Consider the following 53759-nt stretch of genomic DNA (forward strand, 5'->3'; position numbering starts at 1 on the left):
CCATGTTGGGGTTTCACCCCAACGCTCAACCACGCCCTCATCCGATTCGTTGAACGCATGCTTCAGATACAGCAGCGAAATCATGATCCGAAGCGGCACACGTGGACGGCCGGCATTGCTGCGCGAGGTCTGACGCTGCGCCTTCTCGCCAAACAAGTCCAGATCCGGCATCGCCACCCCTTCGTGCGCTTTACGAACGAACAAATGTGCCACCCGAGCCTCAAGTTCTTGCCATGGCATGCGCGAGGACAGCACCGCCAACGGGTGAAGCAGGTCAATCATCTGATCAATGCGAGAACGGAAAAAATCATCGGTGGCAGGACAGGCAAACATCGAAACAAAACTCCCAGAAAACAGCCTCTATTGAACAACAAACTGGGAGTTCCGGGTATCGGAAATTGCCCCAATTATCAGTGTTCATGCGGGTTGAGGGGATATTTCAGGGCCGACTACGTATTCTGGTTGAGGGCGCTGGACAGGGTGGGCTCGGCCCGCGCCACGCCGTCGAGCGAGCCATTGGCGGGCTACCGGGTAAGCGCCGGCTCGCTGTCGGCCAATAAGTTCAAGGCCGCCAGATGGCAGTGGGCGATTTACCGCTCGGTGCTGGGCCTATCCGTTCTTCGCAGTACGTCGTGTTTCATCTGGTATGCATGGTTTGCAGTGATGAAGCGTGGTGTATGGCGAAAATCAATCAATAAAGTCAACCTGTAGGAACTATTGCGCGTGTCTCAAAAGTCAAAACACCGTGCATCTCCACTGTCGCTGCTGAGAAGTCTGGTCAGAAACCGTCAGCTTATCTGGAGTCTCGTCAGGCGTGAGGTTATCGGCCGCTATCGTGGTTCGGCACTTGGGCTGTTGTGGTCATTCTTCAACCCGGTGTTTATGCTTCTGGTCTATACGTTCGTATTCAGCGTGGTCTTCAAGGCGAGGTGGCCCGGCGGCACCGAATCAAAAACCGAATTTGCTTTGGTGCTGTTCGCCGGCCTGATGCTGTTCAATTTCTTCGCGGAATGCATCAACCGCGCGCCGTCGCTGATTCTGGCCAATGTCAACTATGTGAAGAAGGTGGTGTTTCCCCTGGAGATCCTGCCTTGCGTCGCATTGGGCTCGGCGTTCTTCCACCTGTTGATAAGCCTTTCCGTCTGGATGGTGTTTTATGTCGTTTTCTATGGTGTGCCACACCTAACGGTGCTGCTGTTCCCCGTGGTCGTTTTTCCGTTGGTTGTCGTGGTACTGGGTCTGAGCTGGTTCCTGTCGTCGCTGGGCGTATTCCTGCGTGATGTTTCGCAGTTCATCGGCATCCTCACAACGGTGCTGATGTTCATGTCGCCCATTTTCTATTCGGCATCCATCCTGCCCGCAGAATATCAGGGCTTTCTGCACCTGAGCCCGCTTACCGTAGTGGTGGAGCAGGCGCGCAATGTGCTTTTTTGGGGGCGGGGGATCGATTGGGGCATATGGTCGATGTATACAGTGGCCGCTTTCCTGATCGCAGCATTGGGTTATGCATGGTTTCAACGTACCCGAAAAGGCTTCGCCGATGTCCTCTGATAATTTGGCAATCGCAGTCCGGAATCTGAGCAAGTGCTTTCATCTCTATGACAAGCCGCGCGATCGCCTATTGCAAATGGTCTCCTTCGGCCGTAAGCAGTATTATCGTGATTTCTGGGCGCTGCGCGATCTGTCGTTCGAAGTGCAGCGCGGCGAAACCATAGGCGTTATCGGTCGTAATGGGTCGGGTAAATCGACCTTATTGCAGATGATATGTGGAACGCTCACGCCGACTACAGGCGAGATCTGGACGCGAGGCCGCATTGCCGCGCTTCTGGAGCTCGGGGCGGGCTTTAACCCGGAGTTTACGGGCCGTGAGAACGTATACCTAAACGCTTCTATCCTCGGGCTTACGAATCGCGAGACTGACGAGCGCTTTGACGATATTGCGGCCTTCGCGGATATCGGGAGCTTCATAGATCAGCCGGTAAAGATGTATTCGAGCGGAATGTATGTCCGTTTGGCCTTTGCCGTTGCGATCAATTCAACTCCCGACGTTCTGATCGTGGATGAGGCGCTGGCCGTTGGCGATACCCGCTTCCAGTACAAGTGCATGCGGCGTATCAAGGAGATACAGGGCTCGGGTGCTGCGGTCTTGTTCGTCAGCCATGACGTCGGTTCGGTGCGCACGCTTTGTCAACGGGCGGTGTGGCTCGATAAAGGCGGGCTGCGCATGATAGGCCAAGTCGCGAACGTGACGAGCCGGTACGCCGAATTCATGTATCACGACGAAAATGGCACGGAGCCGCCGGCCGAGGTTGCGGCAGGGCAAGAGGAACCGGTCGCGGCCGTCGACGAGGTTACACAGCCGGCGACCGCGACCATGCCTGAGGCGGTGTCGCAGGAGTCCGACGCGTTGCATCTGGACGCGAAGCCTGCCTCGCACTGGGGCAAGCAGACGGGGCTGATCAGCCACGCCGCGGTCCACAGGGCGACGGGGGAGCGCAGAGACGTATTCGAATGGGGTGAAAGCCTCTGCGTGAGGGTCATTTTCCGCCCACCGGTTGGGGTGGATATCGACAAGGTGGGCGTGGCCTTCTCCATCAAAAACGAGAAAGGCATGGATCTGCTCGTGACCAGCACGCAAGAGGACGCAGCTTTTGCGGTGCCCGGTGACCGCTCTTCGGTTCAAGTGGAGTTTCGATTTGACAATTATCTGGTGCCAGGCAAGTACATGCTGGTGGCAGCGCTGGAGGACGCCAGTTTGGGGGATAGATCCTATTTCGAGTACGTGGAAGGCGCACATTATTTCTCCGTCACGGCTCCCACCAGATTCATGGGCGTGTTCCGCCCGGAAGTGACCACAACATGTATTGGAGGGGCTGTATGACCTCGACGGATATCAATAGCCACGAATATTGGAACGGCCGGTTCGACAAAGACTGGGAATCCAATCTCGGAAAGGAACAATCCCGTTTCTTCGCCAGCGTAGCGCTGGCCAACATGCCTCAATGGTTGAGGCCGGTGGCCAACCAGGAAAACTGGACGGTGTGTGACTGGGGATGCGCGCAGGGCGACGGAACCGACGTCCTGGCGAGTCACTTCGTTCGGGAACGAGTGACTGGAGTGGATTTCGCCGAGTCGGCGGTCGAGAAGGCTCGTGCCGCTTATCCCGGCCTGCGCTTCGAGGCGGAGGACTGGATCGCGGAGGACGGCGTCGGCGGAAAATTCGATATCGTATTCTCGTCCAATACCCTGGAGCATTTCTTCGATCCATTCAGTGTATTGTCGAAATTGTTCGAGCATGCCGAGCATTGTGTGATACTTGCTCTGCCTTACCGTGAGCTTGACCGGATATCGGAGCATTTTTTCACGTTCACTGCCGAGAACATCCCGCTGGTTGCCGATTCCGATTGGCTATTGGTTCATTCTGCAGTGGCTAACTGCCGAGTAATGGAGCCGACCTATTGGCAGGGTGATCAGATCATTCTGGTATATGCCAACCGCGTATGGGCGCAACAGAAGAAAATCGCTCTGGCGGATGGCGCGTTGGCTTCTGACGCGGTGGAGATACCTGTCGATATCATGCCCGAGCAGATGAGCGCCCTGCGCCAGGAGAACGAGCGCCTGGCCAGCGGCATTTTGGAGATCAAGGAGTTGCTGCATCAACAATCGCAGCAGCTGGAGCAATCCGCGCAATCCGCAGCGCAATCAGCAGCACAGTCCGCAGCGCAATCGGCCGCCCAGTCGGCAGCGCAATCCGCTGCCCTGTCCGCCGAGCATGAAGCAGAGATCCAACGCCTGGAAGGGGAACGGCAACGCCTCGAAGGGGAGCGGCAACGCTTGGAGATCGATCGGGACCAGATGGCGGGAATGCTGGAGCAGATGAAATGCAGCATGTCGTGGCGTGTGACCGGACCTTTCAGAGCCGTGTCGGCAAGCCTGCGAAAGCTGTTCAAAGGCTGAGTCGACCCAGGCACCGGATGCTCCCATTAATGCAGCCGATAAATAGCGCGGCTGCGGTATGGCTGAGTCGGCATCAGAACGACGGATGGCTGCAAACGACTCAAACGGTTCATCGATAAATCGATCTTCGCCATCCGGAATTTTGGCGACATATTTCGAAAATTGCTGGATGCGTTCAAAATATATGGCGGAGCATTTTTAATTTGTGGATTGATTTCAAGTATTAACCGATTTACAAATTTTGTTTTGTCGTGATGATCAGTAATTTTTCCGATCGCTTTTCAGGACCAGTGAAAATAGAGTATCGTGCGGCTAGCCAGGCTGGGAATGCACGGCAATAGATAAGATGCCAACTATATGAATAACCTCAACGGATTCGCAGTTTCTTGGTTTTTTGCACCCTACGTCGGGTCTGCAGATACCGACTTTTTCAAGCGCATAAAAGATACGAGGATATCGTATCTGGTCGCACAGGTGGCTCGTGATACTCGCGATGATTCCATGCTGCGCTATGCGTCCACCGACATCGAACGAGTCGAGATCGAACTGGATCACCAGAATCCGCGTAATATTTCCGTACGTGCGCGTTTCTGTGAAGAGGTTTTAAGGATCTTCAAGGAGTCGAAACGAAAATTCGACTTCCTGATTTCTCATTCCAATGAGCTGGTAAGCCACGAGGCAGTTGGAAAAATAAAGAAACTGCGCCCCGACTTGCCGTGGGTTGCCTATTTCGGCGATCTTTTCGTGCGCAATCCGTATATCCGTCATATGCCAGGCTATCCTCTGGTGGCGGAAGATAGCGCGATCGAGCGGGAGACGCTGCGTGATGCCGACCTGATCATCCTGAATAACGAATATCAGCGCGACCTGATGTTCACGGGAAATCTGGCCACGTTCAAGCATAAGGCCGTGATCATTCCGCATTGCTATGACCCGGCGATGTACCCGGCTGACGTCGTGCCAAAGAACGATAAGTTCGTCTTTTCGCATCTGGGGACGCTGTATTACGTCAAGCGCACCGCCGAGCCGGTGCTTCGTGCGGTCGATCGTCTGCTCGAAATCTATCCGGAATACCGCGGGAAGTTCGAGCTGCGTTTTTACGGCGCCAGCCCTTGCGATAGCGATCGGGCATGTCATGAGGCGATGCGCAATCCCAGCCATGTACGTTTTCTCGGGCCGGTCTCTTACTCCGAAAGCCTGCGCCTGATGGCCGAGTCCGATGCGCTGCTCCTGATAGACGGCCTGTTTTCCGAGGCGGACGACGGTCTGGACTGCAATCCGTTCTTCCCTGGGAAATTGACGGACTACATGGGGGCGCGCCGACCGATAGCGTCGATTACGATGGCCAAGGGGCCCACCGCGGATATTATGACCGAATCAGGAAACCTGATTGCGGACAGCCGCCTGGATCGCGTCGCGTATGTCTTGAAGAGATATATCGACCGAAAAATCCAGCCCAAGTATGACGTATACGATAATTATTCCGTCGGCAAAGTAGCGGGACTGATGGAAGACGCGATCAAATCTATATTGAAGGTGTGAGATGAAGCACTACGACGTAATTATAGTTGGAACGGGTTTTGCGGGCTCCATACTTGCCGAGCGCCTGGCCTCTCAAATGGATCGCAAAGTGCTGCTTATCGAGCAGCGCGACCATATTGCCGGCAATATGTACGATTATAAGGATGAACACGGGGTACTGGTGCATAAGTATGGGCCGCACCTGTTCCGCACGAATAGCCCGCGAGTCCTGTCATATATTTCGCAGTTTACCGACTGGGAGCCATATCAGCACCGAGTCCTGGCGCACGTGCAGGGACAGCTCGTGCCGGTGCCGTTTAATCTGACATCCTTGGAAAAGCTGCTGCCTGAACAGGCCGAGGAACTGAAGTCCATTCTGATCGCCGAGTTCGGCATGGACGTCAAGGTTCCGGTTTCTGTGCTGCGCAAGCACGCAGATGTCCGGGTGCGTGAGCTGGGCGAGTTCATTTTCCAGAACATCTATCTCAACTACACGACCAAGCAGTGGGGCGACAAGCCCGAGAACCTGGATTTTGAGACCATCACCGCGCGCGTGCCGGTGCACTTGTCCTACGACGACAGATATTTCCAGGAAAGTCATCAGGCCTTGCCCAAGCAGGGATATACAGCCATGTTCGAAAGAATGCTGGCCCATCCGAATATCGAGGTTCGCCTGAATACCAAGGCTTCGGAATTGTTGGAGTTCGACTCCAGCAGCGGCAAGGTGCTGTTTGAAGGTCAGCCTTTCGAAGGCGATTTGATCTATACGGGTCCGGTAGATGAACTATTTGGATATGTATACGGCGAGCTGCCGTACCGTTCGCTGCGTTTCGATCTGGAAACACACGACATGGAGTACTACCAGCCCACGACTACGGTGAACTACCCGAACACCGAACGTTTCACGCGCATCACGGAATACAAGCACTTGATGGGCGATAAGCCGGAAAAGACCACCATCATGAAGGAGTATCCGCAGGAGTACGACCGGAATGTGCCCGCTCAGAGCATTCCGTACTACCCGATACCGAAGGACGCCAGCGCGGCGTTGTATGCGCGCTATGTCGACCTGACGCGCAAGTTCCAGAATCTCAAATTGGTGGGACGGCTGGCCGAATATCGTTACTACGATATGAACAACATCATCGAACACGCGCTCGATGTGTTCGAAAACGACTTCCAGCGGAGCGCGCAGGAATGAGACCCAAGGTAAGCGTAGTGGTTCCGGTCTACAACCTCGAGTTCTATATCGAGCGTTGTCTGGCGTCGCTGGCCAACCAGACTTGCAAGGATATTGAGGTGTTGGTCATCAACGATGGCGGCACCGATGATAGCCAGTTGATCATCGAGGAATTCGTCGCGCAGTATCCCGGAATGTTCCGGTCGTTCGTCAAGCCGAACGGCGGCCATGGCGCCGCCTGCAACTACGGAATCGACAGGGCTAATGGGGAATACATCATCATCGTGGATGGCGATGATTTCCTCGACGAAGATGCGATCGAGTTCATGTACGACAAGGCGCAGAAGACCGGCGCGGACCTGCTCATCGGCAACCTGCGCTATTACTTTACCGATCACACCGCCCAGTTCAAGCCGATTCCGCTCGATTCGGAACGTGAATTGAATGATGCGGATCGCGATCTGCTTTACCGCAACTGGGCCACGCCTTGCGGTCGGATTTACCACCGCTCGATCTTCGAGGATCCTGATGTGCGCCTGCTGCCAGGCATCCTGTTCGCTGACGCGAATTTCGTGCCCAAGAGCTATCTGGTGGCCAAGAAGATCTACTACGTCGACAAGGAACTGTACAACTACGACAATACGCGGCCGACCCAGTCGATGAAGCAGACGGACAAGCGTATTCTGAATATTGTCCCGGCGCTCAATGATATGTTGGCCTTCTACAGGAAGAAGGGCGCTTTCGAAACCAAGCGCAAGCAGCTGATGTGGTATGTCGGCATGCACTGCGTGGCGTGGATCCGGAGGGTGCAGACGCTAGTCGGCTATCCGAAGCTGAAGGCACTGCGCGAGATCTTTGCCGTGGCTGACGGAAACTTTGGCTCTGATTGGCTCAAGACGGGCATCATCTGGGACGTGTTTGGCGTCAACGTGCATCGTGCCATCAAGATTGCACGCATGTTCCAATACGCACCCATTACTCTTTGCTGGCGCTTTGTCGGCGTATGCCGGCGGGTCGACGGCCGAATCGAGCGAGTGCTTGGCTTGCCGTTGCGTGGGTATAAGTGGTTCAAGCGCGGGCTGCGATCACGCCTTGGAGCCTTGCCATGAGTACGACCGGTAAACCCGGGCATATGCGCCGCGTGCTGGTGGCTGGAGGGGCGGGCTTCATTGGCACACATACGCTGGTCAGCCTGGTGGAGAATGGTTATCAGCCGATTGTGCTGGACAATTTTTCCAACAGCTCTCCCGAGGCCTTGGCACGGGTATGCCAGATCACCGGGGTCGAGGTATCGGCCGTGAATGGCGACATTCGCGATCGGACAGCGTTGGACCAATTGTTCCAACGCTGCGCCGATGAAGGCCGCCCGATCGAATGTGTGCTGCATCTTGCCGCGCTCAAGGCTGTGGGGGAGTCTTCGGTCAAGCCGTTGGAATACTACGACAACAATGTGACCGGGACATTGCGCCTGCTCGAGGCAATGCTCGCGGCCGGGGTCATGCGCCTGGTGTTCAGTTCATCCGCGACCGTATACGGCGAACCCGAGTCGCTGCCGTTCCAGGAACAACACCGTATTGCGCCGACCAATCCTTACGGTCAGACCAAGGCCATGGTCGAACAGATCTTGCGCGACCTTTGCGCGGCTCAACCGGACTTCGCGGCCGTCTGCCTGCGTTACTTCAATCCCATCGGTGCGCATGAAAGTGGACTGATTGGAGAGGATCCGCGCGGCGAACCCAATAACCTGTTTCCTTACATCATGCGGACGGCTGTTGGAAAGGCGCCGTTTCTGAGAGTCTTCGGTGATGATTACCAGACGGTCGACGGCACCGGCGTCAGGGACTATCTGCACGTTTCGGATCTGGCGGACGGCCATTCGAAGGCGATCGACTACATCTGCACCGGGAAAGCGGGGGCGAACTTTTCGGCTTTCAATCTCGGTACGGGGCGCGGCACCTCGGTGTTGGAACTGGTCGCGGCGTTCGAACGCGAGAGTGGCGTTCGCGTGCCGTACCTGGTCACGGCACGCCGGCCGGGCGATATCGCCGAAGCTTGGGCTGACCCCTCGCAGGCCAACCAGGTGCTGGGATGGGCTGCCCGGAGAACCGTGGACCAGATGTGTCGCGACGGCTGGAACTGGCAGAAAAACAATCCGGATGGATATCCGGAATAGCATGCGGCTTTTCAACCGCATGGGCACGGAGAACAAATGAGCAGTTTGAAATCCATGACGCAGAGCCTGTTCGGCCCTGTGTACCGCGCTTTGCCGCAAGGTGCGCGCGACCTGCTGGCGCCGTTGAAACGCGCCATCCTGGGGGCGGCGGCTCCGCGCACGGAGCCGGTGGCCGAAACAGCGCCGGTCGCACGCACGCCGAAGCAGTTGCACGATATCGATTGGCCGACCTTTCGCGATACCGTGCTGTCCCGACGGCATGAATACAAAGGCGTGTTCATCCAGAACCGTACCATCGATTGGGATGTACCGCTGTTCCAGCGGCCACAGCATATCTGTATCGCTTTTGGCAAGCTGGGATATTTGGTGATCTATCGGACGATCAACGGCGAGTTCGATGACGTGATCGGTTTCCGTCACATGGGCGGAAACGTCTGGCTGACCAACAGCCCCGAAATCGATTCGATCGAGGGAGCTGTGCGATCCATCTACAGTACCGTGGATCCGACTCCGCCCGAGGCCCTGGCGGATTTCCGCAAGAAGGGAAAAATTGTCTACGAATACATCGATCATATCGACGAGGCGGTGTCCGGAGCCACGCGGTTGAAGATGCTGGCCGATGCGCGCGATCATGCATTCGAGAGCGGCGTGGATGTTGTGGTGGCTTCGGCCCGCATGCTGGAGAACGAGGCGCTGGCCAAGCGCCCCAGGGATGAAGTCATTTACGTGCCCAACGGTGTGGATTGTTCCCATTACCGAAAGGATTGGTCTCACATTCCATTGCCGCAGGAATATCGAGACTTCCTGGCGCGCCACGACAAGATCGTCGGCTATTTCGGCGCGCTGGCTCCCTGGCTCTGGTATGACCTGATCCGGGATATTGCAGCGGCACGGCCGGATTATGGCTTCGTGTTTATCGGGCCAGACTATTTTGGCGGGTCCGATAACTTGCCGAAGGCGGACAATTTCATATGGCTGGGGCCGGTCGATTACCGCATATTGCCGGCCTATGCGAAGGAGTTCGATGTCGCCATCATTCCGTTCGCGCATAGCGATGTCGCCCGTACGACGTCGCCCTTGAAACTTTTCGAGTATTTCGCGATGGAGGTGCCAGTCGTGGTGACCTCCTCCATGGACGAATGTTGTGCCTATGACGTTGTTTTGTCTGCGGAAAATGCGCAGGAATACGTGCAGGCTATCGACAAGGCATTTGAGTTGCGCGACGACTCCGGCTATCGGCGTTCGATGGCGGCGCTCGCCGATCAAAACGACTGGATCGTTCGAGCGCAATCGATGGAAGCGGTCTTCAAGCGCCTTTGATCGCCGCAGCGCGCCCGGACCAGTCCGTGAGGACCGGTCCGGATGCGTCGATCAGGATTGGACTTGCTTCAGGCTTTCCACGATGCGGGCACTCGCAGCGCCATCGCCATATGGATTATGGGCGAAGCTCATGGCTTCGTACGTCGCCTGATCTGTCAGCAGCAGGGCCAACTGACCGGTGATGGCATCCACATCGGTTCCCACCAGCTTGACCGTGCCGGCGGCGACCGCTTCCGGACGCTCGGTGGTGTCGCGCATGACCAGCACAGGTTTGCCCAGTGAGGGCGCCTCCTCTTGAATGCCCCCTGAATCCGTCAGGATAACGTGGGAGCGATCCATCAGGTAGACGAAGGGCAGGTAGTCGAGCGGTTCCACCAGGAACACGTTGTCCAGCCCGGTAAGCAGTCGGTTCACCGGCGCACGAACATTAGGGTTCAAATGCACCGGGTAGATGAAATCGTGGTCGGGAAATTGCTTGGCCGAGGCCGCGATGGCCTGGCAAATGCGTTCGAAGCCTGCGCCGAAACTTTCACGGCGGTGGCCCGTGATCAGCACGACACGGCGTCCTTCACGCAGGAACGGAAGCTGCGCCGCGACATGGGCGCGCAGCGCTTCGTCTTGCTGGAGCTTGTTTTGCACCCAGAGCAGCGCGTCGATGACGGTATTGCCGGTGATGACGATGGAAGCAGGCGAAACGCCTTCACGCACGAGATTGTCATGCGAGGTCTGGGTGGGTGCGAAATGCAGGTTGGCTAACGCGCCGGTGAGCTTGCGGTTGGCTTCTTCCGGCCACGGCGAGTAAATAGTCGGCCCTGAAATATCCCCTCAACCCGCATGAACACTGATAATTGGGGCAATTTCCGATACCCGGAACTCCCAGTTTGTTGTTCAATAGAGGCTGTTTTCTGGGAGTTTTGTTTCGATGTTTGCCTGTCCTGCCACCGATGATTTTTTCCGTTCTCGCATTGATCAGATGATTGACCTGCTTCACCCGTTGGCGGTGCTGTCCTCGCGCATGCCATGGCAAGAACTTGAGGCTCGGGTGGCACATTTGTTCGTTCGTAAAGCGCACGAAGGGGTGGCGATGCCGGATCTGGACTTGTTTGGCGAGAAGGCGCAGCGTCAGACCTCGCGCAGCAATGCCGGCCGTCCACGTGTGCCGCTTCGGATCATGATTTCGCTGCTGTATCTGAAGCATGCGTTCAACGAATCGGATGAGGGCGTGGTTGAGCGTTGGGGTGAAACCCCAACATGGNTGTAGACCTGGGTTACCGGGGCGTGGATGCCGACAATCCGCAGGTGCGCATTGTGCATCGTGGCAAGCCAAAACGGCTGACGGCGTTGGAGCGAAAGCAACTGAAACGACGCCAAGCCATTGAACCGATCATTGGTCATTTGAAAGCGGATCACCGGATGGATCGCTGTCACCTTAAAGGTGAAGAAGGCGACCGGCTGCATGCGGTGTTGTGCGCGGCGGGCTATAACCTCAAGTGGTTGCTGCGTATGATTGCCAAGAAGGGGGTGCCCTTCATGCAGATCCTTTTTTTGCGCCTGAAAAAAGGCACCGCCGTGAGGACGATTCTGACGGCATTGGCGTGGTTGGGGGATGCTGACCGGTTAAACCGTCATCATAGCGTCATGCAAAGACCCGTGTTGGCGGCGTGACGCTGCGTCTTGAATGACCGTTTTCGGTCAAAATGAATAAATCAGCATCGACTAAATATTGCCCGTGCGCAGGCCGGCTTCGACGTGGCCAACGGGAATGCGCTGGTAGTAAGCCGCCAGCGAAGCGGCGAACGTCGTGGCTGTATCGCCGTGGACCAGGATATAGTCCGGGCGGTAGTTTTGCAGCACGTTGCGCATGCCGAGCAGAATGGCGCTGGTTACGTCTGTAATGTCCTGGCCCGCCTTCATGATATCGAGGTCGAAATCCGGCCGGATCTCGAACAGGGACAAGACCTGGTCCAACATTTCGCGGTGCTGGGCGGTCACGCATACGCGTGCCTCTATGGTCGGATCGTGCGCCAGTGCATGTACGAGAGGCGCCATTTTGATGGCTTCGGGGCGAGTGCCGAACACGGTCAGGATTTTCATGAATCGGATCTGGGCTGAAGTTGTTGCAGTGGGCGACGCTGCGCGGCGCTGGCAATTGGGTTTGTAGCCGATTCTACTCCGGGGGCGTCCGGACGCTTCTCCCTGTGTTTCCCCGGGATTTTGTGTTGTACATTCCATCTTTCATCGTATTGCCCAATTCTTGATGCCCACCCGCATTCTCATCGTCCGCACTTCGTCCCTGGGCGACCTCGTCCACATGCTGCCGGCTATCACCGATATAGCCCGGCACGTTCCTGACGCCGAGATCGATTGGGTAGCGGAGGAAGCCTTCGCGGAGATTCCCGCCTGGCATCCGGCGGTCAATGAGGTCATCAAGGTGGCGCACCGGCGCTGGCGCAAGGCCTGGTGGTCGCCCCAGGTGCGGGCCGAGCGGCACGCCCTGAAAGAGCGGCTGCGGGCCAAGCAGTACGACGTGGTGCTGGACATGCAGGCGCTGCTGAAATCGGCCTGGCTGGTGCGCCAGACCCGCGGGGTGCGCCACGGGCTGGACTGGCGTTCGGCGCGCGAGCCGCTGGCGTCGCTGTTCTATAACGTGCGCCATCGGGTGGAATTCTGGCAGCCGGCGGTCATCCGCCAGCGCAAGCTGGCCTCGCTGACGTTCGGCTACCAGTACGCCGGCCAGCCCGATTTCGGGCTGCAGGCGTTTTCGCGCCAGGCCGCCCAGGCCCGCGAGGACGAGGCGGGGGCGGACCAGGGCCAGGCCGAGCCGCCGCGCCTGCATCACGTGGATACGGATCACGGCTACGCGGTCATCATGCCGTCGGCCAGCCGCGACGACAAACTCTGGCCCGAGGACGATTGGCGCGCGGTGTTCCGCCGCCTGCGCGACGCGGGCTGCACGCTGCGCCTGCTCTGCGGCAACGAGCAGGAGGCCGAACGCGCCAGGCTGCTGATCGCCGGCATGGACGGGGCGGAAGTGCTGCCGCGCATGGATCTGACCTCGGTGGCCCGGCTGCTGGCCGGCTCGCGCCTGATGGTGGGCCTGGACAGCGGCCTGACCCATCTGTCGGCCGCGCTGGGCCGTCCCACCATCGGCATCTACCGGGCTTCGACCCCGGTGCGCACGCCGCTGGTCGGGTCGAACTACACCGCCAGCCTGGGCGACCGCGGCGCGTCGCCGTCGCGCGAGGCCGTGATGGCGTCGGTGGAGCAGGCGCTGGCGGCCCAGTGACATGAACCGCGGCGTCTACACACTGGCGCTTCGGGCCCTGTCGCCGCTGATCTGGCTGTGGATGGGCCATCGCGCCCGGCGCGCCGGCGGCCAGTGGGAAATCTTTTCGCCGCAGCGGTTCGGCCGGCTGCCGGCCGCTTCCTCTTCCGATTCCCAGGCGGCGCCGGTGTGGGTGCACGCCGTGAGCCTGGGCGAGACCCGGGCCGCGCAGCCGCTGTTGCAGGCGCTGCTGGACCGCGGCCTGCCGGTGCTGCTGACCCACGTGACGGCCACCGGACGGGCCGAGGGCGCGCGGCTGTTCCAGGACGCCATCGGCCGCGGGCAGTTGCGCCAGGCGTGGCTGCCGTACGATTTTCCGGGGGCGACCCGCCGTTTCATGGCGGCCAGCAGGCCGCGCTGCGGCCTGCTGATAGAGCGCGAGGTGTGGCCCAATCTGCTGGCCGCGGCGCGCGCGGCGGGCGTGCCGATGGGGCTGGTCAGCGCGCGGTTCTCGGCTTCTTCGTTGCGCCAGGCGGGCCGGATGGGCGGCGTGATGCGCGAGGCCCTGGCCGGGCTGGACGCGGTGCTGGCCCAGACCGCCGAGGACGCCGCGCGGCTGGCGCAGGCCGGCGCCCGGCAGCCCGTGGTGACCGGCAACCTGAAGTTCGACCTGGCGCTGCCGCCGACGCAGGTGCAGGCCGGCCAGGCCTGGCGCCAGCGCCTGGGCCGGCCCGTGGTGGCCGTGGCCAGCACGCGCGAGGGCGAGGACGGCGCCTTCATCGAGGCCATCAAACGCCATGCCAAAGTATCAGGGACGCATAATGCGCCCCTGTTTCTGCTGATTCCGCGCCATCCCCAGCGTTTCGACGAGGCCGCGCGCCTGCTGGAGGAGGCCGGCCTGGCGTATGCACGGCGTTCGGCGGGCGCGGAGCCCGGCGCGGACACCACGGTGCTGCTGGGCGATACGCTGGGCGAAATGGCTTTCTACTACGCGGCCTCGGACGTCGCGATCGTGGCGGGCAGCTTCGCGCCGCTGGGCGGGCAGAACCTGATCGAGGCCTGCGCGGCCGGGGTGCCGGTCATCGTCGGGCCGCATACGTTCAATTTCAAGCAGGCGGCCGAGGACGCCATCGAGGCGGGCGCGGCGCAGCGCGCGCCGGATGCGGCGCAGGCGGTGGACGCCGCGATGGCGCTGCTGGCCGACGAGGCGCGGCGGCGGCGCGGCGGCGAGGCGGCGCGGGCCTGGTTCGGCGCGCACGCGGGCGCGACCGGGCGCACGCTGGACGCCTTGGCGTCCTGGCTGGACTAGGACCCGCTGCGGGGAACCAGCTTGACCGCGCCGGGGTTCAGTTCCTGGCTGAAACGGCGGGTGTCGCGTCCTTCGTCCTCGGGGCGCATGCCCAGCCAGCCCTGGCCGAGCGCGTAGACGCCCAGGTTCGCCAGCAGGATGAGTACGAAAAGCACGCGCATGCAGGCCTCTCAGTCGGCGGCCGGCGGGTTGGCGCGCGCGATCGCGGCCAGCCCGTCCAGCACGGGATGATCCAGGTAGACCGGCACGGGCGTCGCGCCGAATGCGCCGCCCGCGTCGGCCAGCAGGCGTTCGATTTCCTGGTGGACTTCGGGCCAGCCGCCGCCGGCGGCAAAGATCTGCGGCGTCTGGCCGTAGCGCTGGCGTCCGGCCAGCCATTGGCGCACGACCGCGCCGGCCTGCGCCGCGGCGATGCCCGAGGCGATGGCTTCGTGCGTGTCGGCGGGGTAGGCCACGACCTGACCGTTGGCCACCGGCAGGTTGGCGGTGCCGTGCGCCAGGGCGTTGCGCATCATGGCGGGGCCGGGCAGGATCAGGCCGCCGGCGAAGACGTTGTCGGGGCCCACGGTGTCGATGGTGGTGGCGGTGCCGAAGCTGGCCAGCACGAAAGGCGGGTGGTCTTGCGGCAGGCGCGACAGCACGCCCAGCAGCGACGCCCAGCGGTCGGCGCCCAGCTGCGTGGGCTTGCGGTAGCCGTTGACCAGTCCCAGCGTCGCGGCCTGGGAGGGCGACCAGGTCATGCCGCAGCCGTGTTTTTCGAGGATGGCGGCGATGGCCTTGCCGCGGGCCTCGCCGGCGACGTTCACGCCTATCGCCCGCTGCGGGCGGCGCGGAAGCGCGGCCAGCCAGCGATCCAGGGCGTCCAGGTCCACGCCCTCGAAGGCGACCGCCGCCGGTTCGCGCGGCGCGTCGGCGTTGGCGGCGTCCAGCCAGCCTACCTTGAGACGGCTGTTGCCGGAGTCGATGAGAATAATCATGCTTGGCGTCGGATCGAGATTTCGCCGACCAGGATCGGCTGGGCGCCCTCGGGCGTTTGCACCAGCAGGCGGCCGTGGTCGTCCACGCCGCAGGCGGTGCCGCTAAGAAGGATAGCGCCCTTGTCCAGGACGTTGACCTTGCGGCCGGCCAAAGCGTCCACCTGGCCGAAACGCTGCCTGAATGCGCCGAAGCCCGCGCGCTGCAGCTCCCGGACCGCTTCGTGCCACGCCGTGGCGCTGGCGCAGACCAGGTCGGCGGCGCTGGCGGCGCGCCCCTGCACCTGGCTCCAGTCGGCGACGTCGCGCCCGAGTTCGGCCGACAGGCGCTCCGCGTCGCGCAGGTTCACCCCCATGCCGATGACCACGGTGTAGCCGGCGTCCGGCCCGCCCGGGTTGCGGGTGGTCTCGACCAGCACGCCGGCGAGCTTGGCGTCATGCCACTGCACGTCGTTGGGCCATTTCATGCACAGTCCCGCCGATTCCGGGCCGGCCACGGCGCGCAGGGCCTCGCACGCGGCCACGCCGGCCAGCGGCGACAGCGCGGGCAGTTGCGCGGCGGGCAGGTGCACGTCGAAGGCGCAGGAGAACATGAGATTGGCGCCCGAGCGGTTCTGCCAGGGGCGGCCTGCGCGGCCGCGTCCGGTCTCCTGCAGGTGCGTGCCCAGCAGCCAGGGCTTGCCGCCCGCGCCCGCGCGGGCGCGGGCCAGCAGGTCGGCGTTGGTCGATCCGGTGCTGCCGGTCCAGGAGACGTCTTGAAACGCGGGCAGGCGCGTGGCCAGTTCCCGGGCCAGGTCATCGGGCGCGGGCAGATCGATGGTTCGGGCTTGAGCGGACATGGCGGCGATTGTAGGGCACGCAAGCCCGCGCTCGCGGTCGGCACGCGCCTGCGTATATCATTAACGATACATTTTGCATTGGTAAGCTCCCTGCATGCCGCATTCCGTTTCGTCCGCACCCGTCGCCACGCCCCTGCGCCATGAAGGGGGCGTCTGCCATGTGGCCGGCGACTGGAGCGTGCTGGCGCTCGCAGAACCCGGCGAGGTGGAGCGCCGCCGCCAGGCCCTGGCGCAGGCGGCCCGCGATGGCGCGCGCTGGGACCTGCACCGCATCAGCCGGCTGGACACCATCGGCGCGCTGCTGATCTGGCAGGCCTGGGGCGAAAAGCTGCCCGAGCGCGTGCGCTGGTCGCCGGGGCCGCAGGACGTGTTCAACGCGCTGGCCATGAACAAGGGCGGCACGCCGCAGGCCGCGCCCAAGGGCGATCCCTGGGCCTGGCTGCGCGCGGTGGGCGACGCGGTATTCAAGGCGGCCGCCAACGGCCGCGCGCTGCTGACCATGCTGGGGCAGCTGGTGCTGGACCTGGGCGGGCTGCTGCGCCGCCCGCGGCTCGGGCCCTGGCGCGAGATCTCGGCGCAGATCTACCGGACCGGCGCGCAGGCGCTGGGCATCACGGCGCTGGTTGGCTTTCTGATCGGCGTGGTCCTGTCCTATCTGTCGGCGCAGCAGCTGCAGATGATCGGGGCCGACCGCTTCATCGTGCGCCTGCTGGGCGTGTCCATCGTGCGCGAGCTCGGGCCGGTGCTGGCCGCCATCCTGGTCGCGGGCCGGTCGGGCTCGGCGATCACGGCGCAGATCGGCGTCATGCGGGTGACGCAGGAGCTCGACGCGATGCTGGTCATGGGCATTTCGCACGGGCAGCGCCTGATCCTGCCGCGCGTGATCGCGCTGGCCGTGACCATGCCGCTGCTGGTGCTGTGGACCGACGCGATGGCCATCCTGGGCGGCATGCTGGCCGCGCAGGTGCAGCTGGGCGTGTCGGCGCAATGGTTCCTGCAGTCGCTGCCGGACGCCATTTCGCTGACCAATTACTGGATCGGCATCATGAAGGGCGTGACCTTCGGCATGCTGATCGCGCTGATCGCATGCCACTTCGGGCTGTGCATCCAGCCCAACACGGAAAGCCTGGGGCGCGGCACCACCACTTCGGTGGTCACGTCCATCACCGGCGTGATCCTGCTGGACGCGCTGTACGCCGTGGCCTTCAGTTCGGTGGGCATCTGATGGACAGCGTCGCCCAGCACCGGCTGTTCGCGCAAGACGACGTCACCGTCGAGCCCGTCATCACGGTGCGCGGCCTGCGCACCGCCTTCGGCGACCACGTGGTGCACGACAACCTGGACCTCACGGTGTTTCCCGGCGAGATCCAGGTGCTGGTGGGCGGATCGGGCACCGGCAAGACCGTGCTGCTGCGCCAGATCATCGGGCTGGAGCAGCCGGCGGCCGGTTCGATCAAGGTGCTGGGGCACTCGCTGTCCGAGCTGAGTCCGGCCGAGCGCCGCAGCCTGTCGTACCGCTGGGGCATGCTGTTCCAGGCCGGGGCGCTGTTCTCCGCGCTGTCCGTATACGACAACATCGCCTTGCCGCTGCGCGAGCTGCGCACGGTGCCCGAAGACCTGGTGCGCGACGTCGTCATGTGCCGGCTGGCGATGGTGGGCCTGTCCTCGCGCGATGCCGACAAGCGGCCCTCCGACCTGTCCGGCGGCATGGTCAAGCGCGTGGCGCTGGCGCGCGCGCTGTCCCTGGACCCGGAATTGCTGTTCCTGGACGAGCCCACGGCCGGCCTGGACCCGCTGCGTTCCGACGAGTTCGTGGACCTGGTGCGCAACCTGCACCGGCAGCTGGGCTTTACCGTGGTCATGGTGACGCACGACCTGGATACGCTGCTGGCCCTGGCCACGCGCGTGGCCGTGCTCGCCGACAAGCGGGTGATCGTGAACGACACCGTGCAGGAAGTCCTGAAGGTCGATCACCCGTTCATTCATACGTTCTTCCTGGGCGAGCGCGGCCTGCGCGCGCTGGGAGACATGGCGCCGAAGGGATTGCATCATGGAAAACCGTAGTCATGCGCTCATGGCCGGTATCTTTACGCTGGTCTTGCTGGCCGCCGCTGCGCTGGCGGCCATCTGGATCGGCCGCGACCGGACCCAGCTGCAACCATACGAAATCATCTCCGCCACCGCCGTCAGCGGCCTGAATCCGCAGTCCACCGTGCGCTACCAGGGCGTGCCCGTGGGCAAGGTGCAGTCGCTGGCGCTGAACCCGGACAAGCCGGGGCAGGTGCGCATCCGCATCGGCATCGCGCCGAACACGCCGATCACCGAATCGACCTGGGCCGAACTGGGCGTGCAGGGCGTGACCGGCATGTCCAACATCGAGCTGCGCGACGACGGCACTTCGAGCAAGCGGCTGGAATCCTCGGCGCTGCATCCGGCCGCCATCCCGCTGCGGCCGGGCTTTCTCGAGCGCCTCGGGCAGCGCGGAGACCAGCTCATCTCGAACGTGGAGCAGGTCTCCGAGCAGATGCGCCGCATCCTGAGCGAACAGAACGTGCAGGCGCTGACCGCCAGCCTGCAGAACGTCACCGACCTCACGCAATCGCTGAAAGAGGCCAGCAGCGGCCTCGGCCCGGCGATGGCCAAGCTGGGGCCGCTCATGGAATCGCTGAACGCCACCTCGCGCCAGGCCGATCACGCCGCGCGCGAAGTCGGCGGCCTGGCGCTGCAGGCGCGCCAGTCGCTGGCGCGCCTGACGGCGCCCGGCGGCGCCTTGTCGGTCGCCACCAGCAGCCTCAACGACATCGCCCTGGCCGCCGCGCGGCTGGACGGCGAAACCCTGCCGGCCATCACCGGCATGGCGGCCAGCGTCAACGAGGCCGCGCGCGGCGCGGCCATGACCCTGCGCCGTGTGGACAACACGCCGCAGTCCTTATTGTTCGGCCCGGCGCCCCGCGAGCCCGGACCCGGCGAGGCTGGCTTTGCCGGTTTCGGGAGATAGCCCATGATCAAGATGCGTAGCGCCGTTTTCATCCTGACCCTGGTCCTGGCGGGCTGTGGCTTTGGCCGCGTGCCGGCGCCGCCCACGGTGTTCGACCTGGGCCTGGACGCCGCGCCGGTGCCGGCGCTGCCGTCGCGCGAGCCGATCGCGATGACGTTCCAGGCCGTGCCCAGCCTGTCCGATACCAGCGTGATCTGGCGCGTGGGCGACAGCGCCGCGCCCAAGGCCTATGCCACCTACCGCTGGGCCTCGTCGCCCACCGAGCTGCTGCGCCAGCGCATCGCCGAGCGCCTGTCGCGCCAGGGGCCGGTGCTCAACGAACGCGTCAGCCTGCAGACGCCGCAGCTGCAGGTGTTCCTGTCGCAGTTCGAGCAGGTGTTCGCGGCCGACGGCAGCGCCAGCGAGGGGCGCATCCTGCTGCAGGCCGTGCTGGTGCAGGGCCGGACGGTGCTGGGCCAGAAGCGCATCGTGGCGCGGGCCGACGCGCCCACGCAGGACGCCGCCGGCGGCGTGGCCGCCTTGCGCCAGGCCAGCAATGACGCCGCCGACCAGCTGGCGCAATGGCTGGCTGCGACCCTGAAGCCCGCGCCCAAGGCGGGCGGTTAACATCCTCCTCTTCTTTCCGCTTTACGAGTTTCGCCATGTCCGCACGCACTGAAACCCACGCATTCAACGGCCCCGCAGGCCGCATCGATTGCGCCGTAGACTGGCCCGCCGGCGCGCCGCGCGGCTGGGCGCTGGTGCTGCATCCGCATCCGCTGCAGGGCGGAGCGCGCGAGAACAAGGTCGTCACGACCGTGTCGCGCGCCTGCGTGCAGCACGGCCTGGTGGCGGTGCGCCCGAATTTCCGCGGCGTCGGGCTGTCCGAGGGCGAGTTCGACAAGTCCGTCGGCGAGACCCAGGACATGCTGGCCGTGGTCGCGCAGATGCGCGAACTGCATCCGGAGCTGGCGCAGGCGCCGTGGGTGCTGGCCGGCTTTTCGTTCGGCACCGCCGTCGCCGCGCAGACCTATGCCGCGCTGGCCGAGCAGGGCGACGCGGTGCTGCCGTCGGCGCTGATGCTGATGGGGCCCGCGGTCAACCGCTTCCAGTCGCACGAGGTGCAGGTGCCGGACGACACGCTGATGGTGCATGGCGAAGAGGACGAAGTCGTGCCGCTGTCCGAGGCCATGGACTGGGCGCGCCCGCGCTCCATTCCGGTGGTCGTGGTGCCGGGCGCCTCGCATTTCTTCCACGGAAAATTGCTGGTGCTGCGCCAACTGGTGCAAGCGCGACTGAAGGTCTCCCTGGACTGAACGGGTTGCATCAAGTTGCATGTTTTCGCGGCGGCGGGAACCCTGCCCGGGCTGAAGGGGTCTTAGCGTCTGCCTATAATTGTCAGCCACCTGACCCGCGCCGGCGGGCGTCAATCCTGGACCCACGTTGCCGATGAAGAATTTGCCCCACCCCGTTCACTCCCCCGCAGTCTTTACCCGCCGCCTGCTTAGCGGCGCGGTGTTGTCGGCGATGCTCGCGGCCTCGATGCCGGCCTGGTCGCAGCAACAGCAGGCGCCCGCCGCCGCGGCGCCGGCCACAGGCGCGGCCGCTCCCGCGCCCTCGGCTTCGGGCGTGGTGCCGGTGGGCGAAGTGTCGGCGGTGCCGGCGCCCACGATCGCGGCCAAGGCCTGGATCGTGATGGACGTGAACAGCGGCCAGACTCTGGCGGCCTCCAACCCGGACATGAAGGTCGAGCCGGCCTCGCTGACCAAGATCATGACGGCCTACGTCGTCTTCAACGCGCTCGAGGAAAAGCGCCTGACGCTGGAGCAGACCGTGCCGGTTTCCGAGCACGCGTGGCGCACCGGCGGTTCGCGCATGTTCATCGAGCCGCGCAAGCCGGTCACCGTGGATGAACTGAACCAGGGCATGATCGTGCAGTCCGGCAACGACGCCTCGGTGGCCCTGGCCGAAGCGGTCGGCGGCAGCGAAGGCGCGTTCGCCTCGCTCATGAACCAGGAGGCCGAGCGCCTGGGCATGCGCAACACGCACTTCATGAACGCCACCGGCCTGCCCGATCCGCAGCACATGACCTCGGCGCGCGACCTGGCGATCCTGTCGTCGCGCCTGATCACCGATCACCCGGACTACTTCCACTACTACAAGCAGAAAAGCTTCACCTACAACAAGATCACCCAGCCCAACCGCAACCGCCTGCTGTGGGCCGATCCGTCGGTGGACGGCATGAAGACCGGCCATACCGAATCGGCCGGCTACTGCCTGGTGTCGACCGCGATGCGCGGCGACCGCCGCATCCTGGTGGTGGTGGTGGGCACCGACAGCGAAGCCACGCGCGCCGAGGAAAGCCTGAAGCTGCTGAACTGGAGCTTCCAGAATTTCGACACCGTGAAGCTGTTCGACAAGAGCCAGCCGGGCATCGACGCGCGCGTCTGGGAAGGCGTGGCCGAGAACGTCAAGCTGGGTCCGCCCAACCCGGTGTCGATCGCGGTGCCGCGCGGCAAGGCCGGCGAGCTCAAGCCGGTGGCGCAGCGCACCGACCCGCTGATCGCCCCGCTGGCCAAGGGCCAGCAGGTCGGCACCCTGCAGTTCACGCTGGACGGCAAGGTGCTGCGCAGCGAGCCGCTGGTGGTGCAGGACGCGGTCGAACGCGCGGGCTTCTTCGGCCGCATGGTCGATACGGTCAAGCGCTGGTTCGAATAACAGAACGGCCGGGGGCGCGGCCGCGCGCCCCGTGGGTGTAAGCTAGCGACGGGCGTTTCGTGATGAAACGCCCGTCTTCATTCCCGGGGCGGACCTGCCGGTGCGCCCCTATCCTTCGATTCTCAGGAGTGCGTCATGATTCCGGGCGTGCCGGGCGATAGCCAGGTGTATCTCAACGGTGAGTTCCTGCGGGTGGACGAGGCCAAGATCTCCGTCCTCGACCGCGGCTTTATTTTCGGCGACGGCATCTACGAAGTCGTGCCCGTGTACCAGGGCAATGCGTTCCGCATGGCCGAGCATCTCGACCGCCTGGACCGCAGCCTGGCGGCGCTGCGCATCGCCCAGCCCTTCGACCGCGCCGGCTGGATCGACCTGATCCAGCAACTGCTGGCGCGCACCGAGCTGGAAACCTGCATCGTCTATCTGCAGGTGACGCGCGGCGTGGCCAAGCGGGACCACCAGTTCCCGTCGGTTCCCGTGACGCCCACCGTCTTCGGCATGGTGTCGGCCTGGTCGCCGCCGGCCGCCGCGCAGCGCGTCCAGGGCCTGTCCGCCATCAGCATCCCCGACGAGCGCTGGCTGCACTGCGAGATCAAGTCGGTCTCGCTCCTGGGCAACGTGCTGGCCAAGCAGCAGGCGGTCGACGCGCAGGTCGACGAGGTGCTGCAGTTCCGCGACGGCTACCTGACCGAAGGCTCGTCCACCAACATCTGGGTGGTTTCCGGCGGCAAGCTGCTGGCCCCGCCCAAGAACAACCTGATCCTGGAAGGCATCCGCTACGGCCTGATGGGCGAGCTGGCGGCGGAGGCGGGCATCCCGTTCGAATCGCGCCGCATCTCGCGCCAGGAGGTCGAGCAGGCCGACGAACTGATGCTGTCTTCGGCCACCAAGGAAGTGCTGGCCATCGTCTCGCTGGACGGCAAACCGGTGGGCGCGGGTAAGCCCGGCCCCGTTTTTGAGCAACTACGCGCGGGTTATGATGCCCGCATCGCCGCGCTCTAGGCTTCAAGGCCTTCGGGCCTGCGGCATCGGGCGGCCCCGGCGGGGCCGCGCCGGCGGCCTTGCCGGCGCGCTGCCCGGCTCAAGGTTAAAAGGTAGATCATGCATATCCCGCCCGAAGAGTCCCTCATCGAATATCCCAGCGACTTTCCCATCAAGGTGATGGGCAAGCAGCATCCCGATTTCGCGCAGACGCTGACCGAAGTCGTCCTGCAGTTCGACCCCGGCTTCGACGCCGCGACGGTGGAAATGCGGCCCAGCAAGGGCGGCAACTACATGGGGCTGACCTTCACCGTGCGCGCGACCTCGCGCGAGCAGCTGGACGCGCTCTACCGCGCCCTGCACGGCCATCCCATGGTGTCCATCGTTCTCTGAAGCAAGGCGTGTCGTGATCAAGTGGCTCGCGCGGCCGGCGGATTACCTGTCGACCTGGCAGGAGATGCAGGCCTATACCAACCTGCGCGGCGCCGATACGCCCGATGAGATCTGGCTGTGCGAACACGCGCCGGTCTACACCCTGGGCCAGGCCGGGCTGCCGCAGCATGTGCTCAACCCCGGCAACATCCCCGTCGTGCGCTGCGACCGCGGCGGGCAGGTCACCTACCACGGCCCCGGCCAGGTGATGGCGTACGCGCTGTTCGACCTGCGCCGCGCCGACATGTACGTCAAGGAATACGTGAACCTGCTGGAAGGCGCGATCATCGACACGCTGTCCGATCTGGGCGTGGCGCACGCCTGTCGCAAGCCGGGCGCCCCGGGGGTATATGTGCCCGACCCGGACGGCGGCGGCGAGCTGGCCAAGATCGCCGCGCTCGGCATCAAGATCCGCAACGGCCGCGCCTATCACGGCGTGTCGCTCAACGTCGCAATGGACCTGGCGCCTTTCCTGGGCATCAATCCCTGCGGCTACCAGGGCCTGCGCACCGTCGACATGGCCAGCTGCGGCGTGCGCTGCGCGCCCACCGAGGCCGGCGACGCGCTGGCGCGCAATCTGCAGCAGGCCTGGCGGCGCGCGAGGGAAACGGCATGAAGACCTACAGCGCGGCCGACGTCGCCGCCACCACGCCCGAGCAACTGGCCCGCCTGCGCGAACAGGGCCCGCCCGAGGAGTACGCCGCCTGGATCGGCGCGGCCGCCGAGCTGGGCCTGGCCGAGGCCCAGGCCATCTACGGGCAGATGCTGCTCGACGGCGCCGGCGTCGAACGCGACCAGGCGGCCGGCCTGGCGTGGTTCAAGCGCGCCGCCAACGCCGACCACCCCATGGCCATCAACATGGTCGGGCGCTGCTACGAGAACGGCTGGGGCGTGGCGCCGGACGATACCGTGGCGGCCTACTGGTTCCGGCTGGCCGCCGATCGCGGGCTGGACTGGGGCATGTACAACTACGCCCACATGCTGCGCAGCGGCCGCGGCGGCGTGGCGCAGAATTCCGCCGCCGCGCTGGCGCTGTACCAGCAGGCGGCGCAGGCCGGCCACGTCAAATCCATCGGTATGGTCGGGCGCTACTACGAAGCGGGCGACGTGATCGCCCAGGACATGGAACGCGCCTTCGACTGCTACCAGCGCTGCGCCGAAGGCGGCGATTTCCGCGGCATGTTCCACCTGGGACGCCTGCTGCTGTTGCGCGGACGCAAGGAAGAGGCCGTGCAATGGCTGGTCCGCGTGCCCGAAACCGCCACCCCCGCCTTTCTGCGGGAAGCCAACGCCATGCTGCAGGCCAGCGGATTCCCGGCGTTGTACGAGGGCGTGTAGCCCCGTTACGTGCTCAACCGCTCCTCGAATACGGCCTCGATCGTTTCCCGTTCGCCGGCGGCGCGTTCGCCCTGCAGGCGGTCGAGCAGGAACCGGGCGGCGCGCCGGCCCAGGTCGGCGGCGTCCACGGCCAGGGTGGTCAGGCCTTGCGCCCATTGGGCCGCGCTGCCGTCGTCGCTGAAGCCCAGCACCGCCAGGTCCTGCGGCACGTGCAGGTCGCGGTTATGCGCTTCCGATACGGCGGCCGCGGCCAGTAGGTCGGAGCTGCAGAACACCGCGTCGAAGATGGTGTTGGTGGCCAGCAGGCGCAGAAAGGCCATGCGGCCGTCGTTCAGGTGCTGCACCTCGGGCTGCACGATGTCGGCCACCAGTTCCAGCCCCAGCGCGGCGGCGCTGCCGATGAAGCCGGCGCGCCGCGCGCGTTCCCAGGGGCAGTCGGCGCTGACGCAGGCCACCCGCGCGTAGCGTTTGGCCGCGAAGTGCCGCGCGGCCCGGCGTCCCGCTTCCTCGTTGTCCACCACGACAGCGCCGTCGGGCGGCTGCGCCGAGGCGCTCCAGGTCTCGACCAGCGGGATCTCCAGCGCGGCCACCGCGGCCCGCAGGCCGGGGTCGTCCAGCGGGCCGATGACCAGCGCGGCCGCCGGGCGCAGCGCGTCCAGCATGGCCAGCGCCGCCGGGTCCTGCCAGGGCGCGGCCGCCAGGTAATAGCCGGCGGGCGCCAGCGCTTCGGCGCAGGCCTGCATGGCGCGGGCGGCCGGGGCGGCGTCCAGGCGCGGTGCGATCAGGGCGATGGGGCGGGGCGGGAGCAGGCTGGCCATGGGGAAAACCGGGATTCGTCAGGCGTGACGATAACCCAGGCGGGCCGGCCGCGAGGCGGGCCGTCCGTCCTGGGATCGGTCCGCTTCGGGGGCGTTTCCGGCCGCCAGGGGTAAAATGCCATTTTTGTCCCAAAGCCGGCCCGTTCGCGCGCCGGCCGTGAAGGTGTCCAATGTCCACGCTCGCCGAGTCTCCTGTGCCCTCGAACGAATCCGCCGCCACGCCCGCGGACGCGGCCTACGATCCGACGCAAAAGCAGAAATCGCAGGCCAAGACGGCGCGCATTCCCATCAAGATCGTTCCGGCCGAACGCCTGAAGAAGCCCGAGTGGATCCGCGTGAAGGCCGCCGCGCCCGGTTCGCGTTTCTACGACATCAAGCGCATCCTGCGCGAACACAACCTGCACACGGTCTGCGAGGAAGCCTCCTGCCCCAACATCGGCGAGTGTTTCGGCAAGGGCACGGCCACCTTCATGATCATGGGCGACAAGTGCACGCGCCGCTGCCCGTTCTGTGACGTGGGCCACGGCCGTCCGGACCCGCTGGACACCAAGGAACCCGAAAACCTCGCGCGCACCATCGCCGCGATGAAGCTGAACTATGTCGTGATCACCTCGGTCGACCGCGACGACCTGCGCGACGGCGGCGCCGGCCACTTCGTCGACTGCATCACCCACATCCGCGAACTGTCGCCCACCACCCGCATCGAGGTGCTGGTGCCGGATTTCCGCGGCCGCCTGGACCGCGCGCTCACCATTCTCAACGCCGGCCCGCCGGACGTGATGAACCACAACCTGGAAACCGTGCCGCGCCTGTACAAGCAGGCGCGTCCGGGCTCGGACTACATGCACTCGCTGAAGCTGCTGGCCGAGTTCAAGAAGCTGCATCCCGAAGTCCCGACCAAATCCGGCCTGATGCTGGGCCTGGGCGAGACCGACGAGGAAATCCTGCAGGTGATGCGCGACATGCGCGCGCACGGCGTGGACATGCTGACCATCGGCCAGTACCTGCAGCCGTCCGAACACCACCTGCCGGTGCTGCGCTACGCGCATCCCGACACCTTCGCCATGTTCGAGCGCGAAGCCTACGCGATGGGGTTCTCCCACGCGGCGGTGGGCGCGATGGTGCGTTCTTCGTACCATGCCGACGAGCAGGCGCATGCGGCCGGGGTGAACTGATTCAGTAGAGCGGCGCGTCGCCGAGCAACGCGCCGGCGCGGTCCTTGTCGGACAGTCGCGGCGCCTGTTCGCAGGGCCAGTCTATCGCCAGCGTCGGATCGTCCCAGCGGATGCAGCGCTCGTGCTGCGCCGCGTAATAGTCCGTGGCCTTGTACAGCACCTCGGCCACGTCGGACAGCACCAGAAAGCCGTGGGCGAAGCCCTCGGGTATCCATAGCTGGCGCTTGTTATCGGCGCTCAGCACGGCGCCCACCCATTTTCCGAAGGTGGGCGAGGCGCGCCGCAGGTCCACCGCCACGTCGAAGATTTCACCGGCGCAGACGCGCACCAGCTTGCCCTGCGCCTGGGCGACCTGGTAGTGCAGGCCGCGCAGCACGCCCCTGGCCGAGCGCGAGTGGTTGTCCTGCACGAAGCTGCGTTGCAGGCCGGTGGATCGTTCGAAATCGCGCTGGTTGAAGCTCTCGAAAAAAAAGCCGCGCTCGTCCGCCAGGACGCGGGGCTCCAGGATCATCACGTCCGGAATGGCTTGCGGGATGGCTTGCATCAGAACACCTTGTCGACCAGGATGCGCATCAGGTATTGGCCATAGCCGCTCCTGGCCAGCGGGCGTGCCAGCTGTTCGAGCTGGTCGGCGCCGATCCAGCCCTGGCGGAAGGCGATTTCCTCGGGGCAGGCCACCTTCAGCCCCTGGCGGTGTTCCAGCGTGGCGATGAACTGGCTGGCTTCGAGCAGCGATTCATGCGTGCCGGTGTCCAGCCAGGCGTAGCCCCGGCCCATGATTTCCACCGCAAGCCGGCCCTGTTCGAGATAACGCTGGTTGACGTCGGTGATTTCGAGTTCGCCACGGGCCGAAGGCCGGATGCCGCGGGCGATTTCGATGACGTCGTTGTCGTAGAAATACAGGCCGGTCACCGCGTAGCCCGAGCGCGGCTGGGCGGGTTTTTCCTCGATGGACAGCACCTTGCCGCCCGCATCGAATTCGGCCACGCCGTAGCGTTCGGGGTCCTGGACGTGATAGGCGAAGACGGTGGCGCCGTCCGGGCGGGCATGGGCGCGCTGCAGCAGCCTGGGCAGTTCGTGGCCGTAGAAAATATTGTCGCCCAGCACCAGCGCGCAGGACTCGCCGCCGATGAAGGGCGCGCCGATCAGGAAGGCCTGCGCCAGGCCGTCGGGCGTAGGCTGCACGGCGTATTCGAGGTTCAGCCCCCATTGCGATCCGTCTCCCAGGAGCTGGCAAAAGCGCGGTGTGTCCTGCGGCGTCGAGATGATGAGGATCTCGCGTATGCCCGCCAGCATCAGCGTGGCGAGCGGGTAGTAGATCATCGGCTTGTCGAATACCGGCAGCAGCTGCTTGCTGATGGCCAGGGTGGCCGGGTGCAGGCGGGCGCCCGAGCCGCCCGCCAGAACTATGCCTTTGCGCGCCATGCGGAATCTCCGGGTTCGATGAGCTGGTCGAGCACGCGGTCGACGTGCTCGGTCCATGCGGGCAGCGTCAGGTCCAGCGCGCGCGACAGCAGGGTGGTGTCCAGCCGTGAGTTGAGGGGCCGCCGCGCGGCGGCGGGATAGTCGCGCGTGGCGACCGGACGGATGCGTTCGGGGGCCAGCGCCAGGGCCGCGCCGCGCGCCGCGGCGCCCGCCACGATGTATTGCGCGTAGCCGTGCCAGGTGGTCGAGCCGCCGGCGGCCAGATGGTAGGTGCCGGCTGGCAGCCGGGCGTCCAGGCGCCGGCGGATGGCCAGCGCCGTGATGTCGGCGACCAGCGCCGCCGAGGTCGGCGCGCCATGCTGGTCGGCCACCACGTCCAGGCAGTCGCGGCTGCGGGCCAGATGCAGAATCGTCTTCAGGAAGTTGCCGCCGTGCGCGGAATGGATCCAGCTGGTCCGGAACACCAGGGCGTCGCAGCCCGCGTCCCGGATGGCCTGTTCGCCGGCGAGCTTGGTCGCGCCGTACACGTTGATCGGGTTGGGGGCGTCGGTTTCCACATAGGGGCGGGCGGCCGCGCCGTCGAATACGTAATCGGTCGAATAGTGCACCAGCAGGGCGCGCGTGGCCACGGCATGGCGGGCAAGCACGCCAACCGCTTCGGCATTGACGCGGGCCGCGGCCGCGCGGTCGGTTTCGGCCCGGTCCACCGCGGTGTAGGCCGCGGCGTTGACGATCACGCCGGGCCGGCGCGCCGACAGGACCGCGCCCAGGCCGTCGAGGTCGCACAGGTCCGCCTCGGCGCGCCCCAGCGCCGCCAGCTCTCCCACAGGAGCCAGCGCGCGGCACAGCTCGCGGCCCACCTGGCCGTTCTTGCCCAACAGTAGGATTTTCACGCCGCCCTTGCTATGTCTCGTACTGTTCTTTCGCCCAGTCGCGATAGGCGCCACTGGTGACGTTCGCCACCCACTGGGGATGGCCCAGATACCAGAGTACCGTTTTTCTGAGGCCGGTTTCGAAGGTTTCGGCCGGCATCCAGCCCAGCGTGCGCTGCAGGTGGCCCGCGTCGACCGCATAGCGGCGGTCATGGCCGGGGCGGTCGGCGACGTGGACGATCTGGTCCGCGTACGGGCGCCCGTCCGGCCGCGGGCTGAGCTCGTCGAGCAGGGCGCACAGCTGGCGCACGACGTCGAGATTGGTCTTTTCGTTCCAGCCGCCCACGTTGTAGGTCTCGCCGGGCTTGCCGGCCTCCAGGATCTTGCGGATCGCGTCGCAGTGGTCGCTGACATAGAGCCAGTCCCGGATCTGCCGGCCGTCGCCATACAGCGGCAGCGGCTTGCCGGCCAGCGCGTTGTGGATGACCAGCGGGATGAGCTTTTCGGGGAACTGGTAGGGGCCGTAGTTGTTGGAGCAGTTGGAGGTCAGCACCGGCAGGCCGTAGGTGGTGTGGAAGGCCCGCACCAGGTGGTCGCTGGCCGCCTTGCTGGCGGAATAGGGGCTGTTCGGCGCGTATCGCGCGGTCTCGGTGAACGGCGGGGCGCCCGCGTCCAGCGAGCCGTAGACCTCGTCGGTGGACACGTGCACGAACCGGAAGCCGGCCCTGGCCTGCGGCTCCAGTCCGCTCCAGTAGTCGCGCACGACGTCCAGCAGGCGCGAGGTGCCGACGATGTTCGCCTGGACGAAGGCCTCGGGGTCGGCGATGGAGCGGTCGACGTGGGTCTCGGCGGCGAAGTTGATCACCGCGCGCGGCGCGCGCTTGCGCAGCAGGCGCGAGACGGCCGCGGCGTCGCCGATGTCGCCGCGCACCAGGGCATGGCGTGCGTCGCCGCGCAGGCTGGCCAGGTTGTCGGCGTTGCCGGCGTAGGTGAACTTGTCCAGCGTGACGACAGGTTCGTCGCGATGGGCCAGCCAATCCAGTACGAAATTGGAACCGATGAAGCCGGCTCCGCCGGTGACGACTATGCTCATGTTCTTGGAGCGGGGCTAGCGGCGCGCCTGGGCGCCCGCCCAGTACGTGTCTTTCTGGCCCGCATGCAGGTTGATACAACGCGCCAGTACGAACATCAGGTCCGACAGGCGGTTCAGGTATTGCCGGACCGGCGGCTTGACCGGCTCGGTCGCGGCCAGCGTCACGACCGCGCGTTCGGCGCGGCGGCAGACGGTGCGGGCCACGTGCGCCTGCGCGGCGCCGCGCGATCCCCCGGGCAGGATGAATTCGCGCAGCGGCGGCAAGCTGGCATTGTAGTGGGCCAGGCGGGCGTCCAGGCGGGCGATATGGGCCTCGGACAGCGCTGTGTGGCCGGGTATGCACAGCTCCGCGCCCATGTCGAAGAGGTCGTGCTGGATCGCCAGCAGGTCGGCGGAAATTTCCGGCGGCGGCGATTCGGCCAGCAGCAGCCCGATGACGCTGTTCAGCTCATCCACGTCGCCCAGCGCGGCGATGCGCGGCGCGTCCTTGGGCAGCCGCGACCCGTCTCCCAGTCCGGTGGTGCCGTCGTCCCCCGTGCGGGTGGCTATGACTGATAAACGGTTGGCCATGCGTGCGTCCTGGAAGGGCTAAAGGAGAATGCGGTTTGCGTCCGGCGGTAAGCCTATGCCCCGGCTCGCGGGGCGGCGCGCAATCATCGGTCAGGATTGTTGCGTTCTGCCGCAGGAACTGTTTCATATCGGCGGTATCCTAGCACTGTGGAAAGCGGCGGGGGCGCCCCGCGCTTTCGCTGTTCAATGGAGGACGCCTAATGGCTTTTGACCGCAAATATGCAACACCCATGGCCGTGGCCACCGCCATGGCCGTCGTTTCGCTGGCCACGCCGCTGGCATTCGCCCAGCAGGCCGACGCCAGCGGCGAAGTGCGGCGCGTGGACCCGGCCGCGGGCAAGGTCACCATCAAGCACGACGCCATCAAGGAACTGGACCTGCCCGCGATGACGCTGGTCTACGAGGCCGATCCGGCGCTGCTGGCCAAGATCAAGGCGGGCGACAAGGTGCGTTTCACCGCCACGCGCCAGGGCGGCAAGTACGTCGTCACGGCGATCACCAACTAGTATCCATGTAAAAACGCCGCCCGCCGCGGCAGCGGTGGACGGCGTTTTGCTGCCGGACAGGGCAGGGCTTACAGCACGTAGCGGGCCAGATCCTGGCTGCTGGCGGCTTCGGCCAGTTGCGCGTTGACGTAGGCGGCGTCGATCTTGACGTGCTTGTCCTGGCTGGACGTGGCGTCGAACGACAGTTCCTCGAGCAGCTTCTCCATCACCGTGTACAGGCGGCGGGCGCCGATGTTTTCGGTGGTTTCGTTGACCTCGAAGGCCAGTTCCGCCAGGCGGCGCACGCCGTCTTCGGTGAACTCCAGCTCCAGGTCCTCGGTGGCCATGAGGGCCTTGTACTGCTTGGTCAGCGAGGCGTCCGTGTCGGACAGGATGCGCACGAAGTCTTCGGCGGTCAGCGATTCCAGTTCGACGCGGATCGGGAAGCGGCCCTGCAGCTCGGGGATCAGGTCGGACGGGCGCGACAGGTGGAACGCGCCGGAGGCGATGAACAGGATGTGGTCGGTGCGCACCATGCCGTAGCGCGTGTTGACCGTGGTGCCTTCGACCAGCGGCAGCAGGTCGCGCTGCACGCCCTGGCGCGACACGTCGGCGCCGCCGGATTCCTGGCGCGCGGCGATCTTGTCGATTTCGTCCAGGAAGACGATGCCGTTCTGTTCGACGTTGTTGATCGCCACGGTGCGCAGGTCTTCCTCGTTGACGCGCTTGGCGGCTTCTTCGTCGACGATCAGCTTGAAGGCTTCGCGCACCTTCATTTTCTTGGGCTTTTTCTTGTCGCGGGCCATGCCGGCGAACATGCCGCGCAGCTGCTCGGCCATTTCTTCCATGCCGGGAGGCGTCATGACGTCCATCTGCGGCACGGCCTGGGCCACTTCGATCTCGATTTCGAGATCGTCGATCTTGCCTTCGCGCAGGCGCTTCCTGAAGGTCTGGCGGGCGCTGTTGTCCTCGCCGCGCTCGGGTTCGCCGGAGGCGCCGCGCGCCGGCGGCACCAGGGCGTCGAGGATGCGGTCTTCGGCGGCGTCCTCGGCCTGGGTGCGCACGCGGCGCATTTCCAGTTCGCGGGTCTGCTTGATCGAGTATTCGGTGAGGTCGCGGATGATGGTGTCGACGTCGCGGCCCACGTAGCCCACTTCGGTGAACTTGGTGGCTTCGATCTTGATGAAGGGCGCGTTGGCCAGCTTGGCCAGGCGGCGCGCGATTTCGGTCTTGCCCACGCCGGTGGGGCCGATCATGAGGATGTTCTTGGGGTGGATTTCATGGCGCAGGGGTTCGGCGACCTGCTGGCGGCGCCAGCGGTTGCGCAGCGCCACGGCCACGGCGCGCTTGGCGCGGTTCTGGCCGACGATGTACTTGTCGAGTTCGGAGACGATCTCTCCGGGCGTCATGTTGGATGCGGACATGAGGGCGAATCCTTGATGCGAGAGCAGGCTGGGCGGCGGCGCGGCGCCGCGGGTTACTCGCCCAGCGTTTCGATGACGTGGTTCTGGTTGGTGTAGATGCAGAGGTCGCCGGCGATTTCCAGCGACTGCTTGACGATGGTCTCGGGCGGCAGCTCGGTGTTGCGCAGCAGGGCCAGCGCCGCCGATTGAGCGTAGGCGCCGCCGGAACCGATGGCGGCCAGGCCGTGTTCGGGTTCGAGCACGTCGCCGTTGCCGGTCAGCACCAGGGTGTGCTCGGCGTCGGCCACGATCAGCATGGCTTCGAGCCGGCGCAGCACGCGGTCGGTGCGCCAGTCGCGGGTCAGTTCGACCGCGGCGCGCATCAGGTTGCCCTGGTGTTTTTCGAGCTTGGCCTCGAAGCGTTCCTGCAGCGTGAATGCGTCGGCCGTGGCGCCGGCGAAACCGGCAAGAATCTTGTCGTGGTACAGGCGGCGGATCTTGCGGGCCGTGCCCTTGATGACGATGTTGCCCAGGGTGACCTGGCCATCGCCGCCCAGTGCGACGCGGTTGCCGCGGCGCACGCACACGATGGTGGTGGCGTGAAATTGTTCCATGCGTTCCTTCCTATGAAGGGATTAGCTGGGGGCGGCCGCGTAAAAATCAAGACGAGAAAAAAGGCCATGCCGGAAAACCAGCATAGCCTTTTCGGGACGGGGCGAATACGGGACGGATCAGTCGCCGTACAGCTTCTGGCGCATTTCGCGGCGCTCCTGGGCTTCCAGCGACAGGGTGGCCGTGGGGCGGGCCAGCAGGCGCGGAATGCCGATGGGTTCGCCGGTTTCTTCACACCAGCCGTATTCGCCGCTGTCGATGCGGGCGATGGACTGTTGCACCTTCTTCAGCAGCTTGCGCTCGCGGTCGCGGGTGCGCAGCTCGAGGGCGTGTTCTTCTTCGATCGTGGCGCGGTCGGCGGGGTCGGGCACGAACTGCGTTTCACGCAGGTGCTCGGTGGTTTCGCCGGCGTTGGCCAGGATGTCCTGTTCGAGTTGTTTGAGCCGTTCCTTGAAGAACGCCAGCTGGCGGTCGTTCATATAGTCGGACTCGGGCATGGCCAGCAATTCTTTTTCGCTGGGCAGATCAATCGCCGTATCGCTCGTCGACTTGCTTGGTTTCTTGGTTGCTGCCTTGGTAGCCATGAAAACACTCCACTATGAATCGATCCTGGCGCGGGCGTCCATTCCCCGTCCGTTACTTGTTGCCTACGCTATTCGTACCTCACAGTACTGCCTTCGTCGCATCGCGTCACGTCAGGAAGGGGGATTACCCCGCCAGGCACTGCTCCAAGCCCCGGGTAAAAATCTCCTGGGGCAGCTTGCGTCCGATGAACACCATCTTGGTGGACGGTTTCTCGGCCGCGGTCCACGGCTTGCCGGGTTCGGCGCCCATCATCATGTGCACACCCTGGAACAACATGCGGCGGTTGATGCCCTTCATGTACAGGATGCCCTTGTAGCGCATCAGGTCGGGACCATAGACCTGCACCACGCCACCCAGGAATTCCTCGAGCCGGGCGGGATCGAACGGCTTGTTGGAGCGGAACACGAACGCGCCGATTTCATCGTCGTGCTGGTGGTGGTGGTGATGGTGGGCATGATTGCAGTGCGCCCCGCATTCGCCTTCGTGGTCATGATCGTGATCGTGGCCATGATCGTGGCCGTGGTCGTGATCGTGCCCATGGGAATGGGCGGCGTCGGGGTGCTCATCGGCCAGGAATTCCGGGTCGATGTCCAGAATGGAATTCAGGTTGAAGCCGCTGATGTCGATGATGGACTTCAGGTCGGCGTCGCCGAAGTTGACGGGGGTGATCGGCGCGCGCGGGTTCATGTGAACCAGGCGGTGGCGCAGCGCTTCGTAGTCGACTTCGTTGACCAGGTCTTTCTTGGAGACCAGGATGCGGTCGGCGAAACCGACCTGCTTCTGGGCCTCGGGCTGTTCGTTGAGGGTGGCCATGCCGTGCTTGGCGTCGACCACGGTGATCACCGCGTCCAGGCGGTAGTACTCGGCGATGTCGTCATCCATGAAGAACGTCTGGCAGACGGGGCCGGGATTGGCCATGCCGGTCGTTTCGATGATGACGCGTTCGAAATTCAGTTCGCCGGCTTCGCGCTTGGCGCGCAGTTCGCCCAGCGTGCGCATCAGGTCGCCGCGCACCGTGCAGCAGACGCAGCCGTTGGACAGCTCGATGATTTCCTCGTTGCTGTCCTGCACCAGCAGGTCGTTGTCGATGCTTTCCGGCCCGAATTCGTTTTCGATGACCGCGACGCGGCGGCCATGATATTCGGTCAGGATGCGTTTGAGCAGGGTGGTCTTGCCCGCACCGAGAAAGCCGGTGAGGATGGTGACGGGAACCATTTTGTCCAAACTGCGCGGGGTATTCATGGCGAAGCTGCTAGCGTGAAGTCAAGGCGTTAAACGGAACTCTCGGCGCCGGGACTGCAATTCCGGAAGGTGTGATTCCGGCGATTGCCCTGCCCTGTGGACCGGAGTTTCCGATCCTGGCCGAAAGGCGTGTTTGCCACGGGCTGCAAAGGCCGCCGACAGCGGCCGGACGCAGGATTACAGCACAGTCGGGGGCAGGGGGCAAACCCAGGGTCAACCCTTGGCCCGCGGCCTCCCGGATCGCGGCCGTACGCCGTCGCGTGCCCGGCGATAACCCTATTTTGGGACGGTTTTCCGGATTTCAAGAGCGGATCCGTCCGCATGGCCGGGCAGGCCGGCGCGGCGCTACGCCAAAAGCATGAGACCGCAGGGATGAAGCGAGGCGCGGCGGCGCGATTCAGTGCTGGTGGTGATGGTGGCCGGCGGCCTCGGCGGGCTGCTTTTTCTGGCATTGCGGACACAGCGCGCGGATTTCGGTTTCGTGCGTGGCCAGGGCATAGCCGGTCTGGGCGACGCGTTCGGCCAGCTGCCGGCTCATGGCCGGGTCGGACACTTCGGCGACCGCGCCGCAGCCGGTACAGACCACCAGCAGGTCGTGCGGGGCGCCGCCGGCGTCATGGCAGGCGCTCCAGGCGTTGACCGCGTCCAGGCGGTGGATCAGGCCCTCGTCCATCAGGAAGTCGAGCGCGCGGTAGACCGTGGGCGGCGCGGCGCCGGGGTGCACCGCGCGCATGGCGTCCAGCAATTCGTAGGCCTTCAGGCTGCGGCCATGGCGCAGCAGCAGCTCCAGCACCTTGCGGCGGATGGGGGTGAGGCGGCGTCCGCGCTGCTCGCACAGCGTCTCGGCGACGCCGAGCTGGGCGTCCACGGTGTCGCTGCGGGGAGAGCGGGGCGTTGCGGGCATGGCTGGCTTCATGTGTATGGCTGACGCGCGCGATGCGCGCGAGATGCCTGGAAGGTAGCAGAAAACACCCAGATGCGGGCGAAACCCGGTCAATCAAGATTTTAGTTATGATATAACATAATAAAATCTTCGATCCCATTGCCCGATCTCCGATGTCGCATTTCACGCTGTTGCCCGCGCGGCCGGGCGCCGCGCCGCCCGCGCGCTCCGCTTTTCTCGTCTCCGCCTGGCGCCGCATGGCGATCGCGCTGGCCGTGGCCGCGGTCTTGTGGGCCCTGACCGGCTGGGCGCTGGACTGGTGGCCGCGATGAGCGCGCCCATCGCCATCGAGCTCGACAACGCCTCTTTCGGCTGGCATGGCCATGCCGCGCTGAAGTCGGTGTCGGGACGTTTCGCGGCCGGCGGCATGACCGCCGTGGTGGGGCCCAACGGCGCCGGCAAGTCCACGCTGATCAAAGGCATCATGGGCGTGCTGCGCCCCATGAGTGGCAGCGTGCGCGTGACCGGCGCCGGCCGCGCCGGGCTGGCGTGGCTGCCGCAGGCCGCCGAGCTGGACCGCTCGTTTCCCGCCACGGTGCTGGAACTGGCAGCCATGGGCGCGTGGCGCCGCGTGGGCGGATGGCGCCGCGTCGCGGGCGAGGAACTGGAGCGCTGCATGGCCGCGCTGGAAACGGTGGGCCTGGCCGACGCGGCCGGGCGCGCCGTGGGCGCGCTGTCCGGCGGCCAGATGCAGCGCGCGCTGTTTGCGCGCATGCTGGTGCAGGACGCGCCGGTACTGCTGCTGGACGAGCCCTTCGCCGCCGTCGACAGCCATACGGCCGACGAACTGATGGCCTTGCTTTGCGGCCTGCACGGCCAGGGCCGGACCGTGATCGCGGTGCTGCACGACCTGGACCTGGTGCGCGATCACTTTCCCGAATGCCTGCTGCTTTCCGGCTCGGTGGTGGCCTGGGGCGATACCGCCGGCGCGCTCGACGACGCGCATCTGCGGGCGGCGCGCGCCTGGCGCGCGGAGTTCGCGGCATGAGCCTGGCGCAATGGGTGGTGTCGCCCTTCCTGGACTACGGCTTCATGCGGCGGGCGCTGGCCGGCGCCTGCGCGCTGTCGCTGGGCGCGGCGCCGCTCGGCGTGTTCCTGGTGCTGCGGCGCATGAGCCTGATGGGCGATGCGATGTCGCACGCCATCCTGCCCGGCGTGGCGGCGGGCTTTCTGCTGTCGGGCCTGTCGCTGGGCGCGATGATGCTGGGCGGCATCGCCACGGGCCTGGCCGTGGCCCTGCTGGCGGGCCTGGTGGCCAGGCTCACGCCGCTGCGCGAGGACGCCAGCTTCGCCGCGTTCTACCTGATCTCGCTGGGGCTGGGCGTGCTGCTGGTGTCGCTGCGCGGCTCCAACATGGATCTGCTGCACGTGCTGTTCGGCACGCTGCTGGGCCTGGACGACGCGGCGCTGCTGCTGGTGACGGCGGTGGCCAGCGCGACCCTGCTGGCGCTGGCCGCGATCTACCGGCTGCTGGTGGCCGAATGCCTGGACCCGGGCTTCCTGCGCGCCGCCGGCGGCGCGGGCAGCCGCGTCCACATGGGCTTTCTGGTGCTGGTGGTGGTGAACCTGGTGGCGGGGTTCCAGGTGCTGGGCACCTTGATGGTGGTCGGGATCATGATGTTGCCCGCCGCCGCGGCGCGGTTCTGGGTCCGTTCCGCAGCCGGCCAGATCGGGCTGGCCGCGGGCCTGGGCGTGGCGGCGTCGGTGGCCGGGCTGCTCGTGTCGTACCACTTCGACGTGCCGGCCTCGCCTGCCATCATCCTGGCCGCCGGCGCCGGTTATCTGTTTTCCGTCGTGGGCGGCCCGCAAGGCGGGCTGCTGCGCACCCCGCGCCGCATGCGGCCGGCCTGATTCAAAAGGAGATTCGACATGGGTTCCGTTTTCCGCGCGCTGCTGGCCGCGGCCGGTTTCTCTCTTGCGGCTGCGTCCGGCGCCGCGCCCGCCGATGCGCCGCTGCGGGCGGTGGCCAGTTTTTCCATCCTGGGCGACATCGTGCGCGAGGTGGGCGGCGACGACGTCAGCGTGGCCACGCTGGTCGGCCCCGATGGCGACGCGCACGAGTACGAGCCCACGCCCAGCGATGCGAAGCAGCTGTCCGCCGCCCGCGTGCTGTTCGTCAACGGCCTGGATTTCGAGACCTGGATGCCGCGCCTGGCGAAGTCCGCGGGCTTTTCCGGCCTGACCGTGGTGGCCTCGCAGGGCGTGGCCCCGCGCAAGTTCGCCGGGCCGCGGGAGGAACACGATCACGACCACGACCACGGCCACGATCATGACGACGACGCCGGCCACGATCATGGCCACCATCACGGCGACCTGGACCCGCACGCCTGGCAGGACCTGTCCAACGGCGTGATCTACGCCCGTAACGTGGCCGAAGGCCTGGCCGCCGCCGACCCGGCGCGCGCCCCGGCCTACCGCCAGCGCGCGCAGGCCTACATCGCGCGCCTGCAGGCGCTGGACGCCGAGACCCGCAAGACCTTCGCCGCGATCCCGGCCGAGCGCCGCAAGGTCGTGACCTCGCACGACGCCTTCGGCTATTTCGGCGACGCCTACGGGGTGGACTTCATTGCCGCGATGGGCGTGTCCACCGACGCCGAGCCGTCGGCGGCCGAGGTGGCGCGCATCATCGGGCAGGTCAGGCGCGAGCGCGTGCCGGCGGTGTTCGTGGAAAATATCAGCAGCCCCAGGCTGGTCGAGCAGATCGCGCGCGAAACCGGCGCCAGGGTGGGCGGCACGCTGTATTCCGATGCGCTGTCCAAGGCCGGCCAGCCCGGCGCTACTTATCTGGAGATGTTCGAATGGAACGCACGCCAGCTCGCCGCGGCCTTGCGGCCCTGAGCGCCGCCGCGTCCTTGCTGGCCGCCGGCGACGCCGGCGCGCATCCGCATATGTGGATAGACGCCCGCGCGGCCGTCGAGATCGACGCCGGGCGGCGCATCACGGCGCTGCGGCAGGTATGGCTGTTCGACGAGATGTTCGGGGCCTACGCCACGCAAGGCCTAAAGAAGGACCGCAACGGCGCGCTGGCGCCGGATGTCCTGCGGGGCATGGCGCAGGATTGGATGAAGGCGCTGGGCGAACCCGTCACGCACTACTTCACCCGCGTCACGGTGGATGGCAAGAGCCTGGCCTTCGGCGCGCCGCAGGACGCGCGCGTCGACTGGAACCCCAAGACCGGGCGGCTGAGCCTGTCCTTCACGCTGCCCCTGGCCGAGCCGGCGGCGCCGGGCGCGGCAGGCGCGCAAGTGGACATCTACGACCCGACCTACTTTGTCGCCTACGCCTTCGACGCCAAGGACGCGGTCGCGCTTGGCGGCCCGCAAGGCGCGTCCTGTACGTCGGCGTACCGCAAGCCCAAGGAACTGGATTGGAAAACCCTGCAGCAACTGGCCGCGATACCGGCCGACCCGGACGCGTTGCCCGACGAACTCTTCGCCATCACCAAGGGGCTCACGCATCGCATCGAGGTGCGCTGCCTGTAGCTGCGGCCGCGCTGCTGCTGTGGCTGGGATGGAGCGCGGCGGCGGCGCAGGGCGCGCATCCGTTCGGCGTGCCGGAAAGTGGCGGCGCGGGCGGGCCGGGCTGGCTGTCGGGCGTCTTCGGCCAGGTCGCCGTCTGGCAATCGCATTTCTATCGCCAGCTGACGGGCGCGGTGCGCGCCTGGCAGCAGGACGGCGGCGCGGCCTGGGCCCTGGTCGGGCTGTCGTTCGCCTACGGCGTGTTCCACGCGCTGGGGCCGGGGCATGGCAAGGCGGTGATCTCCTCCTATGTGCTGGCGAACCGCCAGACCGCCCGCAACGGCGCGCTGCTGGCGCTGGTGTCCGCGCTGGTGCAGGCGCTGGTGGCGATCGCGATGGTGGCGGTGCTGGCGCTGGCGTTCAACGCCACCGCCGCGCTGATGAACGCGGCTACGCGCTGGCTGGAACTGGCCTCGTATGCGCTGGTGACGGCGCTGGGCGCCTGGCTGGTCTGGGCCAGGGCGATCCGTCCGCTGCGCGCGCGCGCCGCCACTTCCGCGCACGTCCACGCGCACGCACACGATTGCGGCTGCGGGCACGCGCATGCGCCCGAGGCGGCAAGCGTGGCCGGCCCGCTGGACCGCCGGCGCGCCGTGTCGGCGGTGCTGGCCGTGGGCCTGCGGCCCTGCAGCGGCGCGCTGATCGTGCTGGTGTTCGCCTTGTCTCAGGGCTTTTTCCTGGCCGGCGTGGCCTCGGCGCTGGCGATGGGCGCGGGCACGGGCCTGACCGTCGCGGCGCTGGCCATGCTGGCCGTGGCGGCCGGCGGCGCGGCCGACCGCCTGGGGCGCCGGCTTTCGGGCGCGAGCGCGGCGCGCCTGCGCTACGGCGTGCAGGCGCTGGCGGCGCTTGCCGTGCTGTTGCTGGGGGTGATGCTGCTGGGCGGCGCGCTGGCCGCGGGCGGCTAGGTCAGGACTTGCGGCCGGCGCGCGGATGGGCCTGGTCGTAGGCGCGGGCCAGATGCTGGAAGTCCAGCCGGGTGTAGACCTGGGTGGTGGAGATGTTGGCGTGGCCCAGCATTTCCTGCACGGCGCGCAGGTCCTGCGCGGATTGCAGCACGTGGCTGGCGAAGCTGTGGCGCAGCACGTGCGGATGCACGTGGGTGGGCACGCCGGCCGCTTGCGCCACGCGCGCCAGCTGCAGCTGCACCACGCGCGGCGAGATGCGGCGTCCGCGCGCGCCCAGGAACAGCGCGGCGGCGTCGGCCGGCGGCGCGCTGAAGGGCGCGAGCTGCGGGCGCGCGGCGATCCATTTGCGCAAGGCTTCCAGGGCCGCGTGGCCGACCGGCACGGAGCGGCGCTTGCCGCCCTTGCCCAGCACCACGACCTCGGCTTCGTCCAGGTTCAGCCAGCCGCGCGATTCATAGCCGTCGGCGCGCTCGTAGCGCAGGTCCAGCCCGACCAGCTCGGACAGCCGCAGGCCGCTGGAATAAAGCAGTTCGAACATGGCCTGGTCGCGCAGCGCGGCGGGCTCGGTCGCCACCTGCGCGGGGGCGCGGTCCAGCAGCGCCTGGGTCTGTTCCACCGACAAGGCCTTGGGCAGGCCGCGCGGGGCCTTGGGCGCGCGCACGCCCGCCACCGGATTGCCGGCCAGCCCGGCCGCCGGCGCCCACCATTGATAGAAGCCGCGCCAGGCCGCCAGCGTGCGCGCCAGGCTGCGCGGGCCGCGGCCCTCGGCGTGCAGGCGCGCCACGAACTGGCGGATGTGGCCGTTGCCGACCTGCTCCAGCGGCAGCCCGGCCTTGTCGACCAGGGCGCGCAGGAAGTGCAGTTCGCGGCGGTAGCCGTCCAGCGTATGGGGCGAATAGCGGCGGTTGGCCGCCAGATACTGCAGCCAGGCGCCCATCGCGTCGGGCAGGGGCGCCGGGGCGGTGTCGTGGGCGGCCTCTGCCATGCTAGGCCTTGGGGCTGGCCGGATTCAGGCGGTGCAGCGCGGCCGAGGCCAGCTGGGCGATGGACTCCAGGAAGGTGGTGCCCATTTCCGGCGTGAAGCGGGCGGGGTCGTCCGAGCCCAGCACCAGCAGGCCGACGGCCGGGCCGTCGGCTTCCAGGCGCAGCGGCACCAGCGCCAGCGACTGGGGCTTGGCGTCCAGCCAGCCGGCGGCTTCGAAGCCGGTGTCGTTGCCGCAGTACGGCGTCTTGAGGCTGTCGGTGAAGGTGCGCACGTCCTGCGAGACGGGCTCGCCATAGCCGGTCGGGGGCAGCTCCGACAGGTCCCACAGGCGCAGCGCCACGTGGTTCAGGTCGAACTGCTCGGCCAGGCCCAGCGCGATCTCGCCCGGCACGCGCTGCGGGTCGCATTCGGACAGCATGCGGCTGCACCACTTGGCCACGTGCGTGCCGATGGTTTCGTTGGCGGTGGCGTTGCGCACCAGCTCGTTGAGGCGCCATTCCAGTTCGCGGTTGCGCTCGCGCAGCGTCATGATCTGGCGTTCGCCCAGCGAAATCGCGCGCGAGCCGTGCGGATGGGGCACTTGCAGCGTGGCGAAGACGTCGGCGTGTTCGTCGAAAAAGCCCGGGTTGTCCTGCAGGAAGACGGCGATGTCCTGGGCGGTGAGAGCGGTATCAGTCATGGCTTATCGGTTCAGCCCCATGGAGAAAACGAGCTTGTCGATGTCGACCTGCCCCGTGTAGACGGATTGCGCCGGGCCGGTCATGCGCAGCTGTTCGCCGTTCCAGGCGACGGTCAGCGTGCCGCCGCGCGTCTGCACGCGCACCGGGGAATCGAGCAGGCCGCGGCGGATGCCGGCGGCGACGGCGGCGCAGGCGCCGGTGCCGCAGGCCAGGGTTTCGCCCGCGCCGCGTTCGAACACGCGCAGGCGGATATTGCCGCGGTCCAGCACCTGCATGAAGCCGGCGTTGACGCGGCGCGCAAAGCGCGGATGGGTCTCGATCAGCGGGCCGAGGATGGCGACGGGCGCGGTGTCCACGTTTTCCACGACCTGCACGGCGTGCGGGTTGGAGATCGCCACCGCCGAAAGCCAGACGCTGCGCGGCAGGCCGGCCGGCGCGTCGAGTTCCAGCTGCCACAGCGTGTCCTCGCCCTCGGGGCGCGAGGCCAGGCCGGCGGTGTCGAAGGGTAGGGCGGCCGGGTCGAAGCGGGTGCTGCCCATGTCGACCGTGACCTGCTCGTCGTCGCCTTCGTCCAGGACCAGGATGCCGGTGGCGATTTCGGCGCGCAGCGGATTGCGGTCGGACAGGCCCTGCTCGTGCACGAAACGCACGAAGCAGCGCGCGCCGTTGCCGCAGTGTTCGACTTCGCTGCCGTCGGAATTGAAAATCCGGTAGCGGAAATCGGCGTCGGGCCGGGTGGCCGGCTCGACCAGCAGGATCTGGTCGGCGCCGATGCCGAAATGCCGGTCGCCCAGGGCGCGCGCGCGCTCCGGCGTCATTTCGATGGTTTGGCGCACGCCGTCGAGCACGACGAAATCGTTGCCCGCGCCATGCATTTTGGTGAAGTTCCAGTTCATCACCGGATTATCGCCCATTATCGGGGCGCGGGCCGCGCGGCCGGGCTCAGTAGAGCTTGGGCTCGCCCGGCGGGCGCGTCTTGAAACGGCGGTGGACCCAGTAGTACTGGCTGGGGCAGCGGCGCACCCACGATTCGAGTTCGCGGTTCAGGCGGGCGGTGGCCTCCTCCAGCGAGTCCTCGCCCGGGAAGTCGGCCAGCGGCGGCAGCACGTCGATGTGATAGCGGCCGGTTTGCGGATTCCAGAAGCCCACGATGGGCATGACCGCGGCGTTCCACTTCTTGGCCAGTTGCGCGGTGGCCAGCAGGGTGGCGGCCGGCACGCCGAAAAACGGCACGAACACCGAGCCCTGGCGGCCGAAGTCCATGTCGGGCAGGTAGTAGACCGGGCGCGGCGCGCGCAGGTGGCGCAGCAGCTCGCGCACGCCGTCCTTGCGGCTGACCAGAAAGACCTCGTTGAAGCGGGCGCGGCCCGCGGCCACCACCGCGTCGATGTGCGGATCGCTTTGCGGGGTGTACATGGTGGCGCCGCTGGGCACCTCCATGGTGAGCCGGGTGGCGGCGGCGTCGAGCGCGATGAAGTGCGGGGCCAGCAGGATGACCGAGCGGCCTTCGGCCGTCAGGGCGTTGATGCGCTCGCTGCCGGTTTCCGTCACCATTTCCTTGATGGCCTCCGGCGTGCCGTACCAGAGCACGCCGCGGTCGACGATGGATTGCGCCAGCGCGCGGAAGTGTTCGGCCAGCCAGCGCTCGCGCACCGCTTCGGGCTGGTCGGGAAAGCACAGTTCCAGATTGCGCCGGACGATGCGCGCGCGCGACTTGGCCAGGCGCGGCGCCAGCCAGCCCAGGCAGGCGCCGATACGCAGCCGGGTCGACGGTTTGGCGCGGCCGAACCATTTCATCAGGGAGACCAGCGCGCGCGTTTTGAAATCAGTCATAAGTATCAGCAGGGAAACGGGCGGGGGGCGCGGCGGGATTCAACCCGCCGTGGAGTCCGGCGCCGGCGGCGCCCCGCGCGGCGTCTTGTAGCGGTTGTAGCTCCAGAGGTATTGCTCGGGGCAGCGGCGGATCAGCGTTTCCATGGCGGCGTTGAGCAGCGCGGCCTGGGCCTGGGGATCGGCCGGCAGCGGTTCGGGCACGCGCACGTAGTGGATGCGCCAGCCCCGGCCCTTGGGCAGCCGTTCGCCAGCGGTCAGGATGATGGAAACGCCGGTCTGCGTGGCCAGCTTGCCGGGCAGCGTCATGGTGTAGGCCATGCGCCCGAAGAACGGCGCCCACACGCCGTCGCCCACGCTGGGCGCCTGGTCGGGCAGCATGCCCACGGACTCCCCGCGGCGCAGCGCGCGCACGAACTCGCGCACGCCCTGCATGGTGGCCGGCACCGCGTTGACGGCCGAGCTGTTGCGCGCGGTTTCCAGCAAGGGAGCCAGGATGTCCTTGCGCGGCGGGCGGAACATGACCGTCATGGGCATCTGGCGCGCCAGGTAGCGGGAGGTGATCTCGAAGCAGCCCAGGTGCGGCGTCAGGAAGAGGATGCCGCGGTTCTCGGCGCGGGCCGCGTCGACCACCGCGTTGTCGTCCGACACCACCTTGGCGAGGCTGTCCTCGTTGCGGAACCAGACCCGCGGGCTTTCCAGGATCATGGCGCCGATTTCGCCGGCGGCGCGGCGCGCGAAGGCCGGCGAGGGATAGCCGGCCTGGGCCGCGTTGGCCTGCAGCCGGCGTCGGTACTTCCCGGGCCAGGCGTAGATCGCGCGTCCGGCCAGGCGCCCCAGCGCGTGCGCAACGGGAAGAGGAAGGGCGGCGAATAGTCTGAACAGGAAGAGCAGCATGCGGCAATGGGATGGAGCGGGCAGGGGCGCGCCCGGGGCCGGAGCACGGGCGGGCGCCCCGGCGCGAGCAGCAGAACGGCATTTTCGCTTAAAATAGCGCAGTCGCCGAGTTAACCGACAACTTGCGGGGCGACGGCAGGGGGCAGCGCATGCGCGAGTCCTTTGCCAAATCCGCTAAAGCGTCGCGCCCAGATCAGTCATGCATGCCCCCAGGCATGCGATCCGGGGTGCTACGCGCCTCGTGAACCTATGCGCCGGCCAGGCCGGACACGTAAGGACGCATCTGTGGCCAACAACGACTTTCTCTTTACCTCCGAATCCGTCTCTGAAGGGCATCCCGACAAGGTTGCCGACCAGATCTCCGACTCGATTCTCGACGCCATCTTCACGCAGGACCCCAACGCGCGCGTCGCAGCCGAAACGCTGTGCAATACGGGCCTGGTGGTGCTGGCCGGCGAGATCACCACGACCGCCAACGTCGACTACATCCAGGTCGCGCGCGACACGATCCGCCGCATCGGCTACGACAACACCGACTACGGCATCGACTACAAGGGCTGCGCGGTGCTGGTCGCCTACGACAAGCAATCGCCCGACATCGCCCAGGGCGTGGACCGCAGCTCCGAGGACTACCTGAACCAGGGCGCCGGCGACCAGGGCCTGATGTTCGGCTACGCGTGCGACGAAACGCCCGACCTGATGCCGGCCCCGATCTGGTACGCGCACCGCCTGGTGCAGCGCCAGAGCGAACTGCGCAAGGACGGCCGCCTGCCGTGGCTGCGCCCGGACGCCAAGTCGCAGGTCACGTTCCGCTATATCGACGGCCGCCCGGCCGAAGTCGATACCGTGGTGCTGTCGACCCAGCACGCGCCCGAAGTCTCGCAGGAAACCATCCGCGAGGCCGTGATCGAAGACATCATCAAGCCCAGCTTCCCCGAAGGCCTGATCACGCCCAAGACCAAGTTCCTGGTCAACCCGACCGGCCGCTTCGTCATCGGCGGCCCGCAAGGCGATTGCGGCCTGACCGGCCGCAAGATCATCGTCGACACCTACGGCGGCGCGTGCCCGCACGGCGGCGGCGCGTTCTCGGGCAAGGACCCGTCCAAGGTCGACCGCTCGGCTGCCTACGCCGCGCGCTACGTGGCCAAGAACATCGTGGCCGCCGGCTTGGCGCGCCAGTGCCAGGTGCAGGTCAGCTACGCCATCGGCGTGGCCGAGCCCATCAACATCACCGTCTACACCGACGGCACCGGCGTCATCCCCGACGACCAGATCGCTAAGCTGGTGCGCGAGCACTTCGACCTGCGTCCGAAGGGTATCGTCAACATGCTGGACCTGCTGCGCCCGATCTACGCCAAGACCGCCGCCTACGGCCACTTCGGCCGTTCCGAACCGGAATTCTCGTGGGAAGCCACGGACAAGGTGCCGGAACTGAAGAAGGCGATGTAAGCCTTCCAGGCCAGGTGAACGCCCTCGCGCTGCGAGGGCGTTTTCATTTCAGCCCGGGCTCAATGCCACGGCAGCGGCAGGTCCAGGCCGCGGGCGACGCTTTCCAGCTCGCGCGCCACGGCTTCGGGAATGCGCAGGCCGTCGGCAAGCGCGGCCTGCTCGCAGGCCGCGGCGCGGGCGCCCGGCAGGCGGGCCTGCGCGCCGCCGCGCTGCTGAAAGCCCGCGGCCCATTCACGCATGTAGTCGGCAAAGGTAGACGAACCGGCGCGCTGCGGATTCACCAGCCAGATCAGGGTGCTTTGCGCGCCGGCGGCGCCGCTGCGCGGTGCGTGCCGCACTTTCTGGCGCGACTCGGGTTCGCCGCCGGCCAGCGCGCCGGCCAGGCATTCGGCCATGATGGCCAGCCCCATGCCCTTGTGGTCGGCCATCGGCAGCAGCGAGCCTTCCAGCGCGGCCTCGGCGTCGGTGGTGGGGCGGCCTGCGCCGTCCAGCGCCCAGCCGGGCGGAATCCCGCGGCCTTCGCGCGCGGCCAGCAGAATATGGCCGCGCGCGGCCACGCTGCACGCCATGTCGAACACCAGCGGCGGCCCGTCCGGGACCGGGCAGCCGAAGGCGATCGGATTGTTGCCGACCGCGCGCCCCGCGTAGCCCGGCAGGGCCATGAGCGGCGGCGTGCGCTGGACCACCAGCGCGATGTGGCCGCGCTCGGCCGCCAGCAGGGCGTAAAGCCCCAGCGCGCCCAGGTGCCCGCAATCGCGGATGCGGCATATGACGGAGACCTCGGTCTCCAGCATCGCCAGGCCTTCCTCGATGGCGGTCAGGGCGGCCACCTGGCCCAGGGCGCCGTCGGCGTCCACGGTGCAGATGCCGGGGCTGCGCTGCACGCGGATGCGGGGCGCGGGATTCACTTCGCCGGATTGCAGCTTTTCCAGATAGGAGGCCAGGCGCGTCAGGCCGTGGGTGGCGACGCCGCGCAGCTCGGTGCGCACCATGGCGCCGGCGGCCAGCGCCGCATGCGCGGCGCCGACGCCGGCGCGCCGCAGCACGGCTTCGACCCAGCCGGTCATCAGGGGCGCGGCAACGATGCGGGCGCTCATGGCTGCAGCTCCGGCGCGTGTTCGCGCAGGTGGCGCATGAAGCCCAGTTCGATGCGCGAGATGGAGATCTCCGTGTCGCCCAGCACTTCGCTTTGCGTCATGCGGCCCGCGGCCACGCGCAGCATGGCCTCGCGCAGCGTGGCGGCGGCCTGCTCCAGCGTCTGCCCGCCCGTCAGGATGCCGCTGACGTCCACGTCGATATTGTCGGCAAAGCGCTGCGCGGTGGCCGGGTTGCCGGTGATCTTGACGGTGGGCGACAGCGGATGGCCCACCGGATTGCCCACCCCGGTATTGAACAGGATCAGGTGCGCGCCGCCGGCGGCCAGCGCGGCGATGTTCTCGACGCCCGGCGCCGGCGCATCCATGAACACCAGTCCCTTGCGGCTGGGTTTCTCGCCATAGCCGACCACCTCCTGCAACGGCGAAGTGCCGCCCTTGCGCACCGCGCCCAGCGACTTCTCCTCGACCGTGGTCAGGCCGCCGGCGATATTGTCTTCGCCCAGCGGCCACAGCTGCAGCCCCTGGAACGCGGACAAGGCCTCCAGGCGCGCCACCGCGGCCAGCAGCCGCGCGGCCACTTCCGGGTTGGCGGCGCGCGCCGCGAGGCTGGCCTCGGCGCCCACGATTTCGTCGGTCTCCGACAGGATCACGACCCCGCCGGCCTGCACCAGCCAGTCCGCCACCAGCCCGGTGGTGGCGTTGGCGGTCAGGCCCGAGGTGGCGTCCGAGGCGCCGCATTCGACGCCGATCACCAGTTCGCTCAGCGGCATGGGCGCGCGCTCGATGTCCGAGCTTGCGACCACCAGCGCGGCGGCGGCGCGTATCCCCTGGGCGACCGCCTCGACGGTGCCGCCGGCGCTTTGCACGTCCAGCACCCGCACCGGGCGGCCGGCGGCCGCCACCGCGTCGGCCAGCCGCTGCGACGTTACCGGTTCCAGGCCCACGATGAGCACGGCGGCCACATTGGGATGGGTGGCGTAGTTCAGCAGCACGCGATCGTGCCGCGCCAGATCCTCGCCGAACTGGCCGCGCCCGTAGGCCACGCAGACCGGCACCGTGCCCTTGACCGATTCGCAGATCCGGCGCGCCACCGGATTGACGTTGTCCATCGCCGCGATGACGGCGACATGGTTGCGGATGCCGAAGCTGCCGTCGCCGCGCGGATATCCCCAGATGGTTGCGGTCATGAACGGTCCCCCCTGCCGCGCAGGCTTTCCAGATTGTGCAGATGGATGTGCGCGCCCGCGGGAATGGCGCACAGGGCGCGCCCGATGCAAGCGCCGTATTTGCGCACTTCGCCGCCCGCGGCGATGTCGGTGACGGCGAACTTGTGCCCCGACGGGATGGCGTCGCGCAGGATGATCCGGTAGGCGGCGGGGCCGGCCTGCACCGCGATGGCGTCGCCGGCGGCCAGCGCCGCGAAGGCCGTGGCGACGTGGTCGCCGGGGTCGATCAACAGGGCGAGATTGGCTTTCATCATTGAACCTTGTAGCGAAGAATAGCGTTGCGGTAATAAGCGGATTCGGCCTGGAGCGCCTGCGAGAACGCGGCCTGCTGCAGCCCCGTGACCTGCACGCCCAGCGCCTGCAGCCGGGCGCGCACCGGTTCCCGGCCTAGCAGCCGTTCGAATGCGGCGGAGATCCGGTCCACTTCGTCGCGGTCCGCCTTGCCCGGCATGAAGAAGCCATACCAGACCTGCGGCAGGTCCTGCTGCTTGAGGTCCTGCTCGCCGATCGCCGGCACCTGCGGCAGCAGCGCGGACCGCTGTTGCGCCAGCACCGCCACGGGGACCAGGCTGCCCGCGTCGAGCAGGGGCTTGGCCGCCGAATAGCCGACCGCGCCGTATTGCGTGGAGTCCGACATCACGCCGGCCAGCACGTCCGGCGCGCCCTTGTACGGCACGGCCAGGAACTGCCCGCCGATCTGGTGCGCCACGTCTTCCAGCGCGACGTGCATGGGCGTTGCGCGGCCGGGGATGCCGATGGACAGGTCTTGCCGTTTTTTCAGGCCCTGCAGCAGGACGGCCGGGCTGGCGTCGGCGCCCGCCTTGGCCACCACCACCGACGGCACCACGCCGACCTGCAGCACTGGCGTCAGGGTTTGCAGCGGCCGGTAGCCGGGGTCCTTCAGCAGGTGCGGCGCGATCGTGATTTCCTGGTTGCCGCCGGCCAGCAGGGTGGTCTGGCCGGCGGGCGCGTTCATGACCGTGCGGGCGGCGATGGTGCCGCTGCCGCCCGGGCGGTTTTCCACCACTACGGTGCGTTGCAGCTCCGTGCCCAGCTGCTGGCCCAGATAGCGCGCCACCGCGTCCACGCCGCCGCCGGCCGGCAGCGAGACGACGATGCGGATGGCCGGATCCTGGGCCTGCACGGAGCCGGCCAGCAGCGCCGCGCCCAGCGCCGCCAGGACCGCGCGCCGCCGCTTGTGCGTTTCAGACATCGTGTTCTCCTTTCAGCGCTCGGCGTACGGCCGGGCCGCGCTCGAAAAAAAGCGGGATTCGCGGCGTAGTTCCTCCGCGAACGGCTGCGGCGCCAGGGGCCGCGCCTCCAGCCCCGCGCGTTGCAGCGCCTGCCCGACTTCCGCTTCCTGCACGACCTGCTCCAGTTCCGCCGCCAGCCTGGCGCGCACTGCCGCGGGCGTATGCGCCGGCGCGAACCAGCCGAACCATACCGATGGCAGATGAGGAACCTGGACCCCGCCGGCTTCCTGCACCGTGGGTACGTCGGGCACCAGCGGGCTGCGCTCGTCCTGCAAGACCGCCAGCGCGCGCAGGCGTCCCGTCTGGATTTGGCCGATCACCGTCGACAAGGTGATGGCCAGCATGTCTATCTGTCCGCCCATCAGGTCGGACATGGCCCGGGCGCCGCCGTTGTAGGGAATATGGTGCACGCGCACGCCGGAGGCCGTGAAGATGCTGTCCATCATCAGGTGCATGGGTGTTCCTATCCCCGGTGTGGCGTACGAGAGCGTGTCCGGGGCCTGTTTGGCCGCGTCCAGCAATTGCCGCAGGCTGGCGCTTTGCGCGCCCTGTTCGCGCACGACCAGCACGATGGGGGCGGTCGCCGTGCGCAGCAAGGGGACGAGATCGGCGTCCGGGTCGTACGACAGCGAGGGCCGCAGATGGCGCACGATCGTGAGTTCCGGGTTGGTGGCCGCCAGCAGGGTGTAGCCGTCGGGCGCGGCCCGGGCGACGAAATTGGCGCCGATGGTGCCGACGGCGCCCGGATGGTTTTCCACCACCACGGACTGTCCCAGGCGCACGGCCAGGCGCTGCGCGGTAATGCGTGTGGCCACGTCGGCCGCGCCGGCCGGCGGATAAGGCACCACCACGCGCAGCGGCTGCCCTGGCCAGGGGCGCTGTTGGGCCATCGCCGCGGGCAGCGCGACGGCGGCGCACAGCATGGCCGCCGCGGCGCGCCGCATCCATGCCGCGCGGCCGGCGCCGCTGGGCTTGATTCGGTGCATGTTGTCTCCAGTGTTATCGGTCTATGCGCCGCGCACGCTCGTCATCTGCCTACAGGGTGTCGAATACCGGCCGCACCGTGCGGTGGCGCAGCAGCCATTGCCCGTTCTCCAGGCATAGCTGGTCGCGGTACTCCGCGATGGTTTCCGGCGGCCGCGCGGATACCGGCAGCGCCGGCGGCACCGGTTCCTGGCCCAGGTGCCGGTAGACCGAGACATAGCTGAAGGCCGCAATCCGGCCGGGGCCGGCGGGCTCCAGCAGCACGTTGCTGATGACGTGGCGCGTCAGGCGCTGGACCGGGCGCGTCTTGAAGGACGAGAGCAGCGCCTGGCGGCCTTCGATGCGCTCATTGGGGCGCTGCAGCACGCCATCGACGGCGAACAGCTGCGCGGCCTCTTCATACCTAGCGGCGTCCACCAGCATCGCGAAGCGTTGAATGGCGGCCACGCAGGCCACGTGGTCCTGCGGTGTGATCGATTGCGGATTCATGGTGCGGGCGTCTCCTTTGGCGCTGGCCTTATTTTTGCCGCGTTTTTTCTAAACTTGTCGCCATTGGTCGTTAGAATTTCTAATGTGACCAATCGAATTGCTTAATCTGCACCCGACGATGAGCCGCAAACTTCCTCCCTTGAAAGCACTGCAGGCGTTCGAGGCCGCCGCCCGCCTGCGCAGCTTTGCCCAGGCTGCGCAGGACCTGCACGTCACCCCTGCGGCCGTCAGCCAGCAGATCAAGAGCCTGGAGGAATGGCTGGGCTTCGCGGTGTTCCGCCGCTCGCGCGCGGGGCTGGAGCTGACCGAGCGCGGCGAGACCCTGGCGCCTTCGCTCAAGAGCGCATTCGACCTGATCCAGACCGCGACCGAGGACGTGACCGGCGCCGAGGCGGCCGCCACGCTGACCCTGAGCGTGCTGCCCAATTTCGCGATGCGCTGGCTGATTCCCCGGCTGCCCGATTTCACGCGGCGCCATCCCGGAATCCAGATCAGGCTGCTGTCCGTGACCCATGCGCTGACCGACCTCTACGACACCTGCGACCTGGCCATCCGCGCCTACGAGCACGATCTGCAGTTCTGCTTCGAGCCGCTGGTCAGCCCCGACATGGTGCCCATGCTGTCGCCGCAGCTGTACCGCCGCGGCGCGCTGCGCCAGCCCGATGAACTGCTGCGCTTTCCCCTGTTGCACATCACCACCTCGCCGGAGGACTGGCCGCGCTGGTTCCGCGAGACGCGGCAAGACGGCGAGCGCCAGCCCGATCCCGCGTTGCTCGCCAAGGGGCACCAGTTCGATTCCTACGTGGTGGCGGTCGAGGCCGCGATCGCCGGCCTGGGCGTGGTGCTGGGCCGGCCCTCGTTCGCGGCCGCGATACTGCGGCGCAAGGAACTGCTGATCCCGTTCGAGCGCCGCATCGCCAGCAACAAGAGCTGGTACCTGGTGTATCCACGCGCCGAGCTGCCGCGCAAATGCCGGGCGTTCCGCGACTGGCTGCTGGAGGCCTGCGTAGCCGGGGCAGGGCTGCCCGAAGGGTGATGGGCGCGGACCGGGGGCGGCGTCACCACACCGCGCCGTCCGAGCTCGGCGCCCGCAGGTGGCGGGCGAAGCGCTGCGCCAGGAATTCGACGAAGGCCAGGGTCTTGGCCGGCAGGTTCAGGCGTTCCGGATACAAGGCGTGGATGTCGGCCGGCGGCGTGCGCCAGTCGGGCAGCACCACGCGCAGGCGGCCGGCGCGCAGGTGCGCGGCCGTCTCCCACTCGGAGCGCATCACGATGCCGTGCCCGTCCAGCGCCCATTCCAGGGCGCTCTGGCCGTCGTTGGAGCTGACCGGGCCGCGCACCTTGACGGTCTCCGCGCGCAGGCCCGATTCCAGCCGCCAGGTGCCGTAGGCCACGTCGTTTTCGCGCACCACGATGCAGCGGTGGCGCTGCAGGTCGCCCGGGGCGCGCGGTTCGCCATAGGTCTCCAGATAGCGCGGCGAGGCGCAGAGCAGGCGCCGGTTCGAGGCGATCTTGCGCGCGGTCAGGCGCGCGTCCGGCAGGTCGCCGAAACGCACCGCCACGTCGAAGCCTTCCTCGATCAGGTTCAGCGGCCTGTCGGTCAGGCGCATCTGCACTTCCACCTCGGGGTACTGGCGCGCGAAGTCGGACACGGCCGGCACGATGTGGGCGCGTCCGAAGCCGAAGGTGGCGTTCAGCCGCAGCAGGCCCTGGGGCTGCGCGCGGGCGCTGGACACCGAGCGTTCCAGGGCTTCGAGGTCGGCCAGGATGCGTCCGCCCTCGGCCAGGTACAGCTCGCCTTCCTGGGTGACGCTGACGCGGCGCGTGGTGCGGTTCAGCAGCCGCACGCCCAGGCGCTGTTCCAGCTTGGCCAGCCGCGTGCTGACCGCCGGCGGCGTCAGGCCCAGTTCGCGCGCGGCCGCGGACAGGTTGCCGTGCTTGACCACCAGCGAGAAAAAAGCGAGGTCCGATAAGGCGTCCATGGGCTTATTTATAAATCATATTTAATAAAGCTTTATTCGGATTATTAATTATAAGAATCCAACAGGCCTATACACTGGACTCGCCCATACAGAGCCGCCTATCGCGGCCACACGAGGAGACCAGGAATGAAGATCAACACCGCGGCCGGCGCCTTGTGCGCGGCCCTTGCCGTCGCATCCTGTTGGACCCAGGCGGCGGCCGCCGCCGGCGCGTTTCCCGAACGCGCCGTCACGCTCATCGTGCCGTTCGCGCCGGG

At 66.6% G+C, this 53759-nt stretch carries 59 protein-coding genes and 4 pseudogenes (1 of these 63 running past the window's edge); 34 read left to right on the forward strand and 29 right to left on the reverse strand.

What is annotated here, in order from left to right; translation table 11 throughout:
• Positions 1-282 (reverse strand): transposase (locus C1I89_RS25065; protein ID WP_258231523.1); only part of this gene is annotated, 282 nt, incomplete at its 3' end.
• Between C1I89_RS25065 and C1I89_RS34645 the strand changes: the two genes are divergently transcribed.
• The 9 genes from C1I89_RS34645 (at position 265) to C1I89_RS25105 (ending at position 10151) form a co-directional block, all read left to right on the forward strand.
• Positions 265-711, forward strand: a complete 447-nt coding sequence (locus tag C1I89_RS34645; protein ID WP_181391060.1) for a hypothetical protein — start codon at positions 265-267, stop codon at positions 709-711. The two genes, C1I89_RS25065 and C1I89_RS34645, sit on opposite strands and share 18 nt — an antisense overlap.
• Before the next feature lie 12 nt (positions 712-723).
• A complete protein-coding gene (locus tag C1I89_RS25070; protein ID WP_102775096.1) occupies positions 724-1551 on the forward strand; it encodes an ABC transporter permease in 828 nt (275 codons plus the stop codon).
• Complete coding sequence (locus C1I89_RS25075; RefSeq protein ID WP_258231524.1) at positions 1505-2881, forward strand: ABC transporter ATP-binding protein; 1377 nt, start codon at positions 1505-1507, stop codon at positions 2879-2881. The genes C1I89_RS25070 and C1I89_RS25075 overlap by 47 nt, the downstream gene beginning before the upstream one ends.
• A complete protein-coding gene (locus C1I89_RS25080; protein ID WP_181391046.1) occupies positions 2878-3957 on the forward strand; it encodes a class I SAM-dependent methyltransferase in 1080 nt (359 codons plus the stop codon). The genes C1I89_RS25075 and C1I89_RS25080 overlap by 4 nt, the downstream gene beginning before the upstream one ends.
• Before the next feature lie 357 nt (positions 3958-4314).
• Positions 4315-5499: a glycosyltransferase family 4 protein gene (locus C1I89_RS25085; RefSeq protein WP_146196945.1), complete on the forward strand. Its 1185-nt coding sequence runs from the start codon at positions 4315-4317 to the stop codon at positions 5497-5499.
• A gap of 1 nt (position 5500) precedes the next feature.
• A complete protein-coding gene (gene glf, locus C1I89_RS25090) occupies positions 5501-6679 on the forward strand; it encodes a UDP-galactopyranose mutase (RefSeq protein WP_102775100.1) in 1179 nt (392 codons plus the stop codon).
• Complete coding sequence (locus C1I89_RS25095) at positions 6676-7767, forward strand: glycosyltransferase family 2 protein (RefSeq protein ID WP_102775101.1); 1092 nt, start codon at positions 6676-6678, stop codon at positions 7765-7767. The genes glf and C1I89_RS25095 overlap by 4 nt, the downstream gene beginning before the upstream one ends.
• Complete coding sequence (gene galE / locus C1I89_RS25100; protein WP_258231525.1) at positions 7764-8831, forward strand: UDP-glucose 4-epimerase GalE; 1068 nt, start codon at positions 7764-7766, stop codon at positions 8829-8831. Before C1I89_RS25095 ends, galE begins: the two co-directional genes overlap by 4 nt.
• 36 nt (positions 8832-8867) lie before the next feature.
• A complete protein-coding gene (locus C1I89_RS25105; RefSeq protein ID WP_219929609.1) occupies positions 8868-10151 on the forward strand; it encodes a glycosyltransferase in 1284 nt (427 codons plus the stop codon).
• Between the two features lie 51 nt (positions 10152-10202).
• Here the strand turns inward: C1I89_RS25105 and wecB are convergent.
• A pseudogene (wecB, locus tag C1I89_RS25110) lies at positions 10203-10955 on the reverse strand (non-hydrolyzing UDP-N-acetylglucosamine 2-epimerase); the annotation flags it as partial.
• Positions 10956-11322: 367 nt separating this feature from the next.
• Between wecB and C1I89_RS35440 the strand changes: the two are divergent.
• Both C1I89_RS35440 and C1I89_RS35995 read left to right on the forward strand, forming a co-directional pair.
• Entirely contained in the window at positions 11323-11412 is a 90-nt protein-coding gene (locus C1I89_RS35440) for a hypothetical protein (protein ID WP_258231534.1), read from the forward strand.
• A pseudogene (locus tag C1I89_RS35995) lies at positions 11409-11816 on the forward strand (transposase); the annotation flags it as partial. The gene C1I89_RS35440 and the pseudogene C1I89_RS35995, both read left to right, overlap by 4 nt.
• Before the next feature lie 54 nt (positions 11817-11870).
• On the opposite strand, the pseudogene C1I89_RS25120 reads toward C1I89_RS35995, so the two are convergent.
• Positions 11871-12245 (reverse strand): annotated as a pseudogene (locus C1I89_RS25120) (UDP-N-acetylglucosamine 2-epimerase); the annotation flags it as partial.
• 163 nt (positions 12246-12408) lie between these two features.
• Between C1I89_RS25120 and waaC the strand changes: the two are divergent.
• The gene (gene waaC, locus C1I89_RS25125; RefSeq protein WP_102775105.1) at positions 12409-13437 is read left to right on the forward strand and encodes a lipopolysaccharide heptosyltransferase I; all 1029 of its coding nucleotides are present in this window, start codon (positions 12409-12411) and stop codon (positions 13435-13437) included.
• A 1-nt stretch (position 13438) separates the two neighbouring features.
• Positions 13439-14725, forward strand: coding sequence for a 3-deoxy-D-manno-octulosonic acid transferase (locus C1I89_RS25130; protein ID WP_102775106.1), 1287 nt, complete (start codon positions 13439-13441; stop codon positions 14723-14725).
• Here the strand turns inward: C1I89_RS25130 and C1I89_RS34650 are convergent.
• The 3 genes from C1I89_RS34650 to C1I89_RS25140 are packed head-to-tail and all read right to left on the reverse strand — an operon-like array spanning position 14722 to position 16538.
• On the reverse strand, positions 14722-14886 hold the full coding sequence (locus C1I89_RS34650) for a hypothetical protein (protein WP_181391047.1): 165 nt from the start codon (positions 14884-14886) through the stop codon (positions 14722-14724). The two genes, C1I89_RS25130 and C1I89_RS34650, sit on opposite strands and share 4 nt — an antisense overlap.
• Before the next feature lie 9 nt (positions 14887-14895).
• The gene (locus C1I89_RS25135) at positions 14896-15702 is read right to left on the reverse strand and encodes a type III pantothenate kinase (RefSeq protein WP_102775107.1); all 807 of its coding nucleotides are present in this window, start codon (positions 15700-15702) and stop codon (positions 14896-14898) included.
• Positions 15699-16538: a biotin--[acetyl-CoA-carboxylase] ligase gene (locus C1I89_RS25140; protein ID WP_102775108.1), complete on the reverse strand. Its 840-nt coding sequence runs from the start codon at positions 16536-16538 to the stop codon at positions 15699-15701. The genes C1I89_RS25135 and C1I89_RS25140 overlap by 4 nt, the downstream gene beginning before the upstream one ends.
• A 94-nt stretch (positions 16539-16632) precedes the next feature.
• On the opposite strand from C1I89_RS25140, the gene C1I89_RS25145 reads away from it, so the two are divergent.
• From C1I89_RS25145 to C1I89_RS25190, 10 genes are all read left to right on the forward strand, one after another.
• Positions 16633-17763, forward strand: a complete 1131-nt coding sequence (locus C1I89_RS25145) for an MlaE family ABC transporter permease (RefSeq protein ID WP_102775109.1) — start codon at positions 16633-16635, stop codon at positions 17761-17763.
• Positions 17763-18602 (forward strand): ABC transporter ATP-binding protein, encoded by an 840-nt coding sequence (locus tag C1I89_RS25150; RefSeq protein ID WP_102775110.1) that lies wholly within the window; start codon positions 17763-17765, stop codon positions 18600-18602. Before C1I89_RS25145 ends, C1I89_RS25150 begins: the two co-directional genes overlap by 1 nt.
• The gene (locus C1I89_RS25155) at positions 18589-19536 is read left to right on the forward strand and encodes an MlaD family protein (RefSeq protein ID WP_181391048.1); all 948 of its coding nucleotides are present in this window, start codon (positions 18589-18591) and stop codon (positions 19534-19536) included. Before C1I89_RS25150 ends, C1I89_RS25155 begins: the two co-directional genes overlap by 14 nt.
• Before the next feature lie 6 nt (positions 19537-19542).
• Positions 19543-20142 (forward strand): ABC-type transport auxiliary lipoprotein family protein, encoded by a 600-nt coding sequence (locus C1I89_RS25160; protein ID WP_102775375.1) that lies wholly within the window; start codon positions 19543-19545, stop codon positions 20140-20142.
• A 35-nt stretch (positions 20143-20177) separates the two neighbouring features.
• Positions 20178-20831: an alpha/beta hydrolase gene (locus tag C1I89_RS25165; RefSeq protein ID WP_102775112.1), complete on the forward strand. Its 654-nt coding sequence runs from the start codon at positions 20178-20180 to the stop codon at positions 20829-20831.
• A gap of 133 nt (positions 20832-20964) precedes the next feature.
• Positions 20965-22233, forward strand: a complete 1269-nt coding sequence (locus C1I89_RS25170) for a D-alanyl-D-alanine carboxypeptidase family protein (RefSeq protein ID WP_102775113.1) — start codon at positions 20965-20967, stop codon at positions 22231-22233.
• Between the two features lie 135 nt (positions 22234-22368).
• The gene (locus C1I89_RS25175; protein WP_102775114.1) at positions 22369-23235 is read left to right on the forward strand and encodes a D-amino acid aminotransferase; all 867 of its coding nucleotides are present in this window, start codon (positions 22369-22371) and stop codon (positions 23233-23235) included.
• Between the two features lie 99 nt (positions 23236-23334).
• A complete protein-coding gene (locus C1I89_RS25180) occupies positions 23335-23607 on the forward strand; it encodes a YbeD family protein (protein ID WP_102775115.1) in 273 nt (90 codons plus the stop codon).
• Positions 23608-23620: 13 nt separating this feature from the next.
• Complete coding sequence (gene lipB, locus C1I89_RS25185) at positions 23621-24262, forward strand: lipoyl(octanoyl) transferase LipB (RefSeq protein ID WP_102775116.1); 642 nt, start codon at positions 23621-23623, stop codon at positions 24260-24262.
• The gene (locus C1I89_RS25190) at positions 24259-24984 is read left to right on the forward strand and encodes a tetratricopeptide repeat protein (protein WP_102775117.1); all 726 of its coding nucleotides are present in this window, start codon (positions 24259-24261) and stop codon (positions 24982-24984) included. Before lipB ends, C1I89_RS25190 begins: the two co-directional genes overlap by 4 nt.
• Before the next feature lie 5 nt (positions 24985-24989).
• Here C1I89_RS25190 and C1I89_RS25195 read toward each other — a convergent pair whose 3' ends face one another.
• Positions 24990-25802 carry a LacI family DNA-binding transcriptional regulator gene (locus C1I89_RS25195; protein WP_102775118.1) on the reverse strand — a complete coding sequence of 271 codons (813 nt, stop codon included), beginning with the start codon at positions 25800-25802 and terminating at the stop codon, positions 24990-24992.
• Positions 25803-25972: 170 nt separating this feature from the next.
• On the opposite strand from C1I89_RS25195, the gene lipA reads away from it, so the two are divergent.
• A complete protein-coding gene (gene lipA / locus C1I89_RS25200; RefSeq protein WP_102775119.1) occupies positions 25973-26977 on the forward strand; it encodes a lipoyl synthase in 1005 nt (334 codons plus the stop codon).
• A gap of 1 nt (position 26978) precedes the next feature.
• On the opposite strand, the gene rfbC is transcribed toward lipA, so the two are convergent.
• Genes rfbC through C1I89_RS25225 form a run of 5 tightly spaced genes read right to left on the reverse strand, consistent with a single transcriptional unit; the run spans position 26979 to position 30937 of the window.
• Positions 26979-27521, reverse strand: a complete 543-nt coding sequence (rfbC, locus tag C1I89_RS25205; protein ID WP_102775120.1) for a dTDP-4-dehydrorhamnose 3,5-epimerase — start codon at positions 27519-27521, stop codon at positions 26979-26981.
• Entirely contained in the window at positions 27521-28402 is an 882-nt protein-coding gene (gene rfbA, locus C1I89_RS25210; RefSeq protein WP_102775121.1) for a glucose-1-phosphate thymidylyltransferase RfbA, read from the reverse strand. Before rfbA ends, rfbC begins: the two co-directional genes overlap by 1 nt.
• Positions 28384-29295 (reverse strand): dTDP-4-dehydrorhamnose reductase, encoded by a 912-nt coding sequence (gene rfbD / locus C1I89_RS25215; RefSeq protein ID WP_102775122.1) that lies wholly within the window; start codon positions 29293-29295, stop codon positions 28384-28386. Before rfbD ends, rfbA begins: the two co-directional genes overlap by 19 nt.
• Before the next feature lie 10 nt (positions 29296-29305).
• Positions 29306-30367, reverse strand: coding sequence for a dTDP-glucose 4,6-dehydratase (gene rfbB / locus C1I89_RS25220; RefSeq protein ID WP_102775123.1), 1062 nt, complete (start codon positions 30365-30367; stop codon positions 29306-29308).
• A gap of 15 nt (positions 30368-30382) precedes the next feature.
• Positions 30383-30937, reverse strand: a complete 555-nt coding sequence (locus tag C1I89_RS25225; RefSeq protein WP_102775124.1) for a cob(I)yrinic acid a,c-diamide adenosyltransferase — start codon at positions 30935-30937, stop codon at positions 30383-30385.
• A 200-nt stretch (positions 30938-31137) separates the two neighbouring features.
• Between C1I89_RS25225 and C1I89_RS25230 the strand changes: the two genes are divergently transcribed.
• Entirely contained in the window at positions 31138-31443 is a 306-nt protein-coding gene (locus C1I89_RS25230) for a copper-binding protein (RefSeq protein WP_102775125.1), read from the forward strand.
• Positions 31444-31511: 68 nt separating this feature from the next.
• Here C1I89_RS25230 and hslU read toward each other — a convergent pair whose 3' ends face one another.
• From hslU to C1I89_RS25255, 5 genes are all read right to left on the reverse strand, one after another.
• Positions 31512-32846, reverse strand: a complete 1335-nt coding sequence (gene hslU / locus C1I89_RS25235) for an ATP-dependent protease ATPase subunit HslU (protein ID WP_102775126.1) — start codon at positions 32844-32846, stop codon at positions 31512-31514.
• A gap of 53 nt (positions 32847-32899) precedes the next feature.
• Complete coding sequence (gene hslV / locus C1I89_RS25240; RefSeq protein ID WP_102775127.1) at positions 32900-33439, reverse strand: ATP-dependent protease subunit HslV; 540 nt, start codon at positions 33437-33439, stop codon at positions 32900-32902.
• Positions 33440-33556: 117 nt separating this feature from the next.
• Entirely contained in the window at positions 33557-34021 is a 465-nt protein-coding gene (gene dksA, locus C1I89_RS25245) for an RNA polymerase-binding protein DksA (protein ID WP_102775128.1), read from the reverse strand.
• Between the two features lie 124 nt (positions 34022-34145).
• Positions 34146-35264, reverse strand: coding sequence for a CobW family GTP-binding protein (locus C1I89_RS25250; protein WP_102775129.1), 1119 nt, complete (start codon positions 35262-35264; stop codon positions 34146-34148).
• A gap of 397 nt (positions 35265-35661) precedes the next feature.
• Positions 35662-36168 carry a Fur family transcriptional regulator gene (locus tag C1I89_RS25255; RefSeq protein ID WP_102775130.1) on the reverse strand — a complete coding sequence of 169 codons (507 nt, stop codon included), beginning with the start codon at positions 36166-36168 and terminating at the stop codon, positions 35662-35664.
• Positions 36169-36320: 152 nt separating this feature from the next.
• Here C1I89_RS25255 and C1I89_RS34655 point away from each other — a divergent pair, with 152 nt between their 5' ends.
• From C1I89_RS34655 to C1I89_RS25280, 6 genes are read left to right on the forward strand one after another with little or no spacing between them, the layout of a single operon-like run.
• A complete protein-coding gene (locus C1I89_RS34655) occupies positions 36321-36479 on the forward strand; it encodes a hypothetical protein (protein WP_168202284.1) in 159 nt (52 codons plus the stop codon).
• Positions 36476-37195: a metal ABC transporter ATP-binding protein gene (locus C1I89_RS25260; protein ID WP_102775131.1), complete on the forward strand. Its 720-nt coding sequence runs from the start codon at positions 36476-36478 to the stop codon at positions 37193-37195. The genes C1I89_RS34655 and C1I89_RS25260 overlap by 4 nt, the downstream gene beginning before the upstream one ends.
• Complete coding sequence (locus tag C1I89_RS25265) at positions 37192-38058, forward strand: metal ABC transporter permease (RefSeq protein WP_102775132.1); 867 nt, start codon at positions 37192-37194, stop codon at positions 38056-38058. The genes C1I89_RS25260 and C1I89_RS25265 overlap by 4 nt, the downstream gene beginning before the upstream one ends.
• Before the next feature lie 18 nt (positions 38059-38076).
• Positions 38077-39045, forward strand: a complete 969-nt coding sequence (locus C1I89_RS25270; protein ID WP_102775133.1) for a metal ABC transporter substrate-binding protein — start codon at positions 38077-38079, stop codon at positions 39043-39045.
• A gap of 50 nt (positions 39046-39095) precedes the next feature.
• Positions 39096-39689, forward strand: a complete 594-nt coding sequence (locus tag C1I89_RS25275) for a DUF1007 family protein (RefSeq protein WP_246842542.1) — start codon at positions 39096-39098, stop codon at positions 39687-39689.
• A complete protein-coding gene (locus C1I89_RS25280; protein WP_102775376.1) occupies positions 39680-40630 on the forward strand; it encodes a nickel/cobalt transporter in 951 nt (316 codons plus the stop codon). The genes C1I89_RS25275 and C1I89_RS25280 overlap by 10 nt, the downstream gene beginning before the upstream one ends.
• A 1-nt stretch (position 40631) precedes the next feature.
• Here C1I89_RS25280 and xerC read toward each other — a convergent pair whose 3' ends face one another.
• From xerC to C1I89_RS25305, 5 genes are read right to left on the reverse strand one after another with little or no spacing between them, the layout of a single operon-like run.
• Positions 40632-41615 (reverse strand): tyrosine recombinase XerC, encoded by a 984-nt coding sequence (gene xerC / locus C1I89_RS25285; protein WP_102775135.1) that lies wholly within the window; start codon positions 41613-41615, stop codon positions 40632-40634.
• A 1-nt stretch (position 41616) separates the two neighbouring features.
• A complete protein-coding gene (locus C1I89_RS25290) occupies positions 41617-42294 on the reverse strand; it encodes a DUF484 family protein (protein WP_102775136.1) in 678 nt (225 codons plus the stop codon).
• Between the two features lie 3 nt (positions 42295-42297).
• Entirely contained in the window at positions 42298-43209 is a 912-nt protein-coding gene (gene dapF, locus C1I89_RS25295) for a diaminopimelate epimerase (protein WP_102775137.1), read from the reverse strand.
• A gap of 28 nt (positions 43210-43237) precedes the next feature.
• Positions 43238-44128: a lysophospholipid acyltransferase family protein gene (locus C1I89_RS25300; RefSeq protein WP_102775138.1), complete on the reverse strand. Its 891-nt coding sequence runs from the start codon at positions 44126-44128 to the stop codon at positions 43238-43240.
• A 39-nt stretch (positions 44129-44167) separates the two neighbouring features.
• Positions 44168-45022 carry a lysophospholipid acyltransferase family protein gene (locus C1I89_RS25305; RefSeq protein WP_102775139.1) on the reverse strand — a complete coding sequence of 285 codons (855 nt, stop codon included), beginning with the start codon at positions 45020-45022 and terminating at the stop codon, positions 44168-44170.
• A 285-nt stretch (positions 45023-45307) separates the two neighbouring features.
• Between C1I89_RS25305 and metK the strand changes: the two genes are divergently transcribed.
• Positions 45308-46471, forward strand: coding sequence for a methionine adenosyltransferase (gene metK, locus C1I89_RS25310; protein ID WP_102775140.1), 1164 nt, complete (start codon positions 45308-45310; stop codon positions 46469-46471).
• A gap of 59 nt (positions 46472-46530) precedes the next feature.
• Here metK and C1I89_RS25315 read toward each other — a convergent pair whose 3' ends face one another.
• The 6 genes from C1I89_RS25315 to C1I89_RS25340 are packed head-to-tail and all read right to left on the reverse strand — an operon-like array spanning position 46531 to position 51520.
• On the reverse strand, positions 46531-47568 hold the full coding sequence (locus C1I89_RS25315; RefSeq protein WP_258231526.1) for an Ldh family oxidoreductase: 1038 nt from the start codon (positions 47566-47568) through the stop codon (positions 46531-46533).
• A complete protein-coding gene (locus tag C1I89_RS25320) occupies positions 47565-48755 on the reverse strand; it encodes a UxaA family hydrolase (protein ID WP_102775141.1) in 1191 nt (396 codons plus the stop codon). The genes C1I89_RS25315 and C1I89_RS25320 overlap by 4 nt, the downstream gene beginning before the upstream one ends.
• A complete protein-coding gene (locus C1I89_RS25325) occupies positions 48752-49045 on the reverse strand; it encodes a UxaA family hydrolase (RefSeq protein ID WP_102775142.1) in 294 nt (97 codons plus the stop codon). Before C1I89_RS25325 ends, C1I89_RS25320 begins: the two co-directional genes overlap by 4 nt.
• Complete coding sequence (locus tag C1I89_RS25330; RefSeq protein WP_102775143.1) at positions 49045-50007, reverse strand: Bug family tripartite tricarboxylate transporter substrate binding protein; 963 nt, start codon at positions 50005-50007, stop codon at positions 49045-49047. Before C1I89_RS25330 ends, C1I89_RS25325 begins: the two co-directional genes overlap by 1 nt.
• A gap of 12 nt (positions 50008-50019) precedes the next feature.
• Positions 50020-51033, reverse strand: coding sequence for a tripartite tricarboxylate transporter substrate binding protein (locus tag C1I89_RS25335; RefSeq protein ID WP_102775144.1), 1014 nt, complete (start codon positions 51031-51033; stop codon positions 50020-50022).
• A gap of 49 nt (positions 51034-51082) precedes the next feature.
• Positions 51083-51520 (reverse strand): nuclear transport factor 2 family protein, encoded by a 438-nt coding sequence (locus tag C1I89_RS25340; RefSeq protein WP_102775145.1) that lies wholly within the window; start codon positions 51518-51520, stop codon positions 51083-51085.
• Positions 51521-51638: 118 nt separating this feature from the next.
• Here C1I89_RS25340 and C1I89_RS25345 point away from each other — a divergent pair, with 118 nt between their 5' ends.
• Positions 51639-52556 carry a LysR substrate-binding domain-containing protein gene (locus tag C1I89_RS25345; protein ID WP_102775146.1) on the forward strand — a complete coding sequence of 306 codons (918 nt, stop codon included), beginning with the start codon at positions 51639-51641 and terminating at the stop codon, positions 52554-52556.
• A 22-nt stretch (positions 52557-52578) separates the two neighbouring features.
• Here C1I89_RS25345 and C1I89_RS25350 read toward each other — a convergent pair whose 3' ends face one another.
• Entirely contained in the window at positions 52579-53502 is a 924-nt protein-coding gene (locus C1I89_RS25350; protein ID WP_102775147.1) for a LysR family transcriptional regulator, read from the reverse strand.
• A gap of 126 nt (positions 53503-53628) precedes the next feature.
• Between C1I89_RS25350 and C1I89_RS25355 the strand changes: the two are divergent.
• A pseudogene (locus C1I89_RS25355) lies at positions 53629-53759 on the forward strand (tripartite tricarboxylate transporter substrate-binding protein) (its annotated part continues 595 nt past the right edge of the window); the annotation flags it as partial.

It is taken from the genome of Achromobacter pulmonis, assembly GCF_002885955.2.
GTDB classification, from domain to species: Bacteria; Pseudomonadota; Gammaproteobacteria; order Burkholderiales; family Burkholderiaceae_B; genus Achromobacter; species Achromobacter pulmonis_A.

Excerpts from the sequence above, each read along its gene's own strand:
- C1I89_RS25075 (WP_258231524.1), top strand. The coding sequence starts at position 1,505 with ATGCATGGTTTCAACGTACCCGAAAAGGCTTCGCCGATGTCCTCTGAT.
- C1I89_RS25080 (WP_181391046.1), top strand. The coding sequence starts at position 2,878 with ATGACCTCGACGGATATCAATAGCCACGAATATTGGAACGGCCGGTTC.
- C1I89_RS25085 (WP_146196945.1), top strand. The coding sequence starts at position 4,315 with ATGAATAACCTCAACGGATTCGCAGTTTCTTGGTTTTTTGCACCCTAC.
- glf (WP_102775100.1), top strand. The coding sequence starts at position 5,501 with ATGAAGCACTACGACGTAATTATAGTTGGAACGGGTTTTGCGGGCTCC.
- C1I89_RS25095 (WP_102775101.1), top strand. The coding sequence starts at position 6,676 with ATGAGACCCAAGGTAAGCGTAGTGGTTCCGGTCTACAACCTCGAGTTC.
- galE (WP_258231525.1), top strand. The coding sequence starts at position 7,764 with ATGAGTACGACCGGTAAACCCGGGCATATGCGCCGCGTGCTGGTGGCT.
- C1I89_RS25105 (WP_219929609.1), top strand. The coding sequence starts at position 8,868 with ATGAGCAGTTTGAAATCCATGACGCAGAGCCTGTTCGGCCCTGTGTAC.
- waaC (WP_102775105.1), top strand. The coding sequence starts at position 12,409 with ATGCCCACCCGCATTCTCATCGTCCGCACTTCGTCCCTGGGCGACCTC.
- C1I89_RS25130 (WP_102775106.1), top strand. The coding sequence starts at position 13,439 with ATGAACCGCGGCGTCTACACACTGGCGCTTCGGGCCCTGTCGCCGCTG.
- C1I89_RS34650 (WP_181391047.1), bottom strand. The coding sequence starts at position 14,886 with ATGCGCGTGCTTTTCGTACTCATCCTGCTGGCGAACCTGGGCGTCTAC.
- C1I89_RS25135 (WP_102775107.1), bottom strand. The coding sequence starts at position 15,702 with ATGATTATTCTCATCGACTCCGGCAACAGCCGTCTCAAGGTAGGCTGG.
- C1I89_RS25140 (WP_102775108.1), bottom strand. The coding sequence starts at position 16,538 with ATGTCCGCTCAAGCCCGAACCATCGATCTGCCCGCGCCCGATGACCTG.
- C1I89_RS25145 (WP_102775109.1), top strand. The coding sequence starts at position 16,633 with ATGCCGCATTCCGTTTCGTCCGCACCCGTCGCCACGCCCCTGCGCCAT.
- C1I89_RS25150 (WP_102775110.1), top strand. The coding sequence starts at position 17,763 with ATGGACAGCGTCGCCCAGCACCGGCTGTTCGCGCAAGACGACGTCACC.
- C1I89_RS25155 (WP_181391048.1), top strand. The coding sequence starts at position 18,589 with ATGGAAAACCGTAGTCATGCGCTCATGGCCGGTATCTTTACGCTGGTC.
- C1I89_RS25165 (WP_102775112.1), top strand. The coding sequence starts at position 20,178 with ATGTCCGCACGCACTGAAACCCACGCATTCAACGGCCCCGCAGGCCGC.
- C1I89_RS25170 (WP_102775113.1), top strand. The coding sequence starts at position 20,965 with ATGAAGAATTTGCCCCACCCCGTTCACTCCCCCGCAGTCTTTACCCGC.
- C1I89_RS25175 (WP_102775114.1), top strand. The coding sequence starts at position 22,369 with ATGATTCCGGGCGTGCCGGGCGATAGCCAGGTGTATCTCAACGGTGAG.
- C1I89_RS25180 (WP_102775115.1), top strand. The coding sequence starts at position 23,335 with ATGCATATCCCGCCCGAAGAGTCCCTCATCGAATATCCCAGCGACTTT.
- C1I89_RS25190 (WP_102775117.1), top strand. The coding sequence starts at position 24,259 with ATGAAGACCTACAGCGCGGCCGACGTCGCCGCCACCACGCCCGAGCAA.
- C1I89_RS25195 (WP_102775118.1), bottom strand. The coding sequence starts at position 25,802 with ATGGCCAGCCTGCTCCCGCCCCGCCCCATCGCCCTGATCGCACCGCGC.
- lipA (WP_102775119.1), top strand. The coding sequence starts at position 25,973 with ATGTCCACGCTCGCCGAGTCTCCTGTGCCCTCGAACGAATCCGCCGCC.
- rfbC (WP_102775120.1), bottom strand. The coding sequence starts at position 27,521 with ATGCAAGCCATCCCGCAAGCCATTCCGGACGTGATGATCCTGGAGCCC.
- rfbA (WP_102775121.1), bottom strand. The coding sequence starts at position 28,402 with ATGGCGCGCAAAGGCATAGTTCTGGCGGGCGGCTCGGGCGCCCGCCTG.
- rfbB (WP_102775123.1), bottom strand. The coding sequence starts at position 30,367 with ATGAGCATAGTCGTCACCGGCGGAGCCGGCTTCATCGGTTCCAATTTC.
- C1I89_RS25225 (WP_102775124.1), bottom strand. The coding sequence starts at position 30,937 with ATGGCCAACCGTTTATCAGTCATAGCCACCCGCACGGGGGACGACGGC.
- C1I89_RS25230 (WP_102775125.1), top strand. The coding sequence starts at position 31,138 with ATGGCTTTTGACCGCAAATATGCAACACCCATGGCCGTGGCCACCGCC.
- hslU (WP_102775126.1), bottom strand. The coding sequence starts at position 32,846 with ATGTCCGCATCCAACATGACGCCCGGAGAGATCGTCTCCGAACTCGAC.
- hslV (WP_102775127.1), bottom strand. The coding sequence starts at position 33,439 with ATGGAACAATTTCACGCCACCACCATCGTGTGCGTGCGCCGCGGCAAC.
- dksA (WP_102775128.1), bottom strand. The coding sequence starts at position 34,021 with ATGGCTACCAAGGCAGCAACCAAGAAACCAAGCAAGTCGACGAGCGAT.
- C1I89_RS25250 (WP_102775129.1), bottom strand. The coding sequence starts at position 35,264 with ATGAATACCCCGCGCAGTTTGGACAAAATGGTTCCCGTCACCATCCTC.
- C1I89_RS25255 (WP_102775130.1), bottom strand. The coding sequence starts at position 36,168 with ATGCCCGCAACGCCCCGCTCTCCCCGCAGCGACACCGTGGACGCCCAG.
- C1I89_RS34655 (WP_168202284.1), top strand. The coding sequence starts at position 36,321 with ATGTCGCATTTCACGCTGTTGCCCGCGCGGCCGGGCGCCGCGCCGCCC.
- C1I89_RS25260 (WP_102775131.1), top strand. The coding sequence starts at position 36,476 with ATGAGCGCGCCCATCGCCATCGAGCTCGACAACGCCTCTTTCGGCTGG.
- C1I89_RS25265 (WP_102775132.1), top strand. The coding sequence starts at position 37,192 with ATGAGCCTGGCGCAATGGGTGGTGTCGCCCTTCCTGGACTACGGCTTC.
- C1I89_RS25270 (WP_102775133.1), top strand. The coding sequence starts at position 38,077 with ATGGGTTCCGTTTTCCGCGCGCTGCTGGCCGCGGCCGGTTTCTCTCTT.
- C1I89_RS25275 (WP_246842542.1), top strand. The coding sequence starts at position 39,096 with ATGTGGATAGACGCCCGCGCGGCCGTCGAGATCGACGCCGGGCGGCGC.
- xerC (WP_102775135.1), bottom strand. The coding sequence starts at position 41,615 with ATGGCAGAGGCCGCCCACGACACCGCCCCGGCGCCCCTGCCCGACGCG.
- C1I89_RS25290 (WP_102775136.1), bottom strand. The coding sequence starts at position 42,294 with ATGACTGATACCGCTCTCACCGCCCAGGACATCGCCGTCTTCCTGCAG.
- dapF (WP_102775137.1), bottom strand. The coding sequence starts at position 43,209 with ATGGGCGATAATCCGGTGATGAACTGGAACTTCACCAAAATGCATGGC.
- C1I89_RS25300 (WP_102775138.1), bottom strand. The coding sequence starts at position 44,128 with ATGACTGATTTCAAAACGCGCGCGCTGGTCTCCCTGATGAAATGGTTC.
- C1I89_RS25305 (WP_102775139.1), bottom strand. The coding sequence starts at position 45,022 with ATGCTGCTCTTCCTGTTCAGACTATTCGCCGCCCTTCCTCTTCCCGTT.
- C1I89_RS25315 (WP_258231526.1), bottom strand. The coding sequence starts at position 47,568 with ATGAGCGCCCGCATCGTTGCCGCGCCCCTGATGACCGGCTGGGTCGAA.
- C1I89_RS25320 (WP_102775141.1), bottom strand. The coding sequence starts at position 48,755 with ATGACCGCAACCATCTGGGGATATCCGCGCGGCGACGGCAGCTTCGGC.
- C1I89_RS25325 (WP_102775142.1), bottom strand. The coding sequence starts at position 49,045 with ATGAAAGCCAATCTCGCCCTGTTGATCGACCCCGGCGACCACGTCGCC.
- C1I89_RS25330 (WP_102775143.1), bottom strand. The coding sequence starts at position 50,007 with ATGTCTGAAACGCACAAGCGGCGGCGCGCGGTCCTGGCGGCGCTGGGC.
- C1I89_RS25335 (WP_102775144.1), bottom strand. The coding sequence starts at position 51,033 with ATGCACCGAATCAAGCCCAGCGGCGCCGGCCGCGCGGCATGGATGCGG.
- C1I89_RS25340 (WP_102775145.1), bottom strand. The coding sequence starts at position 51,520 with ATGAATCCGCAATCGATCACACCGCAGGACCACGTGGCCTGCGTGGCC.
- C1I89_RS25345 (WP_102775146.1), top strand. The coding sequence starts at position 51,639 with ATGAGCCGCAAACTTCCTCCCTTGAAAGCACTGCAGGCGTTCGAGGCC.
- C1I89_RS25350 (WP_102775147.1), bottom strand. The coding sequence starts at position 53,502 with ATGGACGCCTTATCGGACCTCGCTTTTTTCTCGCTGGTGGTCAAGCAC.